Origin of the sequence: Pseudomonas sp. NFACC42-2, from assembly GCF_900116055.1 — a bacterium.
Lineage (GTDB): Bacteria > Pseudomonadota > Gammaproteobacteria > Pseudomonadales > Pseudomonadaceae > Aquipseudomonas > Aquipseudomonas marginalis.
Map to the genome: position 1 here is coordinate 1 of NZ_FOZO01000032.1, position 49,222 is coordinate 49,222.

Here is a 49,222-nt window from a genome sequence, read left to right on the forward strand (position 1 = left end):
ATGGCGTCCCCTAGGGGACTCGAACCCCTGTTACCGCCGTGAAAGGGCGGTGTCCTAGGCCACTAGACGAAGGGGACACACGTACAACATTCACTCCCTACCGCGTTTCGCTGTGTGCTTTACGCTGTAAGTGGCGCGCATTCTATGGATGGATTGAAAGGTCGTCAACCCCCAAGGATAAATTTATTTAAATCAATGACTTCGCCCGTGTTTACCGGCCCGCGCAGGGCATTCTGCCCGCCCAGGCCTTGACGCCTATATTCTGGCGTCCGACAAGGCGCTATAGTTCGTTCCAGCAAGTGATGGCAATGTGCATCTACGCAGGGAGCGGCTACTTATATAGAAGAACTACCTGGGTAACTGGTCGATCAGTCCTATCCGCCGACAAGCCCAGTCACTACACTCCACTGTAAACCCTATCAAAGAGGTCACGCCGGTGACACCACTCATGATCACCCTGCTGGTAATAGCCGGGATCGTAATACTGATCGCCATTGGCTACATGAACCACGTGGTGGAAAACAACAAGCTGGAAAAGAAGCGCACCGAGATCGAGCTTAACGATCGCCTGCGCCGTTGCGGTGAGATCACCGAGACCTTCCCTGGCCAGCTGATGACCCCGGCGCTCAAGCTGTTATTGGCCCGCCTGGAGCTCAACGTCAATCAGCGCCTGTTGAACCTCAACAAGACCAGTGCACCGCTCAAGGCCCGTATCACCGAGCTGAACACGCTGGTGGCCCAGGGCGAGTCCATCCCGGTGAACAACCCGCCGGCGCCGATCCAGACCGAAGCCAAGGCCAAGGACGTGCGCTTTCTGCTGGAAGCCCTGCATGGCCAGGTCACCCGCGCCGCCCAGGACGGGTTCCTGCCGACCAACGAAGCCAAGCACTGGATCAAGGAAATCCGTCATATCCTGGTGCTGTTGCACATAGAGTTCTTCAACAACCTCGGCCAGCACGCCTTGCAGCAGGGCCAACCGGGCCAGGCGCGCCTGGCCTTCGAGCGTGGCGTGCAATACCTGCGCAAGCAGCCGGAGCCGGTGCTCTACAGTGCACAGCTGCAATTGCTGGAAGGTCAACTGGCCCGCGCCAACTCGACCGTGCTGGCTAACAGCAAACAGGCGGCGGAGGAAGTCAACGAATTGACCGAAGGCATGAAAGAAGTCGAGGCCGACGCCGAGTGGAAAAAGAAAGTCATCTACGACTGATCTGCCCACTCCCCTGGGGTGAGCGGGCTGCCCGCTCGCCCCAACATGCCATCAATTTGCATCTATCGCCCCGCCCCCGACTAGCGTAAAAAAGTGCCCCTCACTCCGTGAAGTCAGAGGCCCGCTATGCCTATCGCCGTCATTGATGGACAACCGCTGCATTACGTCGACCAGGGCACCGGCCCTGTCGTCCTGCTCGGCTCAAGCTACCTGTGGGACCGCGACATGTGGGCCCCGCAGATCGAAGCCCTGTCACAACAGTACCGGGTCATCGTGCCCGAACTGTGGGGCCACGGCGAATCGGGCCAACTCCCCGCCCCCACCCACACCCTCGACGACCTTGCGCGCCAGGTCCTGGCCCTGCTTGACCATTTGGAGATCCCACAGATCAACCTGGCAGGCCTGTCGGTGGGCGGCATGTGGGGTGCACGCCTGGCATTGCAGGCCCCCGAGCGGATCAACAGCCTGGTGCTGATGGACACCTACCTCGGTGCCGAGCCAGAGGCCACGCGCCAGTATTACTTCTCGTTGTTCAAGATGATTGAAGACGCCGGCGCCATTCCTGAGCCGTTGCTGGATGTGATCGCGCCGATCTTCTTTCGCCCCGACATCGACCGCGAATCGGCGCTCTACCAGGATTTTCGCAAGTCACTGCAGGACTTTCCCCGGGAACGCTTGCTGCACAGCATCGTACCCCTGGGTCGATTGATCTTCAGCCGCGAAGATGTGCTGGAACAACTACCGCGGCTGGACGCCGATACCACCTTGGTGATGTGTGGCGAACAGGACAAGCCTCGGCCACCCGCCGAATCCGAGGAAATGGCCGAACTGATTGGCTGCGCCCTGATCCTGATTCCAGACGCCGGGCATATCTCCAGCCGGGAGAACCCGGATTTCGTCAACGAAGCGCTGCTGACCTTCCTCGCCAACCACGCCTGATCGCCCCCCTTTGATCGCCGCCTCTGTGCGGCGCTCAAAGGCGGAAGTGCCCCACCATCCCCTTGAGCTCCGCTCCCAACTGCGCCAGCTGGACGCTCGACGCCGCGTTGCCCTGCATGCTCAACGCCGATTGATCGGCACTCGCACGAATACTGGTGACGCTACGGTTGATCTCTTCGGCCACCGAGCTCTGCTCCTCAGCCGCAGCGGCAATCTGCTGGTTCATCTGCTGGATCAACGACACCGCTACCGCAATGCTACTCAAGGCACTCTCGGTTTCCAGCGCATCGCTGACCGCCAGCTTGACGAGTTCGCCACTTTGCTGGATCTGCTGCACCGATGATTGCGCAGCGCCGCGCAAGGTACTGACCAGCCGCTCGATTTCTTCGGTCGACTGCTGGGTCCGCTTGGCCAGTGCCCGGACTTCATCGGCCACCACCGCAAACCCCCGGCCCTGTTCGCCTGCGCGGGCGGCTTCGATGGCTGCGTTCAGGGCCAGCAGGTTGGTCTGTTCGGCGACGCTTTTGATCACGCTCAGCACGGTGCCGATATTCTGGATTTCGGCACTGAGGCTCTCGATGCTGGTGCTCGCGCGGGTACTGGACGTGGCCAGCAATTCGATACGCTGCAAACTCTGGCGCACCACCTGCTGGCCGCTGTCGACTTTTTCATCCGCCGTCTGCGCGGCTTGTGCAGCCTGCTCGGCGTTGCGCGCCACATCGTGCACGGTGGCGGTCATCTGGTTCATCGCCGTAGCGACCTGCTCGGTTTCTTCTTTCTGGCTGCTGACCTCGACGTTGGTCTGTTCGGTCACGCTGGACAGCGACTGCGCCGAGCTGGCCAATTGTTCAATACCGGCCTGCAGGCCGCTGACCATCTGGCTGAGGCCGCCGCCCATCTGTTGCATCGCCTGCATCAACTGGCCGATTTCATCACGACGGCTGACCTCCATGCGCCCGCTCAGATCCCCGGCGGCAATCTGTCGGGCTACCGCGATCACACTGCGCAGCGGCGCGACTATCAAGCGGGTAATCACCCAGGCCGCAATCAACCCCACCAGCAAGGCCAGGGCCGACGAACCAATGATCAACATCGCGCTTTTCTTCAGTTGCGCCTGCATCGACAGGTCTTCAGCGTCATAGGCCTGGTTGACCCGGCTGACGACCTGGTCAGCTCGATCATGCAGTTGTTTGTAGACGACTTTTTCCTGGGCCAGCAGGCCGGTGTATTCCCCCAGCTTTTCGCTGAAGGCGGCGATATGCCCGGAAACTTCGTTGAGCACCGTCTGATAACCAGGATCCTTGACCGACGTTTTCAGTTGCTCGACCTGGGCCAGGGCCTGGTCGGCCTGCTCGATCTTACCTTGCTCGGCGTCATCAGCATCCGCCTTGCGGCTCTGGTCCAGGCGCACATGGGCTTCGTTCATGGCCTGCAACATCAAGCGGGAAACCTGACTGATCTGGCCTGCCTGCTCGATAAACTCGGCGCCCTCCTTACCTTGGCTTTCCTTGAGGCCATAGGCGCCGTCGTCCGCCAGCCCGGCCTGCAATACATCCAGGTTATTCGCCACGCTGGACACCGACCAACTGGCCATTTCCAGCGCCAGGTCCTTGGCCTGCGTCAGCTCGACAAACTCATCGAACGCCTTCCGGTAGGCTGCCAGAGCCTGCTCGACCTCGGCCATCACCGGCACATTCGCCGCAGACTGGGCCTTGAGGCCGTCCGCCTGGGCCGCCAGGGCATCGAGACTTTCATGCAAGGCGTCGACGGCCTTGGGGTCGGCGTGCAGCGCGTAGTCCTGCTCGATCAGACGCACCTTGAGCAAGCCGCTGTTAAGCGACGACATGGCCTTGAGGCCTTCAAAACGCTGGCCAACGGTTTGCAGGGACCACACGCCGATAGCCGCGACCAACGCCGTCAGCAGCAGCACCAGGGTGAAGCCCAAGCCCAGTTTTTTCGCCATACCCAGGTTGGCGAAACGTCGTTGCACGCCTGAAATCATTGCACTTGAATCCTCTTGCAATGGCGGACGCCATCAAGTCCGATGGACAAGCAACGAGATTCGCAACCAAAAGGCACTGAGCACAAGGCACTGGCGCCACAATAATGGCAAAAAGCTACACGCTCGTCGTTTTCAGAATGGTCGAGGTCGATCTGGCGGGCCCCATCGCACGAAACAACGCCAAGGCACGTTGATCAGTAGCATAGGCGACATTGAGGCGTAGCCACTCACTGTGACTACCGCTTGGACTGAACAACGCCCCGGGCGACAGCAACACCCCCAACTGCCGGGCGCACGCCTGCAACCGCGAAGGCTGCGCCGCCCCCGGACGTGCCCACAGGAACATACCGCCGGTGGGTACGGCGAACACCTCCCACTCTTCGTCCTCCAGCACTTGCAGGGTCACGGTCATTTCACTGCTCAACCGCTTGCGCAGGCGCTGCACCCATTTGCGATAGGTACCATTGGCCAGCAACGTGGCGACTACCGCTTCAGCAAACCGGGAGGTGCCGAAACCGGTCAAAGTCTTGAGGCTGGCCAATTGCGTGATGATTGCGCTGCTGGCGCAGAGGTAGCCCACCCGCAAGGCGCTGCTCAGGGTCTTGGAAAAACTCGCGACGTAGATCACCCGATCATCATGGGGCAATGCCGAAAGCCGCGTGCAACTGGCCTGCTGCAGGTCGCCGTAGACATCTTCCTCGATGATCAGGAAGTTCTTGCGGTGTGCCAGTTCCAGCAAGCGCTCGGCCACCACCCGGCACAGGCTGGTGCCCGTGGGATTGTGATAGAGGCTGTGAATGAACAGGCACTTGGGATGATGGTGCTGCAGCAGCGCTTCAAGTGCCGGGAGGTCGGGGCCGCCTCGGGTACGCGGTACTTCCAGCAGTTTCACACCCTGGAACGCCAGCTGCCGGTAGAGATTGGCATACCCGGGGGTTTCGACCACCACGCTGTCGCCGGCCTTGAGCAGCGTCCGTATCAGCAGGTCCTGGGCATGGCTGGCACCTGCGGTGGTCAGGATGCGCTCCAGGCTGGTGGCGATGTGAATCTGGGTCAGGCGCTTGAGCAGTTGCTCGCGCAGCGCGGGCAACCCCAGGGGAGTGCTGTAGTTGAACAGGCCGGCCGTGTCGGTGCGGGTGACTTCACGAATCGCGTAACTGATGTCATCGCTTTCGCGCCAGGCATCGGGCAACCAGCCACAGCCCAGCTTCAACTCGCCCAACGGATTGTCGGCAAAGGCGCCCCACTCGCGCTCCGCCCCCTCATACCAGTTGCCTTCGTGGCAGGCAGCCGGCTGGGCCACCACAAATCCCGAGCCCTGCCGGGGCGCCAGTACCCCTTGAGCGACCATCCGTTCGAATGCTTCGATCACACTGGATTGGCTGAGCAGGTTGTCCAGGGCCAACTGGCGGACGGACGGCAAGCGTGTTCCGGGGCTCACGCCGTCCTTGCGAATCCATTGCACCACTGCACTGACGATTTGCTGCACTACCGGTACAAGGGCCTGTCGATCGATCCCTAAATCCATGAGCCACTCACTTCAACTGTCTGTTATCAACCCGCAGAGTTAAGCACAGAAGCAGCAGGTTTCCGGCCGCATAAATTTATTAAAGTATTGATTTTATTGACTTATTTACCTACTGACACATATTCGATCACAGCGTTTTGCCAGCTTTGGAAAAGCCCCACGCGCCCCCAGACGTTTTCGAACAAGGGGCCGGCGCCAGGTCCTAGATAGCCGTCGCGCCACCGTCCACGGCCAAGGCGTGACCGGTGGTGAACGCCGCTCCGTCGCTGCACAGGTACAGCACTGCGCTGGCAATCTCCTCCACCTTGCCGATACGCCCGACCGGGTGCATAGCGGCGGCGAATTCGGCCTTGCGCGGGTCGGCTTCATAGGCGCGCCGGAACATATCGGTATCGATCACCGCCGGGCAGACGGCATTGACGCGGATTTTCTTCTTCGCATACTCGATCGCCGCCGATTTGGTCAGGCCGATCACCGCATGTTTGGAGGCTGCATAGATACTCATCTTCGGCGCCGCGCCCAACCCCGCCACCGACGCGGTGTTGACGATGGCCCCGCCGCCCTGGGCCAGCAGCAGCGGCAACTGGTACTTCATGCACAACCACACACCCTTGACGTTGACGCCCATGATCGCGTCGAACTCATCCAGACTGCCGTCCGCCAGCTTACCCTTCTCGATCTCGATGCCGGCGTTATTGAAGGCGTAGTCCAGGCGACCATAGGCGCCGATGGCCTGTGCCATCAACTGCTGCACCTCCGCCTCCTGGGTGACGTTGCAGCGCACGAACAGCGCCTCGCCTCCGGCCTGGTGGATCAACGCGACCGTGCCCTCGCCGCCGGCTACGTCGAGATCGGCGACCACGACCTTCAAACCTTCGGCGGCGAACGCCAGCGCAGTGGCGCGACCAATACCGGCGGCTGCGCCGGTCACCAGGGCGACCTGGCCGGAAAACGTCATGCTCATGGAGGATGTCCTATTGGGATTGATGACAGTGGCACGAGTCTAGCCAACGCCGAGACGCACGCGTCAGCACTATCAGAAGGCCGGTTAGTGCCGTATGAGTCATGGTGATAAGGCAACCCGGCTCACTATCAATGGCACCTATCGATGAGCATTCGCACCCTCGGCTGACCTTGCCCGCGGGCCATTCAAGGTCTATCAATCATGCTTCACTTCTAAAGAGTCCTTGCCATGACCGCCCAGACCAACCGCCAATTCCTGCTCGCCAAACGCCCGGTCGGCGCGGCCACGCGGGAAACCTTCACTTACCAGGTCGTGCCGGTGGACACGCCCGGGGACGGGCAGGTGCTGGTGCGCAACGAATACCTGTCCCTCGACCCGGCCATGCGTGGCTGGATGAATGAAGGCAAGTCCTACATTCCGCCCGTAGGCCTCGGCGAGGTCATGCGCGCGCTGGGTGTGGGCAAGGTGATTGCCTCGAACAACCCGAAATTCGCCGTCGGGGACTACGTGAATGGCGCCCTGGGCGTGCAGGATTACTTCCTGGGCGAGCCGCGCGGCTTCTACAAGGTCGACCCCAAGCTGGCGCCCCTGCCCCGCTACCTGTCTGCGCTGGGCATGACCGGCATGACCGCCTACTTCGCGCTGCTGGACACCGGCGCGCCCAAGGCCGGTGAAACCGTGGTGATCTCCGGCGCGGCCGGTGCCGTGGGCAGCATTGCCGGGCAGATCGCCAAGCTCAAAGGCTGCCGCGTGGTCGGCATTGCCGGCGGTGCCGACAAGTGCAAGTTCCTGGTGGATGAACTGGGCTTCGACGCCGCCATCGACTACAAGAACGAAGACGTGCCCGCCGCCCTCAAGCGCGAGTGCCCCAAAGGCGTGGATGTGTATTTCGATAACGTCGGCGGCGACATTCTTGATGCGGTGCTCAGCCGGCTGGCGTTGAAAGCCCGCGTGGTGATTTGCGGGGCCATCAGCCAGTACAACAACAAGGAAGTGGTGAAAGGCCCGGCCAACTACCTGTCACTGCTGGTCAATCGCGCACGGATGGAAGGCTTTGTAGTGATGGATCACGCGGCGAACTTTGCCGCCGCCGGGCAGGAAATGGCCGGTTGGATGGCCCAAGGCAAGCTCAAGAGCAAGGAGGATATTGTCGAGGGGCTGGAGACGTTCCCGGAGACGCTGATGAAGCTGTTCAACGGCGAGAACTTTGGCAAATTGGTGCTCAAGGTCAGTTGATACACACGCTCTGCGCGTTCCCACGCTCTGTGAACGTGGGAACGCGCATCGATCAGGCGATCTCGGCGACTACCGCCGCCAACGCCTTGGCCGGATCCGCCGCCTGGCTGATCGGACGGCCGATCACCAGGTAGTCGGAACCCGCGTCCAGTGCCTGGCGCGGGGTCAGGATACGGCGCTGGTCATCCTGGGCACTGCCCGCAGGGCGAATCCCCGGGGTCACCAATTGCAACGACGGATGGGCGGTCTTCAAGGCCTGGGCTTCCAGCGCCGAGCACACCAGGCCATCAAGGCCGGCTTTCTGCGCCAGGGCCGCCAGGCGCAGTACCTGCTCCTGAGGCTCGATGTCCAGGCCGATGCCAGCCAGGTCCTCGCGCTCCATGCTGGTCAGCACGGTCACCCCGATCAGCAACGGCTTGGGGCCGCTGCGCTGTTCCAGCACTTCACGGCAGGCGGTCATCATGCGCAGGCCGCCGGAGCAGTGTACGTTGACCATCCATACGCCCATCTCGGCCGCAGCCTTGACCGCCATGGCGGTGGTGTTGGGGATGTCGTGGAATTTCAGGTCGAGGAACACCTCGAAGCCTTTGTCACGCAGGGTGCCGACGATTTCCGCGGCGCAGCTGGTGAACAGTTCCTTGCCGACCTTGACCCGGCAAAGCCTGGGGTCCAACTGGTCAGCCAGCTTCAGTGCGGCGTCACGGGTGGGGTAATCCAGGGCGACGATGATAGGAGTCTGGCAGACGGACATTGGAATGGGCTCTCAGGCAAGTCGAAATCGGCGCGGATTGTAGCGCAAGCAGCGCCGTTGCGGGATCCGATGATCGGTAAATACTGACCAACCGCCATCAGCCGGGCATTCCAGATGTTTATTTCAAAGCTGATACATTCATGACATGCCCACAATACGCCCTGCCGCTAGCCTCGCCCGCACGACCCACCGACCAGCACTACCAGCCATGGGGCTGGGCGCCTATGCTGAGCGCAACAACCAGGCAGATGATCGCACTATGCATACCCCTTCCGTCCCTGTGAATGACGAGCAAAAAGGCGCAGTGGTTGCCGATGACAAGCGCTGGAACACCCGAGCGCTGATCGTCGACGACGATGTGCCGATCCGCGAATTGCTGATCGACTACCTGGCACGCTTCAATATCCTCGCCACCGGCGTGACCGACGGTGCCGCGATGCGCCTGGCCATGCAGGCCGAAACCTATGATGTGGTGGTACTCGACCTGATGCTGCCGGGGGAAGACGGCCTGACCCTGTGCCGCTGGCTGCGCGCCGAATCGGACATCCCGATCCTGATGCTCACGGCCCGCTGCGAGCCCACCGACCGCATCATCGGCCTGGAACTGGGGGCCGACGACTACATGTCCAAGCCCTTCGAACCCCGTGAACTGGTAGCGCGGATCCAGACCATCCTGCGCCGCGTACGCGATGACCGCACCGAACAGCGCGCGAATATCCGCTTCGACAACTGGCGCCTCAACAGCGTGTTGCGTCAATTGGTGGCCGACGATGGCCTGGTGGTGCCGCTGTCCAACGCGGAATTCCGCCTGTTGTGGGTGTTTATCGAACGCCCGCGCCGGGTGCTGAGCCGGGAGCAACTGCTCGATGCCGCCCGCGGCCGCTCCATTGAAGCCTTTGATCGCAGTATCGACTTGCTGGTGTCACGCCTGCGGCAAAAACTCGGGGATGACCCCAAGGCACCGCAGTTGATCAAGACCGTGCGCGGCGAAGGCTACCTGTTCGACGCCCGGGATATTGGCTGATGCGCGCGCCCTTCAACACGCTGTTCGGTCGGCTGTTCGGCGTGTTGCTGGTGGCGATTGTGCTGGCCCATGGGCTGGCGTTCTTCTGGTTTCACCACTACGGCCAACCGCCGCCGCCCCCTCCTGAGCGATTTATCGAGCAGCCGGACGGGACCCTGGCGCCGATGCGCGACAAGCACCCACGCCCCTGGTTTGGCGGCCCGGTGGTGCCCCTGACCTTTCAATTCGTCTCGTTGATTATCGCGGCCTGGTACGGTGCCAAACTGCTGAGCCGGCCAATACAGCGCCTGAGTGAAGCGGCGGAACGCTTGAGTCTGGACCTCGACAGCCCCCCCCTCGATGAATCCGGCCCGAGGGAAGCACGGCAGGCCGCCTCGACCTTCAACCTGATGCAAAGGCGCATTCGCGAGCAGGTCAGCCAACGCGCGCGCATGCTCGGCGCCGTCTCCCATGACCTGCGCACCCCGCTGTCACGCCTCAAGCTGCGCCTGGAGCAGATAGAGGACACCCGGCTGCAGGGCCAGATGCGCCAGGACCTGAACGACATGATCGACATGCTTGACGCCACCCTGAGCTACCTGCACGAACAGCGCACCAGTGAAACCCGGCATTGGCTGGATGTGCAGGCGCTGGTGGAGTCCATGAGTGAAAACGCCCAGGACCAAGGCTCCGATGTGCAATGTGCGGGCAGCTGCCTGCCCTTGCAGGTGCAACCGATGGCCCTGCGCTCATGCCTCAACAACCTGATCGACAACGCCTTGCGTTATGCCGGCACCGCCCGCGTGGAGCTGGAGGACAGCCGCGAAGCGCTGGTCATCCGTGTGATCGACCACGGGCCGGGGATCGCGGTCGATAAGCGTGAGGCAGTGTTCGAGCCGTTCTATCGGCTGGAAGGCTCGCGTAACCGCAATTCCGGCGGCGTTGGCCTGGGCATGACCATCTCTAAGGACGCGGCGGAACGCCTGGGCGGCCGCCTGAGCCTGGAAGAGACCCCAGGCGGCGGCTTGACCGCCGTGATGTGGTTGCCCAGGGCTTAAAGGGGCTTGTCTTCACGCCGAACCTGGGCCTGGGTTGCACTCCAATCCATCAGCAGGCTGTAGGCCACGGCCAGCAGGGTCGGGCCGATAAACAGGCCGATAAAGCCAAAGGCAATCAAGCCGCCGAAGACCCCGAGCAACACGATCACCAGCGGCAGGTTGCCGCCACGGCTGATCAGGTACGGCTTGAGCACGTTGTCCACGCCACTGATGATGAACGTCCCCCACACGCCAAGGAACACCGCATAGGTGTAGTCGCCTTTCCACGCCAGCCAGGCCGTGGCCGGGATCCATACCAGCGGCGGGCCCATCGGGATCAGGCTGAGCAGGAACGTCACGATCCCCAGCACCAACGCACCCGGCACGCCGGCGATCAGGAAGCCGATCAGTGCCAGCAGGGCCTGGGCGGCGGCAGTGCCGATCACACCGTTGACCACCCGCTGCACCGTACCGGCCACCAGTTCGATGTAGTAGCCGGCACGATCACCGATCAGTCGTTCCAGCAAACGATGCACGAACATCGCCAGACGCGGCCCGTCACGATAAAAAAAGAACACGAACACCAGGCTCAGGGTCAGTTCAAGGATGCCGCCGCCGATCTGCGCACTGCGCGCCAACAGCCAATTGCCCACCTGCCCCAGGTACGGCTTGAGGCTGACCATCAGCGCCGCGCCTTGCTCGTCGATACTGTTCCACATGCCGACCAGGCGCTCTCCAACAAAGGGAATCGCCCCCAACCAGGTTGGCGCCTCGGGCAGCCCATCGACCTGAATATCCTTGATCAACGCCACGGCATCGCGCACATGGTCCGCGAGATTGAACCCCAGCCACACCAGTGGCACCGCCACCAGCAACATCCAGCCCAAGGTCAGGATGCCGGCGGCCAGGGATTCACGGCCACCCAGCCAACGGGTCAGCAGCACCATCAGCGGCCAACTGGCAAACGCCAGCACCGCGCCCCAGAACAGCGCCGACCAGAACGGCGCCATCACCCAGAAGCTGGCACCAAACAGCACCAGCAGCAGGATTTGCACCAGCAGGCGATCGTTATTGAGCATGGGGTATCTCTAGAAAAGGCTGTAGGAAGAGAGCTTAGGCGAACGGCACGGGTCCGTTCGCCCTGTTACGGTCAGCGTATCAGATGCAGGTGCAAGCCTTTGGTTTCAGTGCTGCCGGTTTCCAGGCGCGCGGCGCGCACGCCCTTGTCGACCAAGGCCTGGCGCCAGGCTTCCGCTTTCGGGCCGGCCAGACTGACGCGCAAGGTCGTATCGAGGTTCAAACCCCGGGAAATCAGGGTCAGCCAGGTGTCGTCGGGGTCGTCGCCAAGCGCGGGGAAATCCAGCTCACCGGTGCTTTTCAGCTCGCGCAACAAGGTGGCCGAGGTGGGCAGCAGGTCGCCCAGCGGAGCGCCAGCGTCCAACTGCTCCACATGCAGATAGGCACGACGGTTGCCTCGGGTGATGCCGTAGATAGCCACCAGGGAGTTTTCCTGCGGGGCGGCCAGGCGCAGCAGCAGGTATTCCTGCTGGCCGTCGGCTCCTACCAGCTTGGCATTACCGAACACTTCGTTGGCCCACAGGCTGCTTTCACCGCAATCGCGGGCCTGGCACCAGAACAACAACTGCGCGCCGTTGGCCTGCAACGCTTCGCGCGTCGACGTGAACGCAGCACTGGAGGTGTGTTCGGCAGGCAGCTCATAGGTAATCGCTGTGGCTTGCCCACGGGCGGTGGCCTGGCCCTCGTAACGCAACTGGCCACTGATCTTGCGGATCGCCCCCATGGGGTAGATGCGCTCCTTTTCTTCAGCGGGGCGGTAATCGACGATCTGTGCGTCGACCTGACGGGCCACGGCAGGCAGGTCCTGGCTTCCCGGCACATCGGCGGCGAACACCAAGGGGCTGAAACAGCACAGTCCGAGGGCACGTATACATCCTTTACGCAGGCTCATCGGATCGGTGAGCCCTGGCCATCGGAGGTCGCAGCAGTGTTGAGTTGGTTCATGGTTGACTCCCTTTCAATCCGCCCAGCCTCGGCAGTTGACCGCCCCAAGTCAAGGCGCGGAGAAGAACCGATTGAAACAGTCTGCAACAAGGACCGCACCTGGCTCATCATTCAGGTGTAAATGATGGCCACCCGGCAACGTGGTCACCGTAAAGGGTAGCTGGGAAAGCAATTCGGGATGTTTCGCCAACATGCCATCGGCGGCGACCACCAACTGCGTAGGGCAACCCACGCGGCGCACGAAAGCCATCGCCTGCTCATCGGTCAGGCGCATCGGCGAAGCCAGGGTCAGGCGACTGTCCGAGCGCCAGGTATAACCGCCCGGCACCGGCATCAAACCGCGCTGGGCCAGCAGTTCTGCGGCTTCACGGCTCACGGCGACCAGACCTTTCATACGCGCCTCAACCGCCCGGTCGAGGGTGGTGTAGACCGGCTTGCGCTTATCCTGCAGGTTCAATTGCGCCTGCAAGGCCATGCCCAGGCGCTCGGCCGCGTTCTCACCGCTGGCCGTGGGCGGGATCACGCCGTCAATCAAACCCAGGTGTGTCACCCGTTCCGGCAAGGCACCGGCCAGCACCAGGGACACGATGGCGCCGAGGGAGTGGCCGAGTAATGCAAAACGTTTCCAGCCCAGTTGCTCGGCGACGTGCAGCACGTCGTGGACGTAATCCCACAAGGCATAACCGGCACCTGTAGGACGATGCGCCGAATGCCCATGGCCGGCCATGTCCAGCGCCACGATACGCAAACCCGCAAGCTTCGGCGCCAGGCGTGCAAAGCTGTTGGCATTGTCCAGCCAGCCATGCAGGGCGATCACCGGCAAACCGTCCTCGGGGCCAAACAGATGGGCCGCCAACTCAATGTGCGGCAGGCTCAGGCGAACCTCTTCGACGGGTGTGCTCATGCGCAGCTGCGCTCCCGGGCTTCCCAGCGCGCGAACAGGGTCTTGATCAGGGTCGCGGTGTCCTGGGGGCGTTCGAGGGGAAACATATGGCCGCCGGGCATGGTGAGCATTTCGCCCATGGGCAGACGGTCGACACCGCTGGCGTGGTGACGCATCACCACGCGGCTCTGGCGACCGCGCACCACCGCCAGCGGCACTTTCAATTGGCGCACCTGGCCGGGACTGGTGTGGGGCACGCCCCGGTAGATGCTGATTTCGGTGGCCGGGTCGAAACGCAGGCGCAGGCGATCACCCGCCTGGTACAGGCCGTGTTGCAGGTAGGCGTCGAAGCATTCCGGGTCGAAGCCTCGGAACAGGGTCTTGCCGGCGAAGTAGCTGCGCGCGGCGTCCAGGTCGCTGAATTCTTCACGACGGCCCAGGGTGCGGCCGGCCGGCGTGAGTCGGTCGATAAAACCGAAACGCTTGGCGGCGCGGATCACCCAGCGGTCGGCGCGGGTCAATACGGGCGAGTCGAGCATCACCACCCCGCGATACAGCTGCGGGCAGCGCAGGGCCGCGTGCAAATGCAGCACGCCACCCAGGGAGTGGCCCACGCCCCAGACGGGCTCCGGCTGTTGCTCCAGATGATGGATCAACTCGTCCACCAGGTTCTGCCAGTTATCGTCCACTGGAAACCTGGGGTCGTGACCGTGCTGCGGCAAGTGAGCCACCGCATATTCCGGGGCCAGGGCGGCAAACAGCTTGCCGTAGGTGGCCGAGGGGAAGCCATTGGCGTGGGCAAAAAACACGTGCTGCGACATAGCGGATCCATCTGCAAAAACCGAGATTGATTGTCACCAGGCCCAAGCCCCACAGCAATGACTGTAACTGCCAGGAATGATGACACTCACGCCACACCTATCGCGCCGGAGGGGTTTCGCCCAAAGGCACCACGGCCATGGTCAGCCGTGAGACACAGTTGCACTTGCCGTCATCGGTGGTCAGGCGGATGTCCCAGACCTGGGTGGTGCGGCCGATATGGATCGCCTTGGCCACCGCCGTCACCCGCCCGCTGCGCACACCGCGCAGGTGGTTGGCGTTGACCTCCAGGCCCACGCAATAGAACTTGCTCGGGTCGATGCACAAATAAGCCGCCACGGAGCCGACACTCTCGGCCAGAACCACCGACGCACCGCCATGCAGCAGACCGTAGGGCTGGTGAGTGCGGTGGTCGACCACCATGCTGGCGGTGAGGGATTCGTCGTCGAAGCTTTCAAAACGGATATCCAGCAGTTCACCGATGGTGTTTTTCTGGCCGGCATTGAGTTGTTCGATATTCGGTTGGGTGCGCCACAAGCTCATGGAATTGTCCTTATTGGTTTTATTACGACCCTAATCCTGCCACACAACTGCCTCGCTGCGCTCGCTCCAACGAAAGCGACGGACATAAGATTCGCTCCTTTGTGGCCCGACGATGGCCTACGGATTCTTCACGCTGACCAGGCTCATCAACCCCGCCAGCGGGAAGTCGCCCTCCAGTTCCGCCAGGCTGGCGGTGGACATCGGCTGCGGCTGGCGCTGATGGCCATGCTGCAGAAAACTGATCAAGCTGCCGACCAGGGGTTGATGGCTGACCAGCAGCACATTGTCATCGCTGTCGAGCTTGCTCAGGACCTCCAGCGGATTGCCCTCCGGCGTGAGCCAAGGCACCGTGCGGATATCCGGCGCAAAACCCAACGCGTCCCGCACCAGCTGTGCAGTCTGCTGCGCCCGCACGTACGGGCTGGCAATGATTGCGCTGAGCGGCTGGCCGATCAGGTGCGCCGCACTGCGCAACACCTCGGCGCAGCCATGTTCGGTGAGGTTGCGCTCGGCGTCCGTGCGGGCATGCCCCTCGGCCTCACCGTGACGCAAGACCCACACCTTCATAGCTTCGGCTCCTCTTCCCGCACCGGGTGCGGCGCCGGGGGCACGCTGTGGGCGGCTTCGCCCTCGGGAGCGCGCGGGGTTGGCCAGTCGGCGAACGGCCAAGGCTTCTGCTCGGTGTGGAAGCTGCCAAAGCGGCCGATCTGGGCAAGAAACTGGCTGAGGCTGTCGCCGAAGTTCATCAGGCCCAGGTTCGGCGCGCTGTAGACCAGGCGGTAGATCAACTGCACCACCACCAATGCGCCGAGCAGGAACTGCGCCACCTGCCACACCAGGGCAAACACCAGCATCCACAGGATGCGCAGGACAATGGACTCGTACTTGGGAGCAGCTTTTGGATCGTTCATGGCGCGTTCCTCAGTTGAAACCACTGGTGGAAATAAAGTCGACGTCGGTTTTGGGCTCGGCCCGCATCAGCAACTCGATGACCTGGTTCAAGGTGCGCCCTTCAAACAGGATCGCGTGCAGCCCGGCGACCAGCGGCATGTACACGCCGACTTCCTGGGCCTTGGCCTTGAGCACCTTGAGGGTGTTGACCCCTTCGGCCACTTCGCCCAGGCGCGTCACGGCGTCTTCCAGGCTCAGGCCCTGGCCCAGGGCGAAACCCACCTGGTAGTTGCGGCTTTTCGGCGACGAGCAGGTGACGATCAAGTCGCCCACGCCGGCCAGGCCCAGGAAAGTCATGGGGTTGGCGCCCTGGTTTACCGCGAAGCGGGTCATTTCCGCCAGGGCGCGGGTAATCAGCATGCTCTTGGTGTTTTCACCCATACCCAGCGCCACCGCCATGCCGGCGATGATCGCGTAGACGTTTTTCAGCGCCCCGCCCAGTTCCACGCCAAAGCGGTCGCCACTGGCGTATACGCGGAAGGTCCGGCCATGTAGCACCGCCTGGACGCGCTCGCATAGCTCCTCGTCCTCGCTGGCGATCACCGTGGCGGTCAGCGCGTGCTCGGCGACTTCCCGCGCCAGGTTCGGCCCGGACAGCACGCCAATGCGCGCCTGGGGGGCGATCTCGGCGAGGATTTCGCTCATCAGCTTGAAGGTCTGCGCCTCGATGCCCTTGGTCAGGCTGACCAGCAGCTTGCCCGCCAGGCGCTCGGCATGGGGCGCCAGCACCGCGCGCAAGGCGCTGGAAGGCAGCGCAACAAAGCACAGGTCGCAGTCCGCCAGGGTGGCCAACAGGTCGGTGACCGGCTCGACCGCCGGATGAATCTTGATGCCTTTAAGATAACGAGGATTTTCACGGTGTACGCGAATGGCCTCGGCCTGCTCGGGATCGCGCATCCACTGGCGCACTGCATGACCGTTCTCGGCCAGCAGGTTAGCCACGGCGGTACCAAAACTTCCGCCTCCCAGGACCGCAATAGGGCGCTGTTCAGTCATATGCAATCCGTTAATCCATACCAGTGGCGATGGCGGCATTATACGGGGCGACCCGCTTGCGGCCAGCCCCCGTATCAAATCGTGCACTTGTCGGAAAATGCCATGTCCGTGTGACGGAATTGCAAGGGCGACGACTGGCAAATAGCCTCACCTCAGTTAACATGGGCGGCTATCCGTCACTATCAAGGCCATGTCGTGTATTTGGGCCCTCCTTCCCGTTCATCCCTACTGCTTATGCTGTTGTGCAGTGCACCTGCGCTGGCTGACGACCTGTTCCTCGACAGCCAGCCGCTGCCGCAGGTATTGACCGCTACGCGTCTCAAGCAATCGGCCGCCGCCGTGCCGGGCAGCATGACCGTGATCGACAGCGAGTTGATCAAAGCCAGCGGCGCAAGGGACATCAGCGAGCTGCTGCGCCTGGTGCCGGGGATGATGGTCGGCTACACCACCGGCAACCAGGCGGCGGTGAACTACCACGGCACCAGTGCCAGCGACGCGCGACGCATGCAGGTGTTGATCGACGGGCGTTCTGTGTACCGTGCTGGCCTGGCCACAGTGGACTGGAGCGACATTCCGGTGGCGATGGAAGACATCGAGCGCATCGAGGTCTTCCGCGGCCCCAATACCGTCAGCTACGGGGCGAATGCCTTGATGGCGGTGGTCAATATCCTCACGCGCTCACCGGCCAACAGCCATGGCTCACGGGTGAAGGTGATTCGCGGTGAGCGCGGTATCAATGACTTTTATGCCAGCCAGGGCGTGGGCTGGGAAACCGGCGATCTGCGCCTGTCGCTGTCCGGGCAACAGGACGATGGCTTTGACAGCGATGCCGTTGGCGCCGACCGCCGGGACGGCCGTCGCCTCAACCGCTTCAGCCTGGCGGTGAGCCAGACCTTGAACGCGCAACAGAGTATCGACTGGCAACTGAATGCCAAGGAAGGCACCAACCAGCGCCCTTACACCTACACCCCCGTATTCGCCGGGATTACCGAGGGCGGCGACAATTCCGATGTCACGGCCAAGGACTACGCCGGTTCCCTGCGCTGGAACTTTGATTTCAACCCCGAGCACAGCCTGTATATCCAAGGCTCGGCCCAGCAGTGGGACCGCCGGCAAATCTGGAAGGCCTGTGACGCCAAGGTCTCGTTCAGCCCCGAGCTGACCCAGTTGTGGCAGCTCAACCCCAACTATGCCGAACGGCTGGCCCGGCATATGGACACCTACAGCCAGGGCACCGCGCCACCGGGCAGCGCCGCCGAACAAGCCTTGGCCAACCAGGTACTGGACCAGTGGCGCAACGGCGCCAACCAGAGCGTATGCGGTGACATCGACCAGAGCACCCGCGAAAGCCGCTACGACGTGGAAATCCAGGATACCCTCAGCCTGTCCGACAGCCTGCGCCTGGTCAGCGGCATGAACTACCGCTACGACCGCGCCGACTCCGATACCTACTTCAACGGCACCCTGGACGACACCACCTGGCGGCTGTTCGGTCAGTTGGAATGGCGCGCCAGTGAGCATTGGCTGCTGCAAGGCGGCGCCATGTTCGAGGACACGCACCTGAGCGGCCCTTCGCTGACGCCCAGGGTGGCGGTCAACTATTTGATCAACCCGCGCCACGGCTTGCGCGCGGTGTACTCGGAAGCCATCCGTTCGCCGGACATGTTCGAGAACAATGTCAACTGGAGCTACCGCGTCACCAACCTCAGCTCACCGACCTATGGGCAGAGTTCCGGGCAGTACTTCGTGAAGACTCGGGGCCCGGGCAACCTCGACAAAGAACTGATGCGCTCGCGGGAACTGGGCTACAACGGTTTCTTTGCCGACATCGGGCTGAACATGGACGTGAAGGTGTTCTACGACGAAATCACCGACATGATCAGCTCGCCGCTGCGCAATAACCAGTACATTGCCAGCAACGCCAACAGCTCACGCTTCACCGGCGCCGAGTCCCAGTTCGACTGGCGGGTGAGCAACGCCGACCGCCTGCGGCTGACTTACGCGTATGTCGACGCCACCACCAGCAATCCACTGGACAAAGCACAGACCGCGCGTAACAGTGGCTCGGCCGGCTGGTTGCGCGAATGGGGCCAAGGTTGGTCCAGCGCGCTGTTCTACTATGGCGACGACGCACTCAACCAATATCGTTTCGAACGGGTCGACCTGCGGGTGGCCAAGCGCATTGCCCTGGGCAAAGCCAACGTGGAGCTGGCCGGCATGTTGCAACAACGCCTCGATAACCAGCCCACCACCTGGGCCGACAACACTTACGACCATCGTCACGTACTCTACTTCAGCGCGGAGTTAGAGTTCTGACATGGGCGACTCGTCACGGATGACCTTCTTCTTTATCTATAGGCTGCGGCGACTTGCCGGGCTGCTGGCCGGCCTGTTGCTGTGCGCACCGGCATGGAGCGCCGAGATCCTGCTCACCGCCGCCGAAGACGGCGCCGGGGTGCAGGCCTTTACCCAGGCGCTGGCCCGGCAACGCCCCGAAGACCGCGTCACCTTCACGTCCCTTGAGGCCTTGCCGGCACCCAGCCAGCTGCCCGCCGGCACGCGCCTGATCCTGCTCGACCTGCCCGGCCTCGACTGGCGCCTGCGGGATACCCAAGGGCCGCCGACGCTGGTACTGCGCATCAGTCGGCTCCAAGCCCATCAGCGCCCGGAGGCCTCACGGCACGCGCGGATCAGCCTGTTGTGGAGCGACCCGCCGCTGGAGCGGCAACTGCGCCTGATTACCAGCGTCCTGCCCCAGGCACGGCGTATCGGCGTGCTCTACGGCACCGACAGTGAATTCCTGCTGCCCGAATTGCGCCAGCATGCGGCGGCCCTGGAGCTGGAGATCGTGCCGCAGCGTTGGGACAACACTAACGACAGTCGCCCGCTGCAAACCCTGTTCAGGAACAGCGACGTGCTGCTCGGCCTCGATGACCCGCAGCTGTACAACCCGAAGACCGCGAAAAACCTGCTGCTGAGCAGCTACGCCCAGCAATTGCCGCTGTTCGGGCCCAATGCAGGGTTTGTGCGCGCCGGCAGCCTCGCCAGCACCTACAGCGACCAGGACGATTGGCTGGCGGTACTCGATCGTTTGCTCGACCAGCCGCCGGCCGCTTGGCCACGCGCGCAGTACCCCGAACGCTTCAAAGTCGTGGGCAACGCGCAGGTCGCACGCTCACTGGGCATCGAACAGGTGGACGAAGCCAGCGTCGCCGCCCGAATGGCCGAAGGAGAAAAACGCCCATGACCTTGCGTCGTCGTTGGGACATCAATACCCGCACCCAGCTCATCACCCTGGGCCCGGCGCTGTTGCTGACGTTGCTGTTGATCAGCTTCTTCACCTTCGTGCGTATCCAGGACCTGCGCCAGGAACTGGACCACACCGGCCAATTGATCGCCAACCAACTGGCACCGGCCACCGAGTATGGGGTGATCTCGGGCAACAACGATGTGCTCGACAGCCTGCTGCGCGCCACGCTGGCCACGCCCCATGTGCGTTTCCTGGAGATCCAGGACAGCAGCGAAAATATCCTCGTGTACGTCGAGCAACCCGCGGAGAAACATGACCGCGCGCTGTCGGTAAAAGTGTTCCAGGCGCCGATCCGCCTGCAGCATATCCAGCTGGGCAATGACTTTTTCCAGGACAACCTCAACGAACCCAAGGCCCCCCGCGCGGACTACCTGGGCCGGGTGATCGTCGGCATGTCCAATGACGCCTTCAGCCAGCGTCAGCAGGAGATCCTGTTCAAGGCCGGTATCCTCGCGCTGTTCGCCCTGCTGTTTACGTTCCTGCTCGCCCGGCGCCTGGCGGCGAGCCTGTCGCAACCGATCAGCGCCATGGGCCATGCGGTCAAGGCCATCCAGCAGGGCGACTACAAGACGCCGCTGCCGATTGTGGATGATTCGGAGCTGGGCGACCTGTCGCGGCATATCAACAACCTCGCCGAAGGCCTCAACCAGGCCAGCCGCGAACAACAGCAGGCCATGGCCCAGTTGATCCAGACCCGCGAAGAGGCGGAACGGGCCAACAACGCCAAGTCAGACTTCCTGGCCATGATGAGCCACGAACTGCGCACGCCGATGAACGGCGTACTGGGCATGCTGCAACTGCTGGAAACCACCGAAATGACCGAGGAACAGACCGAATACGCGGCGCTGGCCTCCGAATCCACCGAGCATTTGCTCAAGGTGATCAACGACATTCTCGACTTCTCGCGCATCGAACGCGCGGCCCTGGAGCTGGAACATATCCCCTTCAACCTGGCCGACCTGATCAACAGTTGCGCCCAGGCCTTCCAGCACAGCGCCCAGCAGCGCGGGCTGGCGCTCAAGCTGCCGATCCCGCCCGGCATGGACGCACTGCGGGTACAGGGCGATCCGACGCGGATCCGCCAGATCCTGGTTAACCTGATCGGCAATGCCTTGAAGTTCACCGAACACGGCACCGTCAGCGTGGAGCCCCACTGGCAGGTGCTCGACCATGAGTTGGTGTGGTTCACCTGCACCGTGCGTGACAGCGGCATCGGGATTTCCGCCGAGCGCCTGGAATTGATGTTCGATGCGTTCCAGCAGGCCGACAGTTCCATTTCAAGACGTTACGGCGGTACCGGTCTCGGGCTGCCCATCGCCCGTACCCTGGCCGAACGCATGGGTGGCACGCTGCGCGCGCAGAGCGAAGAAGGCCGTGGCTCGGTGTTTACCCTGGAGATCCCGCTGGCCATCGACCCACACAGCCAGCCGTCGATCGCCCTGGATGCCGAGGGCAAGCACAGCACCGGCGAGGGTCGCCATGTGTTGCTGGTGGAGGACAATCCGGTCAACCGCACCGTGGTCGAAGCCATGCTGCGCAGCCTGGGCTTTGAAGTCAGCCTGGCCACCGATGGCGCCGAGGCTATCCGCAGTGCCGAGAGCCTGATCTTCACCGCGATCCTGATGGATTGTCGCCTGCCCCTGATCGACGGCTACGAAGCCACCCGGCAGATTCGCCAACTGCCCGGCTGCGCCGACCTGCCGATCATCGCCCTGACGGCAAACGCCTTGCAGGGCGACCGGGAAGCCTGCCTTGCGGCCGGAATGAACGATTACCTGGCCAAGCCGTTCAAACGCACGGATCTGCAGCAAATCCTGCAGCGCTGGGTGCAATAGCGGCGCGCCACTAGCCAACTCCGACTGGCGTGAAAGACGAAAGTGCGGCAGTCTTAGGCACCCGAACGGGCCCCTGAACAGGCTCGGTTTAAAATTTCAGTGAACAAGTGTACATTCAGTACCTTGCCGCTGTGACTTTCACTACAACGCAATAGTCTATGTGTAGGCTGCCGACATGAGGCATGAACGCTTCATTCGGTTCGGGAAGATTTGCCCTACCCTGCCGCATGGGATTATTGAGGAGCTCGCATGACCAAACAAAACGCCTTTACTCGGGAAGACCTGCTGCGCTGCAGTCGCGGTGAGCTGTTCGGCCCAGGTAACGCGCAACTGCCCGCCCCGAACATGCTGATGGTGGATCGCATCACCCATATCAGCGAAGAGGGTGGCAAGTACGGCAAAGGTGAATTGGTCGCCGAGCTGGATATCACCCCGGACCTGTGGTTCTTCGCCTGTCACTTCGAAGGTGACCCTGTCATGCCCGGCTGCCTGGGCCTCGACGCCATGTGGCAACTGGTCGGCTTCTACCTGGGCTGGCAAGGCCTGCCAGGCCGTGGCCGCGCCCTGGGTTCGGGCGAAGTGAAGTTCTTTGGCCAGGTCCTGCCGACCGCCAAGAAAGTCACCTACAACATTCAAATCAAGCGCGTCCTCAAGGGCAAGCTGAACCTGGCCATCGCCGACGGTTCGGTGACTGTCGACGGTCGCGAGATCTATACTGCCGAAGGCCTTCGGGTCGGCGTATTTACTTCCACTGACAACTTTTAAGGGTTATCCGCATGCGCCGCGTCGTTATCACTGGTCTGGGCATTGTTTCTTGCCTGGGCAATGACAAAGAGACCGTCACCGCTAACCTGCGTGCAAGTCGCCCTGGCATCCGCTTCAACCCGGAATATGCCGAAATGGGTCTGCGTAGCCAGGTTTCCGGCTCCATCGACCTGCCCCTCGAAGAACTGATCGATCGCAAGATCTATCGCTTCGTGGGCCACGCTGCCGCCTACGCCTACCTGGCCATGAAAGACGCAATCGCCGACTCCGGCCTGAGCGAAGACCAGGTATCGAACGTACGCACCGGCCTGATCGCCGGCTCCGGCGGCGCATCGACCCTCAACCAGATGGAAGCGCTGGACATCCTGCGCGAAAAAGGCGTGAAGCGCGTTGGCCCGTACCGTGTCACGCGGACCATGGGCAGCACCGTTTCGGCCTGCCTGGCCACGCCATTCCAGATCAAGGGCGTGAACTACTCGATCTCCTCCGCATGCGCCACCAGTGCACACTGCATCGGCACCGCCGTCGAGCAGATCCAACTGGGCAAGCAGGACATCGTCTTCGCCGGCGGCGGTGAAGAAGAACATTGGAGCCAGTCGTTCCTGTTCGACGCCATGGGGGCCCTGTCCACCCAGTACAACGAAACCCCGGAAAAGGCCTCCCGCGCCTACGACGCCAAGCGTGACGGTTTCGTCATCGCCGGCGGTGGCGGCATGGTGGTGGTCGAGGAGCTGGAGCACGCCCTGGCCCGTGGCGCCAAGATCTACGCGGAAATCGTCGGCTACGGCGCCACTTCCGATGGCTACGACATGGTTGCGCCAAGCGGTGAAGGCGCCATCCGCTGCATGCAGATGGCCATGTCCACCGTGGACACCCCGATCGACTACCTGAACACCCACGGCACCTCGACTCCGGTCGGCGACGCCAAGGAAATGGAAGGTGTACGCGCGGTATTCGGCGACAAGGCTCCGAAAATCAGCTCTACCAAGAGCCTCTCCGGCCACTCCCTGGGCGCCGCCGGCGTTCACGAAGCGATCTACTGCCTGCTGATGATGGAAGGCAACTTCATGGCCGGTTCGGCCAACATCGACGAGATCGACCCAGTCGTTGCCGATATGCCGATCCTGACCAAGACGGTTGAAAACGTCAAAGTCGACACCGTGATGAGCAACAGCTTCGGCTTCGGTGGCACTAACGCCACCCTGGTGCTGAAACGCTGGCAGGGTAAGTAAGCCCCGCAGATTGATCACATGAAAAAGCCCCGACTGGATCGGGGCTTTTTTATGGGCGACTGGATTTGAGACCGCATTTGCGTGAGACGAAAACGCAATATCAACGCGCACCCTCATCGCCGCGAGGTTTAGGCAGGATGGCCAGGAAGTTGTCCCTCGCCACTTTTTGGGCAACGCCTTCCGGCAATGCATCAAGGAAGACATCAAAGCGGTGCATTTCCTTACCCAGCTTGTTGAAACGCCCGACGACATCCGAACCCAGCATAAAGCGCTCCGGGAAGCGCTCCACCAGCGTTACCCACTCCGGCCGAGGCTTGCCCCCATCATCCAGCAAGTAAGGCGTGAGCATGCTCCAGGACAGGTCGATATACAGGTTGGGGTAGGCCTCGAGCATACGGTTCAAGGTGGGCAGCAAAAAGTCCATTTGCACCTGATGGCGGTGGATTTCCTTGCTGGTGCCGGCGTGAGCCCAGATAAAGCGGGTGTGCGGGTGGTTGCGTAGCGGCTCTTCGATTTCGGCCAAATACAGCGGATTGCGCTCGCGTTTGGAGGTGATGTTGGAGTGCAACATCACCGGCAAATCGTTTTCCGCCGCCAAGTGATAGATGCGCGTCATGGCTTCGTTATTGGCACGCGGGGTGTCGCCCGCCGTAAGGGCAGTGAGGTCGTCGTGACGGGTGAAGACTTCACCGATGCCCTGCCAGAGCCCCGGGTTGAGGTCGAGCATGCGCTGGATATGGGCATCCGAGTTCTTGTCGTTGGGGTTGAAGCCGGATAGAAACGGATGAAAGTGCTGGCGCTGTTCAGGTGTCAGTTTATTTACCGCTGCGGCAACAATCACGTCAGTGGCGCTGTACCAATAGGCATCCGCGTCATCACCGGCGTAGTAACGCGGACGCTTGGGTTCGTCTTCGTGCCATTTCTTGGCCACTGGGACACCGGAAATCATTACGTGGTCGATGCGATTTTCTGCCATCGCCTTGAGCAATTTGTCCATCCCCGCCGTTTCCTGGAAAAAATCCACGTAATGCAGGTGCGCATCGCTGTAGGCATACTCGCGAGCCTGTGCGGCAAGGCTGCCGGTCGTGAGCAATAGGGCAAGACTCAGGCGGATCCAGGGCACGATAAAACCTCGATAGGGGCTGATAGGGGTAGACCGTGCGCCACACATCGGGGTTCAGCAGGAAAAAACGCGGAACACCCAAGTGCCAGCATGCTCTATAACTGCATGACCTTCATCCTGCCACCTTGTGAGGTTCGCCATGCCTGTTACCGTCAATACGCTGAACGCTGATAACTTCCGCCACAGCGTCAACATCAATAACCACGAGCTGTTTACTGACCTGCCCAAAAGCCTGGGCGGCGACGATTCAGCGCCCTCCCCCCACGATTATTTCGATGCCGCACTGGCTTCGTGCAAGGCGTTGACGGTCAAGCTCTATGCGCAGAAAAAAGACATCCCCCTGACCGGCGTGACCGTGGAAGTCACCCACGACGCCACCGAAGAGCAAAAGGGCAAATACAAGCTCAACGTCAAGCTGACGCTCAAGGGTGTACTCACCGACGAGCAGCGCGACGAGTTGCACCGTGTGGCCGATCGCTGCCCGGTACACAAACTGATGACCACCGCCGAGGTCACCATCGAAACCCGCCTCTCGGAGGGCGCGTTCAGCCAATAGCGGCAACCTCCCGTCGAGCGGGTTATGCTCAAGACTATCCAACCCGCTCAGACTGGGACGCACCATGACCACCCTCACCGTGATCCGCCCTCGCCCCGAAGATGTCGAAGGCCAGCCGATCCTGCGCCCGCTGCCCTCGCGGGAATGTCGCAGCGTCGGGCCCTTAGTATTTTTCGACCATATGCTGCCGACCCGCTATGCACCGGGCAGCGGCATGAACATCCGCCAGCACCCGCATATCGGCCTGTCCACCCTCACCTATCTGTTCGAAGGCGCACTGCAGCACAAGGACAGCCTGGGGTCGGATCAAGTGGTAGAGGCCGGCGATGTCAGCTGGATGACCGCAGGCGGTGCAATCGCCCATGTCGAGCGCACACCCGAGGCACTCAAGGCCCGTGGTTTCAGCATGCATGGCCTGCAAGTGTGGCTGGCATCGCCCAAGGACCACGAAGAGGGGCCTGGACACTACAGCCATCACCCTGCGGCGAGCCTGCCGGTGAGTGACAACCTGGGCGTGCGGATTCGGCTGATCGCCGGCAGTGGCTTCTGCCTCAAGTCACCGGTGCCGGTGCTGTCGCCTACGTTGTATGCAGATGTACACATGCAAACGGCCACGACCCTGCTGATTCCTGACGAGCACGAGGAACGCGCGGTGTATGTGCTGGAGGGTGAAGCCCAGCTGGAGGGTGAGCGGCTTGAGGTGCACAGCCTGGTGGTATTGCCGGCCGGGCAGGCAATGACCCTGTTCGCCGAAAGCGATTGCCACTTGGTGGTGTTTGGCGGAGCACCGCTGGATGGGCCACGGCGGATCAATTGGAATTTTGTCGCGAGCGATCCGTTGAAGATCGAGCAGGCCAGGCAGCGCTGGGCCGCTGGGGACTGGCCGACGGTGCCGGGTGAAACCGAAAGAATTGAGTTGCCGGTGAGATAGCTATCGGGGGCAAGCCCCCGATGACACCGGAACAGGCGCTGAAGATTCAGCCCTTGAACACTTCATCCAGCAAGTTATGCATCGACCGGAACGCCCGTGCAGCGGTCTTGGCGTCATACATCATCTTGCCCGGCACATTGGCATCCGGGTCAGTGAAGGAATGCACCGCACCGCCGTAGCTCAGCAATTGCCAGTCCACGCCGGCCGCGTTCATTTCATCTTCGAACGCCGGCAGTTGCTCTTTCGGCACCAACGGGTCGGAAGCACCGTGCAGCACCAGCACTGAACCCTTGATGTTTTTCGCATCTGCCGGGTTCGGCGTGTCGAGAGTGCCGTGGAACGATACGGCAGCCTTCAATGGCGCACCGGTACGTGCCAGCTCCAGGGAGCAGCAACCGCCGAAGCAGAAACCAAAGGTGGCCAGCTTAGAGGTGTCCACTGCCGCTTCGGTCTGGCCCTGCAGCTGCTCAAGGGCAGCCTGCATGCGTTTGTTCAGCAACGGGCGATCATTCTTCAACGGCATCATTGCGGCACCGGCTTCATCGCCATTCGACGGGCGCACGGTTTGCCCGTAGAGGTCGGCGATCAGCACCACGTAGCCCTTGGCGGCAACGCTCTTGGCGATCTCCTCGGCACCCGCACTAACCCCCATCCAGTTCGGCGCCATCAGCAGGCCGGGCAGCGGGTTCTTTTGGCTGGCATCGAACGCCAGGCGGCTTTCATAAGACTGGCCATCAATCTGATAGACCACGGAACGCACGGTGACTTGGCTCATCATTTTCTCCAGTTAGGGTGCACTAGAACGAAAAAACCCGCCGAAGCGGGTTTTTCTACAACGGTATCAAACCGACAGTTCAACCAACAGCTTGTTCAGTCGGCGCACGTAGGCGGCCGGGTCCTTGAGGCTGTCGCCAGCGGCCAGGGCCGCCTGGTCGAAGAGGATGTGGGACAGGTCGCCAAAGCGCTCTTCGCTCTGCTCGCCGTCGAGTTTCTCGATCAACGGGTGAGCCGGGTTGAATTCGAAGATCGGTTTGGAGTCCGGGACCTTCTGGCCGCTGGCTTCGAGAATCTGGCGCATCTGCATGCCCAGGTCCTGCTCGCCGATGGCCAGGATCGCCGGGGAATCGGTCAGACGATGGGAAACCCGCACTTCGCTGACGGCATCGCCCAGGGACGCCTTGATCCGCTCAACCAGGCCTTCTTTGGCCTTGGCGACTTCCTCGGCTTCTTTCTTCTCTTCCTCGGAGTCCAGGTTACCCAGGTCCAGGTCGCCACGGGCCACGTCGACAAAGGATTTGCCGTCGAACTCATTGAGGTAGCTCATCAGCCACTCATCGATACGGTCGGTCAGCAGCAGCACTTCGATGCCTTTCTTGCGGAAGACTTCCAGGTGCGGGCTGTTCTTGACCTGTGCGTAGGTTTCGCCGGTCAGGTAGTAAATCTTGTCCTGGCCTTCCTTGGCACGTGCCAGGTACTCGGCCAGGGACACCACCTGCTCGCCCTCTTCACCCTGGGTGGAAGCAAAGCGCAGCAGACCGGCGATTTTTTCCTTGTTGGCAAAATCTTCCGCCGGGCCTTCTTTCATGACCTGGCCGAAGTTTTTCCAGAAACCCTTGTATTGCTCTGGCTCGTTCTTCGCCAGTTTTTCCAGCATGTCGAGCACGCGCTTGGTCAGCGCCGACTTCATGGAATCGATGATCGGGTCTTTTTGCAGGATTTCCCGCGACACGTTCAGCGACAGGTCATTGGAGTCGACCACGCCCTTGATAAAGCGCAGGTACAGCGGCAGGAACGACTCTGCCTGGTCCATCACGAACACGCGCTGCACGTACAGCTTCAAGCCTTTCGGCGCTTCACGCTGGTACAGGTCGAACGGCGCACGGGCCGGCACGTAGAGCAGCGAGCTGTATTCCAGCTTGCCTTCGACCTTGTTATGGCTCCAGCTCAGCGGGTTTTCGTAGTCGTGGCCGATGTGCTTGTAGAACTCCTGGTATTCCTCGTCCTTGATCTCGGTACGCGGACGGGTCCACAGGGCACTGGCGCGGTTGACGGTTTCCCATTCCTGGGCAGGCTTCTCTTCACCTTCGGCAGCCGCTTGTTCTTTCGGCAGCTCGATCGGCAAGGCGATATGGTCGGAGTACTTCTTGATGATATTGCGCAGGCGCCAGCCGTCGGCAAACTCGTCTTCACCGGATTTAAGGTGCAGGACGATGCGGGTACCACGGTCAGCCTTGTCGATGGTGGCGATTTCAAATTCGCCCTCGCCCTTGGAAGCCCAGTGCACGCCTTCGCTGGCGTCAAGGCCGGCACGACGGCTGAACACTTCAACCTTGTCGGCCACGATGAAGGCCGAGTAGAAGCCCACACCGAACTGGCCGATCAGGTGCGAATCTTTCTTCTGGTCGCCGGACAGGTTTTTCATGAAGTCGGCGGTACCGGATTTGGCGATGGTCCCCAGGTGGGTGATCGCATCTTCACGGCTCATGCCGATACCGTTGTCTTCGAGGGTGACGGTATTGGCGTCTTTGTCGAAGCTCACACGGATTTTCAGTTCCGCGCCGCCTTCCAGCAGTTCAGGCTTGGACAGGGCTTCGAAACGTAATTTGTCGACAGCGTCAGAGGCGTTCGAGATCAATTCGCGAAGGAAGATTTCCTTGTTGGAATACAGCGAATGGATCATGAGGTGCAGCAGTTGCTTCACCTCGGTCTGGAAGCCCAGGGTTTCCTTTTGAGTTTCCACACTCATGGTCATCAAACTCCAATTGGATGGCAGTGGCCGCGCCCTGAAGGGTTGGCGGCGGGTTGTCATCAAAGTTGGGGGCTAAGAGCAGGATTTCAAGGGCGGACCACGTCCTCGATCTTGAAATGCGCACGGGCGGTGGCGATGGGCTCGGCGGCGGTGGTTTGCCAGGCGGTGATCGCCACATTCGCCACCCGTCGGCCCTGGCGCCACACCTGGCATTTGGCGTAAGTGTCGCGGAACTGGCCGGCGCGCAGGTAATCGAGGGAGAAATCGATGATTTTCGGAAGGCCCGGCGCTCCGGTAAACACCAGCAGGTGCAACGCCGCTGCCAGCTCCATGAAGCCGGCAATCACCCCGCCGTGAAGCGCCGGCAATATGGGGTTACCAATATTGTCCTTGTGGGCCGGCAGGCGAAACAGCAATTCATCCCCCAGCCGGGTGCATTCGATCCCGATCAGTTTGGCGTAGGGGATCAGGTCCAGCAGCGCCTCGTAGCTGCCGCGCTGATGAGCCTGTTCCAGGAGGGTCTTGAATCGATGGGTCATGCCTGCTCTCCCTTGATCGCGCGCCCCAACCCTTGGGTGCCCTTGAGACGCTTGCCCATGCGCATGAAGGTGCCCACCACATGGGCGATGGGTTGTTGCGGGTCGTCCTGGTAGGCAAAACCACGGGTGAAGATCACGTCGGTGGTCACCCGGTAGCACTGGGCGAAACCATATACCGGCTTATGCGGCTCGGCGGGATGCATATAGTCGACACGCAGGTCCAGGGTCGGGCAGACCTCGAACTCCGGCAGGACACACAGGGTGGCCATGCCGCAGGCGGTATCCATCAAGGATGTCAACGCGCCACCGTGGATCACGCCGGTCTGGGGATCACCCACCAACTGCGGGGCGTAAGGCATGGCCAACGTGATGCCCTCCTCGCTGGCATGATGAACGCTGATACCCAGCACCTGACAATGGCGCAAGGCCGAGACAAAGCGCGTCGCGCGCTCTAACAAGGGATTTTTGGTCATTCTTTGCAGACTCTTATTAGTGTTGATGGGCGAAATAGACGGTGCGGGCGAAAGTTCCTTTGAGGTCGTTGTTTATATATCTGCGGAATAAAAGGAACTAATGCTGAACGGCCATGCTCGAAAGGCCAGTAGATATCTTCACTAAGGAGAAACACCCCATGCGTAAGACTTTAGCTATTTCCATGATGTTGGCCGCTGCCCTCGGTCTCGCTGCTTGCGACAAGAAATCCGAAGACAAAGCCCAAGATGCCGCAGCGCATTCTGAGCAAGCTCAAAAAGACATGGCGAAAGCTCAGGATAAAGTGAACGACGCTGCGAAAGAAAACGCCGATGCTGCCAAAGCTCAGGCTGAATCGAACGACGCCGCCGCAAAAGAAGCAGCACCAGCTACTCCTGCCACCGGTTCCTGATACCGCGGCATGAAATAGCTTCGCTGCAAAAAGAAAGCCCGCTTATATAGCGGGCTTTACTTTGCCTGTTGTTTTTAACTCAGCGCGTCACGCATTAAATCTCCTCTTTGGCGGACTCAGGCATCGGTGTATCCGTCTGCGTATACACCATCACTTGCAGTACGTCGGAATGAAACTCCCGGCGATACAACACAAACACCACCCCGGCACTCATCAACATGAAAAGCCAGGGGCTGACGAACCATGCCAGCATGGTCATGCCGAAGTAATAAGAACGCAGGCCAAAGTTGAACTGGTTGGCGGCCATGGAAATCACTCGCGCCGCACGCAGGGCAAACGCCTTGCGCTCCTGCTCCGACACATGCCGCTCACCGATCATCGGTGCCGACCCGACCAGCACCGCGGCAAAGTTGTACTGGCGCATGCACCAACTGAAGGTGAAGAAGGCATAGACGAAGACCAGCGCCAGGCAGAGCAGCTTGATCTCCGACATGCCCTGGGAGGCCTGCTGCACCATGGGTATGTCCGCCAGCAATGACACCGCCCGCTCCGAAGCCCCCAGCACCGTGAGAATGCCGGCGAGGATGATCAAGGTGCTGGAGGCGAAGAATGAGGCATTACGCTCCAGGTTGCCGATCACGCTGGCGTCGGCAATCCGGTTGTCGCGCAGCAGCATGCGGCGCATCCAGTCCTCGCGGTACAAATGCAGCACGCTGGCCAGGCACGCGGTGTCTCGGGCTTTCCAGGTGGCATAACGGGTGTAGCCGCCCCAGCACAGGATGAACCAGAGGGCGGCAAGCAGGTGGATCTGATTGGCTTCGACGAACGACATGCGGGTCCTTGCAGAAAGGAGATTGAAAAACTTTTTGCGTCTGTTCGACGTTAGCGCAAAGAAAAAGACACCGCCCGCCGCTCAAAAAAAATGCCCCGTATCGATTGATACGAGGCATTTCCGTACTGCATGAAACCCGTTTGTTATGCGATGGCTTCGCTGCGCTTACCCAGCATGCGATCAATGACGACCGCCACAACCAGCGTCATCACCGACGGCACCAGCCACGCCAGGCCTTGCTCGCTCAGCGGCAGGTTCGCCAGTTGCGAAGGCATCCAGCCTGCCAGGCCTGCGCCCTTGAGCGCGTCGATACAACCAAAGATGAACGACACCAGCATCACCGGCCCGACGATTCGGCCCTGCTCCTGCCAGAAGCCTTTGCAGAAGCTCAAGGCCACCAGCACGATGCACGGCGGGTAGATCGCGGTGAGTACCGGGATCGAGAACGCAATCAGCTTGGTCAGGCCCAGGTTCGACACGAACAGCGAAAACAGCGCCAGGATCACTACCAGGGTCTTATAGGACAGCGGCAGGATTTTGCTGAAGTACTCGGCACACGCGCAGGTCAGGCCGACGGCAGTGACCAGGCATGCCAGGGAGATCAATACAGCCAGGAACCCACTGCCCAGGGAACCGAAGGTGTGCTGAACATAAGCGTGCAGCACTGCGGCGCCATTGGCAGCGCCGGCAGCGACTTCATGGCTGCCCGACCCGAGGCGGAACAGGCTGACATACACCAGCGCCAGACCGACGCCGGCAATCAACCCGGCAATGATCGCGTAGCGGGTGATCAGCTTGGGCGATTCGACACCACGGGAACGGATCGCGTTGACGATCACAATGCCAAACACCAGCGCACCCAGGGTATCCATGGTCAGGTAACCATTGATAAAGCCCTGGGAGAACGGTGCGGCGACGTATTCCGGGGTGGCGACACCCACCTCACCTGCCGGCAGGGCAAACGCGGCAATGCCGAGGATGGCCAGGGCGATGATCTTCAGCGGCGCCAGGAAGCGACCCACGGTGTCCAGCAGTCGGCCTGGGTACAGGGAGACAAAGAACACCACCAGGAAATACACCGAGCTGTAGAGGAACAGCGCCAGCGGGCTTTCGCCGGTCAGCGGCGCCAGGCCCACTTCAAACGAAACGGTCGCGGTACGCGGGGTGGCGAACAGCGGCCCTACCGCCAGATACGCCGCCGCCGCGAGCAGGCCACCGGCGATCTTGCCGATCGGGCTGCTCAGCGCGTCCATGCCGCCACCGACCTTGGCCAGGGCGATCACGGTGACCACCGGCAGGCCAACGGCGGTGATCAGGAAGCCCAGCGCCGCCATCCAGACATGAGGCCCGGACTGCAAACCAACGATAGGCGGGAAGATGATGTTGCCGGCGCCCACGAACAGGGCGAAGGTCATGAAGCCCAACGCCAGGATGTCCTGGCTTTTCAACACTTTCATTTGAGGAAATACCACACTACTGAATCGGAATTTAGAGAGGGATTCCCTATGGATGAGGGAAATGCTGCCGGCCCTTATGGGCACCGACCGTCTAGCGCGCAGCTTCCTTTTGGGAGGCGGACGCATAAAGAGGCGGTTAGGGTACAGAATTAGGCTGACAAACGCACTGTTGCGGGGCGGACTGTCCGATAAGCGACATCTTGATGTCGCGTTTTCATACTTATTTTGGCTATACAAACAAAATTGTGGGAGGGGGCTTGCCCCCGATGGCAGTGGTTCAGTCACACCCTCATTGGCTGACACACCGCTATCGGGGGCAAGCCCCGTCCCACATTGGATCGAATACATCCAGAACGCACAAAGGCCACCCGAAGGTGGCCTTTGCTGGTAAAGCGTCAGCTAAGCGCGAGGCTTACTTGACAGCCCAACCGGTCAGCTCGGCCAAGGCCTTGCCGATGTCTGCCAGCGAACGCACGGTTTTAACGCCTGCGTCTTGCAGTGCAGCGAATTTCTCGTCTGCAGTGCCTTTGCCGCCAGAGATGATTGCGCCAGCATGGCCCATGCGCTTGCCCGCAGGGGCAGTCACACCAGCGATGTAGGAAACAACCGGCTTGGTCACATGTGCCTTGATGTAGGCAGCCGCTTCTTCTTCAGCCGAACCGCCGATCTCACCGATCATCACGATCGCTTCGGTCTTAGGGTCTTCCTGGAACAGCTTCAGGATATCGATGAAGTTGGAGCCCGGGATCGGGTCACCGCCGATGCCGACGCAAGTCGACTGACCGAAACCGGCGTCAGTAGTTTGCTTCACAGCTTCGTACGTCAGGGTGCCGGAACGGGAAACGATACCGACTTTACCTGGCAAGTGAATGTGACCTGGCATGATGCCGATCTTGCATTCGCCTGGAGTGATCACGCCTGGGCAGTTAGGGCCGATCAGGACTACGCCCAGCTCGTCGCACTTAACTTTAGCGTCCAGCATGTCCAGGGTAGGAATGCCTTCGGTGATGCACACAATCAGCTTGATGCCGCCGAATGCCGCTTCCAGGATCGAGTCCTTGCAGAAAGGAGCTGGAACGTAGATCACGCTGGCGGTGGCGCCAGTGGCAGCTACAGCATCTTTCACGGTATTGAACACTGGTAGGCCCAGGTGCTCGGTGCCGCCTTTGCCCGGAGTTACGCCGCCAACCATCTTGGTGCCGTATTCGATGGCTTGCTGGGTGTGGAAACTACCTTGCGAACCGGTAATACCCTGGCAGATAACTTTGGTGTCTTTATTGATCAGGACGCTCATTATTTGCCCTCCGCAGCTTTGACAACTTGTTGAGCAGCGTCGGTCAGGCTGGTAGCCGCGATGATGTTCAAACCGCTTTCTGCCAGTACTTTAGCGCCCAGTTCAGCGTTGTTGCCTTCAAGGCGAACAACAACCGGGATTTTAACGCCGACTTCTTTCACTGCACCGATGATGCCTTCGGCAATCATGTCGCAACGAACGATGCCGCCGAAGATGTTGACCAGTACTGCAGCGACGTTGGAGTCGGACAGGATGATCTTGAAGGCTTCTGTTACGCGTTCCTTGGTAGCACCACCGCCCACGTCGAGGAAGTTGGCTGGTTTGCCGCCATGCAGGTTGACGATGTCCATGGTACCCATGGCCAGGCCGGCACCGTTGACCATGCAACCGATGTTACCTTCCAGGGCTACGTAGTTCAGTTCGAACTTGGCAGCGTGCGCTTCGCGCGGATCGTCCTGGGACGGATCGTGGAAAGTCTTCAGCTTAGGCTGACGGTACATGGCGTTGGCGTCGATGTTGATCTTGGCGTCGAGGCAGTGCAGATCGCCGTCAGCCTTGATCACCAGCGGGTTCACTTCCAGCAGGGCCAGATCGTGATCCTGGAACAGTTTGGCCAGACCTACGAAGATCTTGGCGAACTGGGCAACTTGCTTGCCTTCCAGGCCCAGCTGGAAAGCCAGCTCGCGACCCTGGAATGGCTGGGCGCCAACCAGTGGGTCGATAGTGGCTTTCAGAATTTTTTCTGGGGTTTCGTGAGCGATCTTCTCGATGTCCACGCCACCTTCGGTGGAAGCCATGAACACGATGCGACGGCTCGAACGGTCAACGACAGCGCCCAGGTACAGCTCTTTAGCGATATCAGTGCACGATTCAACCAGGATCTTGGTGACTGGCTGGCCATTGGCATCAGTCTGGTAAGTCACCAGACGCTTGCCCAGCCACTGCTGTGCGAAGGCCTTGGCGTCTTCTTTGCTGCGAACCAGCTTAACGCCGCCCGCTTTACCGCGACCACCAGCGTGGACCTGGGCTTTGACAACCCACTCGGTGCCGCCGATTTTGTCGCAAGCTTCTGCTGCTGCTTCCGGGGTGTCTACTGCGTAGCCCTTGGAAACTGGCAGGCCGTATTCAGCGAACAGCTGCTTACCCTGATACTCGTGAAGATTCATGCTTTTTACCGTCTTCGTTAGGTACTGCGCATTCGGCGCTGCGCTCATTATGAGTGCCGCGCCACCTGTGACTGCTGCTTGCGCAACTTGCGGGGCTCAAGGCCCGTAAAGCTGCGCAAGACTGCGTCCAGCGGATATTCCGCGGTGAGTCTTGCGCGCAAGGCTCACGACGGGCAACTCCGCCGTGGTTTCTTATTATCTCGCTTAGCGCTTCTTCTTGTTGGCGATGTGGATGGCATGGCCATTCACTGCCAACGCGGCTTCGTGCAGCGCTTCGGACAGGGTCGGATGGGAGAAGACCATCATGCCGATGTCCTCGGCACTGGTGCCGAATTCCATACCGATCGCGCCCTGCTGAACCAGTTCTGCTGCGCCTGGGCCAATCACGTGGACGCCCAATACGCGGTCAGTCTTGGCATCAGCGATGACTTTGACAAAACCACCGGTGTCGTTGGCTGCCATGGCACGGCCAGAAGCGGCGAACGGGAAGGTGCCGACGTTAACTTCAACGCCTTCAGCTTTCAACTGCTGTTCGTTCTTGCCGACCCATGCAATTTCCGGGTGGGTGTAGATAACCGATGGGATCAGGTCGTAGTTCATCTGGGTCTTGTGACCCTTGATGCGCTCGACCACCATGATGCCTTCTTCGGAAGCCTTGTGCGCGAGCATCATGCCGCGAACCACGTCACCGATGGCGTAGACGCCAGGAACGGTGGTAGCGCAGTGATCGTCAACGTGGATGAAGCCACGCTCGTCGATGTTCACGCCGCTGTCGGAAGCCAGCAGGTCGGTGGTCACCGGACGGCGACCAACGGCTACGATCAGCTTGTCGAACGTGATGGTCTGTTCGCCATCCTTGTCGGTGTAGGTCACGACGACTTCTTCGCCGTTGACCTTAGAGCCGGTCACGCGAGCGCCCAGCTTGATGTCCAGACCTTGTTTGGTCAGGGTTTTCAGCGCTTCCTTGGACACTGCGGTGTCGGCAGCCAGCAGGAACGTGTCCAGGGCTTCCAGCACGGTCACTTCGGAACCGAGGCGGGACCAGACCGAACCCAGTTCCAGGCCGATCACGCCAGCGCCGATCACGCCCAGGCGCTTAGGCACGGCCTGGAATTCCAGGGCGCCGGTCGAATCAACGATCACGTTCTGGTCAACCGGAGCCGGTGGAATGTCGATTGGACGCGAACCTGGGGCCAGGATCACGTTCTCGGCTTCGATGATTTCTACCGAACCGTCCGGCTTGGTGATTTCAACTTTCTTGCCGGCCAGCAGTTTGCCGTGGCCTTGCAGGGAAGTCACGCCGTTGGCCTTGAACAAGGTCGCAACGCCGGAAGTCAGGCCTTTAACGATGTTGGCTTTACGGCCGACCATTGCTGGCACGTCCATGGTCACGCCGGCATGGTTGATGCCGTGGATCGCGAAGCCGTCCTGGGCTTCGTGGAATTTCCAGGAGCTGTCCAGCAGCGCCTTGGAAGGAATGCAACCGACGTTCAGGCAAGTACCGCCCAGTGCCAGTTTGCCTTCCTTGTCGGTGTATTTTTCGATGCAAGCAGTCGAGAGGCCCAGTTGTGCGGCCTTGATGGCGGCAACGTAGCCGCCAGGACCCGCACCAATCACTACAACGTCAAATTTCTGCGACATGAAAATAGTTCCTCTATTTAGCAGCAAGCTTTCAAGCCGCAAGCCCCAAGCCCAACTGCCTTATCCGGCAATCTGTCACTTGAAGCCTGCAGCTGCTTCTATCAGATATCCAGCAGCAGACGAGCCGGGTCTTCCAGCAGGTTCTTGATGGTCACCAGGAAAGTCACGGCTTCTTTACCATCGATCAGGCGGTGATCGTAAGACAGCGCCAGGTACATCATTGGGCGGATCACGACTTGGCCGTTGATGGCCATCGGACGCTGGATGATGTTGTGCATGCCCAGGATCGCGGCTTGTGGCGGGTTGACGATCGGCGTCGACATCATCGAACCGAAGGTACCACCGTTGGTGATGGTGAAGGTACCACCGGTCATCTCGTCGATGGTCAGCTTGCCGTCACGGGCTTTCTTGCCGAAGCCGGCGATGCCGCCTTCGATTTCGGCCAGGCTCATCAGCTCGGCGTTACGCAGGACCGGAACCACCAGGCCACGGTCGCTGGACACGGCAACGCCGACGTCTGCATAACCGTGGTAAACGATGTCGCCGCCGTCGATCGAAGCGTTGACTGCCGGGAAGCGTTTCAGCGCTTCGGTGGCCGCTTTCACGAAGAACGACATGAAGCCCAGGCGCACGCCGTTGTGGGACTTCTCGAACAGATCCTTGTACTTCGAACGCAGGGCCATGACTTCGGTCATGTCGACTTCGTTGAAAGTGGTCAGCATCGCCATGTTCGACTGTGCTTCAACCAGGCGCTTGGCCACGGTGGCACGCACGCGGGTCATCGGTACACGCTTCTCGGTGCGGTCGCCGGCAGCGAACACAGGCGCAGCGGCAGCCGGGGCAGCAGCCTTGGCAGGCGCGGCAGCCGGAGCGTTTTTCTTGGCTTCAACAGCAGCGACCACGTCTTCCTTGGTCACACGGCCGTCTTTGCCGGTGCCTTTGATGGACGCCAGGTTGATGCCGTTTTCTTCAGCCAACTGGCGAGCAGCCGGTGCAGCGATTGGATCTTCTGCGCCAGCAGCCGGAGCGGCGGCAGGCGCCGAAGCGGCGGCCGGTGCAGCAGCGGCAGCAGGAGCAGCGGCAGCGCTGCCCTCTTCGATCGAGCCCAGTACCTGGTTCGACAGAACGGTAGCGCCCTCTTCGGCAACGATTGCGCCCAGCACGCCGTCAGCTTCGGCCAACACTTCCAGCACGACTTTGTCGGTCTCGATGTCGACGATCAGGTCGTCACGCTTGACGGCCTCACCTGGTTTCTTGTGCCAGGTGGCAACGGTGCCATCGGCAACCGATTCCGGGAATGACGGGGCTTTGATTTCGATAGCCATTATCTGTGGGTCCTTAAAATTCGGTTTCAGTCAGCGCGAAGGCGTTAAACAGTGAAAGCATCTTGCAGCAGTTTTTCCTGCTGCTCGGCGTGCATCGACGCATAACCACACGCAGGTGCAGCGGAAGCATCACGGCCGGCGTACTCCAGGCCCAGGGCCTTGTTGTGGTTACCGATGCTGCGACGCAGGTGATGCTGGCTGCTGTACCACGCGCCCTGGTTCATCGGCTCTTCCTGACACCACACCACGTTAGTGAGGTTGGTGTAAGGCGCGATGGCCTCCATCAGGTCGTCCTCCGGGAACGGATAAAGCTGCTCGATACGCACGATGGCGATGTCTTCGCGGCCTTCGGCACGGCGTTTTTCCAGCAGGTCGTAGTAGACCTTGCCGCTGCACAGCACCAGGCGAGTCACCTTGGCCGGGTCCAGCGTGTCGATTTCTGGAATAACGGTCTGGAACGAGCCATCCGCCAGATCTTCCAGGGTCGAGATGGCCAGTTTGTGACGCAGCAGCGACTTCGGCGTCAGCACTACCAGCGGCTTGCGCAACGGGCGGATTACCTGGCGACGCAGCAAGTGGTAGATCTGTGCCGGGGTGGTCGGCACGCACACCTGGATGTTGTGCTCGGCGCACAGCTGCAGGTAACGCTCCAGACGAGCCGAGGAGTGCTCAGGGCCCTGACCTTCATAGCCATGTGGCAGCAGCATGGTCAGACCGCACAGGCGACCCCACTTGTGCTCGCCGCTGGTGATGAACTGGTCGATAACCACTTGGGCGCCGTTGGCGAAGTCGCCGAACTGAGCTTCCCAGATCACCAGCGCATTCGGCGTGGTGGTCGAGTAACCGTATTCGAACGCCAGTACGGCTTCTTCGGACAGGAACGAATCGTACAGGTCGAAACGTGGCTGGCCTTCGTAGAGGTGCTTCAGCGGAACGTAGGTGCTTGCGTCTTTCTGGTTGTGCAGAACCGCGTGACGGTGCGAGAACGTACCACGGCCGATGTCCTGGCCGGTCATGCGGATCGGGTGACCTTCGAACGCCAGGGTCGCGTACGCCATGGTTTCGGCATAACCCCAGTTGATCGGCAGGCCGCCGGCTTGCATCTTCTGACGGTCTTCGTAGATCTTCGCAACCTGGCGCTGCACCACGAAGCCTTCCGGAATTTCCAGCAGCTTGGCGGACAGTTCCTGCAGGGTCTTCAGATCGAACGAGGTGTCGTGACGCGCCGTCCAGGTGTGACCCAGGTACGGACGCCAGTCAACGAACAGCTCTTTGTTCGGCTCCTTGACCAGGCTTTTTACGACATGCAGACCATTGTCCAGCGCGTTGCGGTATTCATCGATCTTCGCCTGAACACGTTCATCGTCAACGATACCGGCCTTGGTCAGGCTTTCGGCATACAGCTCACGGGTGGTGCGCTGCTTGGTGATCTGCTGGTACATCAACGGCTGGGTGCCGCTTGGTTCGTCGGCTTCGTTGTGACCGCGACGGCGGTAGCAAACCAGGTCGATCACCACGTCACGCTTGAACTGCATGCGGTAGTCGACAGCCAGTTGGGTCACGAACAGCACGGCTTCCGGATCATCGCCATTCACATGGAGGATCGGCGCCTGGATCATCTTGGCAACGTCGGTGGCGTACTCGGTGGAACGCGCGTCCAACGGGTTGCTGATGGTGAAGCCAACCTGGTTGTTGATGACGATGTGAACGGTACCGCCGGTCTTGAAGCCGCGGGTCTGCGACATCTGGAAGGTTTCCAGGACCACGCCTTGACCGGCGAATGCCGCGTCACCGTGGATGGAAATCGGCAGGACCTTTTCACCAGTGGTGTCGTTACGACGATCCTGGCGAGCACGGACCGAACCCTCGACCACTGGAGAAACGATTTCCAGGTGGGATGGGTTGAAGGCCATGGCCAGGTGAACTTCACCGCCGGTGGTCATCACGTTGGACGAGAAGCCCTGGTGGTATTTAACGTCACCGGAACCCAGCTCGACCTTCTTCTTGCCTTCGAACTCGTCGAACAGCTCACGCGGGTTCTTGCCGAAGGTGTTGACCAACACGTTCAAGCGACCACGGTGGGCCATGCCGATCACGATTTCCTTGGTGCCGTAGGAACCGGAACGCTGGATCAGCTCGTCGAGCATCGGAATCAGGCTTTCGCCGCCTTCCAGGCCGAAACGCTTGGTGCCCGGGTATTTGGTACCCAGGTATTTTTCCAGGCCTTCGGCTGCGGTCACGCGCTCAAGCAGGTGGCTGCGCACGTCGGCGGACAATACCGGACGGCCACGCACGCCTTCCAGGCGATGCTGGAACCAGTGGCGTTGCTCGGAATCGGTGATGTGCGTGAACTCAGCGCCGATGGTGCGGCAATATGTCTGCTGCAACGCTTCGTGAATTTCGCGTAGGCTCGCTTCCTCTTTGCCGATGAACAGGTCGCCGGCACGGAAGGTCGTATCAAGATCGGCATTGGTCAAGCCGTAATGATTGATCGACAGGTCAGCAGGTGCAGGACGCTGCCAGAGCCCCAGCGGGTCAAGCTGGGCCGCCTGGTGGCCACGCATCCGGTAGGCCTGGATCAGTCGCAGTACTTCAACTTGCTTCTTCTCGTGCTCACTGCTCACGCTGCCGGCGGAAACCGGCTGGGCGCGGCGCTGGTTCTTTGCCAGCAGCACGAACTGATCGCGAATTGTTGCGTGCGATACATCGGTGGCAGCGTTGCCGTCTGAAGACAACGTCTGAAATTTGGTGCGCCATTCTTCTGGCACAGCGTTAGGGTCGTGCAGGTAGAGCTCATAAAGCTCTTCCACATAGGCAGCGTTACCACCTGAAAGATAGCCGCTGTTCCACATGCGCTGCATCACGCTTTCTTGCATGCTTGGTCACCCTCGATTTGGGGACACCACCGGCGAAAACACCGAGTTTGCTTGCAAAAGGCCAAGTGCAGCGACCAAAACAAGCCACTTAGGATCACGCTGATAGTTCGGGTACCAACCCGAATGCCCCTGCTTGTCTCATTTCTTCAAAATAAGAGCCGCGGCTTTGTAAGTCGCTGCTCAAGTTAAAACTACGGCGCCGGTTGAAGCCTGCGCCGTAGCATTTACGGGCACAACGGTCCTGCTTTGTTACAACGTCAGTTACACACCGCTTTGCAGCAGCATGTTACGGATGTGACCAATGGCCTTAGTCGGGTTCAGGCCTTTGGGACATACGTTGACGCAGTTCATGATCCCGCGGCAGCGGAATACGCTGAACGGGTCATCCAGCGAAGCCAGGCGCTCGGAAGTCTTGGTGTCACGGCTGTCTGCCAGGAAGCGGTACGCTTGCAGCAGGGCAGCTGGACCCAGGAACTTGTCCGGGTTCCACCAGAAGGACGGGCACGATGTCGAGCAGCAGGCGCACAGGATGCACTCGTACAGGCCATCGAGCTTTTCACGCTCTTCAGGGGACTGCAGACGCTCGATGGCCGGAGCCGGCGTGTCGTTCTGCAGGAACGGCTTAACTTTCTCGTATTGCTTGTAGAAGATGCTCATATCGACGACCAGGTCACGGATAACCGGCAAACCTGGCAGAGGACGAACGATCAGCTTGTTGCCTTTGACAACGGCGGACAGCGGCGTGATGCACGCCAGGCCGTTTTTGCCGTTGATGTTCATGCCGTCGGAACCGCAAACACCTTCACGGCAAGAGCGACGATAGGAGAACCCCTCGTCCTGCTCTTTGATCAGTGCCAATACATCCAGCACCATCAGGTCTTTACCACCGGTATCGACCTGGAACTCCTGCATGAACGGCGCAGCGTCCTGATCAGGGTTGTAGCGATAAACACTGACTTTCAACATGGCAGCCACCCTTAGTAAGTCCGAATCTTCGGTTCAAACGTCGGAACCGTCTTCGGCGAGAAGTTCACGGCACGCTTGGTTACGCGCTTGTCACCCGGGAAGTACAGGGTGTGGCACAACCAGTTTTCGTCATCGCGATCTTCAAAGTCTTCACGAGCGTGGGCACCACGGGATTCTTTACGAACCTCGGCGGCGATCGCAGTCGCTTCAGCCACTTCCAGCAGGTTTTGCAGTTCAAGGGCTTCGATACGAGCGGTGTTGAACGCCTGGCTCTTATCGTTGATCTTGACGTTGGCGATGCGCTTACGCAGATCGGCCAGCTGGGCAATACCCTTCTGCATGTATTCGCCGGTACGGAATACACCGAAGTAGTTCTGCATGCAGTTTTGCAGCTCGCGACGCAGGGTTGCCACGTCTTCGCCATCAGTGCGCTCGTTCAGAGCGTTCAGGCGCGCCAGGGCGGCCTCGATGTTGGCGTCGGTGGCGTCATCGTATTCGATGCCGTCGGTCAGGGCTTTTTCCAGGTGCAGGCCAGCCGCGCGGCCGAATACCACCAGGTCGAGCAGCGAGTTGCCGCCCAGACGGTTGGCACCGTGTACCGATACGCACGCCACTTCGCCCACTGCGAACAGACCGTGGATGATCTCGTCCACGCCGTCGGCGTTCTGGGTGATCGCCTGGCCATGAATGTTGGTCGGCACGCCGCCCATCATGTAGTGGCAGGTTGGAACAACCGGAACCGGAGCAACCACCGGATCAACGTGGGCAAAGGTCTTGGACAGCTCACAGATACCCGGCAGGCGGCTGTGCAGCACTTCTTCACCCAGGTGATCGAGCTTCAGCAGTACGTGGTCGCCATTCGGGCCACAGCCGTTACCGGCGATGATTTCCTTGACCATCGAACGGGCAACGACGTCACGACCCGCCAGGTCTTTCGCGTTCGGAGCATAACGCTCCATGAAACGCTCGCCGTGCTTGTTGATCAGGTAACCACCTTCACCACGGCAACCTTCGGTGACCAGTACACCGGCGCCGGCGATGCCGGTCGGGTGGAACTGCCACATTTCGATGTCCTGCACCGGCACGCCGGCACGCAGTGCCATGCCGACGCCGTCACCGGTGTTGATCAGGGCATTGGTGGTGGAAGCGTAGATACGACCTGCACCGCCGGTCGCCAGAACGGTAGCCTTGGCGCGGATGTAGGTGGTCTCACCGGTTTCGATGCAGATGGCGATCACGCCAACGAATGCACCGTCGGCGTTCTTCACCAGATCCACTGCGTAGTATTCGTTCAGGAACGTGGTGCCGGCTTTCAGGTTACCCTGATAAAGGGTGTGCAGCAGCGCGTGACCGGTACGGTCGGACGCGGCGCAGGTACGGGCAGCCTGGCCACCTTTACCGTAGTCCTTCGACTGGCCGCCGAATGGACGCTGGTAGATGCGACCTTGTTCGGTACGGGAGAACGGCAGGCCCATGTGGTCCAGCTCGAACACCGCGGCCGGGCCTTCCTGACACATGTATTCGATAGCGTCCTGGTCACCGATGTAGTCGGAACCCTTGACGGTATCGTACATGTGCCAGCGCCAGTCATCGTTCGGGTCGGCGGACGCGATGGCGCAGGTGATGCCACCCTGGGCCGACACGGTGTGGGAGCGCGTCGGGAATACCTTGGTGATCACCGCAGTCTTGTGACCGCCCTGGGCCAGCTGCAACGCTGCGCGCATGCCGGCACCGCCGCCACCAATAATGATGGCGTCGAAGGAAATAGTTGGAATGTTAGCCATGAATCAGATACCCCAAAGAATCTGCACACCCCAGACGAAGTAAGCGAACATCGCGACGCCGCATACTGCCTGGAAGAGGAAACGGACTGCGGTCGCGGACTTGCCCAGCGCCATCGGCGTCAGGTAGTCGGTCGCGATGGTCCACATGCCGACCCAGGCGTGAGCGCCCAGGGCTACAAGGGCCAGCAGGCTGAAGATTCGCATCGCATTGTGGGAAAACAGCCCGTGCCATTGCTCGTAGCCAATGCCCGGGTTTGCGACGAGGTATCCGATCAGGAAAATGAAATAAGCCGCGAGAACGACCGCAGACACACGCTGCGCCATCCAGTCATAGAGGCCCGAACGCGATAGGTTCGTAACGCTGGTTACCATATCCAAACTCCTGCCAGAACGATCAGCACCACGGAAATGGCGATGATGATTTTCGAGCCCAGGCGGCCGCCTTCCAGCGTCTCACCGATGCCCATGTCCATGATCAAGTGGCGCACACCGGCTACCAGGTGATACAGCAGAGCGGACAGGAGGCCCCATGCTACGAACTTGGCCAGCGGGCTGGTCAAGCATGCCTTCACCTCGGCGTATCCTTCCTCGGAACCCAGGGATTTGCTCAATGCATAAAGCATGATGCCCAAGCCCAGGAACAGGATGATGCCGGAAACACGGTGCAGGAACGACGTAACGCCGGTGATGGGGAGTTTGATGGTCCTTAGGTCTAGGTTTACAGGTCGTTGGCTATTCACGGCTTTTTTTCACACTGAAGAGCCCCTAACAATCAGGGCAAAGTTGTTGGGGAGTGCGACTGGTCAGGTAAGCACCACCCAGGGAGTGCGACCCCCAATGAAAGCAAGCCCAAAAGCCCTTGGCGGTCGGTGGCCGAGTATAGACAGTTAGGTTACTAATGACAACGCGCGCACCTCACCCTAATAGCGGATTGCGCTGGCGGGATAAAAGGCGTAAATGGCAGGCAATTTCGAGGAAAAAGTCCGGTTAAAGCCTTCTGGGGCAAGACTTTAGGCAAATTGACATCTGAATTTATCTCACTATAGTGGTGCGGGCCCTGCGTGGGGGGTCTGTCTGATGATTTGAAGCATAAATAGGAGGCCACATGGCTGACAAAAAAGCGCAGTTGATCATCGAGGGCGCAGCCCCCGTCGAGCTGCCCATTTTAACCGGCACCGTTGGTCCCGATGTTATCGACGTACGGGGCCTGACGGCCACGGGCCGTTTCACTTTCGACCCAGGCTTCATGTCGACCGCCTCTTGCGAGTCGAAGATCACCTATATCGACGGCGACAATGGCATCCTGCTGCACCGGGGCTACCCGATCGAGCAACTGGCGGAAAAATCGGACTATCTGGAAACCTGCTACCTGCTGCTAAATGGCGAATTGCCAACAGCCGAGCAAAAAGCCCAGTTTGTCAGCACGGTGAAGAACCACACCATGGTTCACGAGCAGTTGAAGACCTTCTTCAACGGCTTCCGTCGCGACGCCCACCCGATGGCCGTCATGTGCGGCGTGGTCGGCGCCCTGTCGGCCTTCTATCATGACTCCCTCGACATCAATAACCCCCAGCATCGCGAAATTTCCGCGATCCGCCTGGTTGCCAAGATGCCGACCCTGGCCGCAATGGTTTACAAGTACTCCATGGGCCAACCCATGATGTACCCGCGCAACGACCTGACGTACGCGGAAAACTTCCTGCACATGATGTTCAACACCCCGTGCGAGATCAAACCGATCAGCCCGGTGCTGGCCAAGGCAATGGACCGGATCTTCATCCTCCACGCCGACCACGAGCAAAACGCCTCGACGTCCACCGTGCGCCTGGCAGGCTCTTCGGGTGCCAACCCGTTCGCCTGTATCGCCGCCGGCATCGCCGCGCTGTGGGGCCCTGCCCACGGCGGTGCGAACGAAGCCGTATTGACCATGCTCGATGAAATCGGCGATGTGTCCAACATCGACAAGTTCATCGCCAAGGCCAAGGACAAGAACGATCCGTTCAAGTTGATGGGCTTCGGTCACCGGGTCTACAAGAACCGCGACCCACGCGCCACCGTCATGAAGCAGACCTGCGACGAAGTGCTGAAGGAACTGGGCATCAACAACGATCCGCAACTCGAACTGGCCATGCGCCTGGAAGAGATCGCCCTGACCGACCCGTACTTCATCGAACGCTCGCTGTACCCGAACGTCGACTTCTACTCGGGGATCATCCTCAAGGCGATCGGCATTCCAACCAGCATGTTCACCGTGATCTTCGCCCTGGCACGGACCGTGGGCTGGATCTCCCATTGGAAAGAAATGCTCTCCAGCCCGTACAAGATTGGCCGCCCGCGCCAGCTGTACACCGGCTACGAGTCGCGTGACATTACCAAGCTGGAAGATCGCAAGTAAGCACCTTTCAGCAGCACCGAAAACGGTCTCCCTCAGTGGAGGCCGTTTTTATTTGTGGCGCCTGATCTACCGCCATCGGGGGCAAGCCCCCTCCCACATTGAACTGCGTTCCAAATGATGTACTCGGTTAACTGTGGGAGGGGGCTCGCCCCCGATGGCATTGGCACAAGCACCTTCATAACCCCCAGACAAAAAAATACCCCGGCCTTTCGACCGGGGCATTTCTTTATCCAGCTCCAACCTTAGTGATTAACCGCCCCACTCGCCCCCAGGCCAGTCTGCGAACGCACAAACTGCGGGAAGTACAGCGCGCGCTCTTTCTCTGCCGCCGCCGACTTGTCGGTGATGGAGAAGAACCAGATACCGATGAACGCAATGATCATCGAGAACAGCGCCGGGTATTCGTACGGGAAGATCGCCTTCTCATGATGCAGGATCGAGACCCAGATGGTCGGACCCAGGATCATCAGGCCAACGGCACTGATCAGGCCCAGCCAGCCGCCAATCATCGCGCCACGGGTGGTGAGGTTTTTCCAGTACATGGAAAGCAGCAACACCGGGAAGTTACAGCTGGCGGCAATCGAGAACGCCAGGCCGACCATGAACGCGATGTTCTGGCTTTCGAACAGGATGCCCAGGCCAATCGCCAGCACTGCCAGGGCGATGGTGGTGATCTTCGATACGCGAATCTCATCCTTTTCGTTGGCCTTGCCTTTCTTGATCACGCTGGCGTACAGGTCATGGGACACCGCCGAAGCACCGGCCAGGGTCAAACCGGCAACCACGGCCAGGATGGTGGCGAAGGCCACAGCCGAGATAAAGCCCAGGAAGATACTGCCACCCACCGCGTTGGCCAGGTGCACCGCCGCCATGTTGTTACCGCCCAGCAAGGCGCCTGCTGCATCCTTGAACGCCGGGTTGGTGCTGACCAGCAGGATCGCGCCGAAGCCGATGATAAAGGTCAGGATATAGAAGTAGCCGATGAAGCCCGTGGCATACAGCACGCTCTTACGCGCTTCCTTGGCGTCGCTTACGGTGAAGAAGCGCATCAGGATGTGCGGCAGGCCGGCGGTACCGAACATCAGTGCCAGGCCCAGGGAGAACGCGGAGATCGGGTCTTTCACCAGGCCGCCGGGGCTCATGATCGCTTCACCTTTAGGGTGAACCTTGATCGCCTCGGAGAACAGCATGTTGAAATCGAAGTTGACGTGCTTCATCACCATCAGCGCCATGAACGAGGCACCGGACAGCAACAGCACCGCCTTGATGATCTGCACCCAAGTGGTCGCCAGCATGCCGCCGAACAGCACGTACAGGCACATCAGGATCCCGACCAGGATCACCGCCACGTGGTAGTCGAGGCCGAACAGCAGCTGGATCAGCTTGCCCGCCCCCACCATTTGCGCGATCAGGTAGAACGCCACCACGACCAGGGAACCACAGGCCGACAGGCTGCGGATCTGGGTTTGCCCGAGGCGATAGGACGCCACATCGGCAAAGGTGTACTTGCCCAGGTTACGCAGGCGCTCGGCGATCAGGAACAGAATGATCGGCCAGCCCACCAGGAAGCCGATCGAGTAGATCAGGCCGTCGTAGCCGGAGGTGAACACCAGTGCGGAAATACCCAGGAAGGATGCGGCCGACATGTAGTCGCCGGCAATCGCCAGGCCGTTCTGGAAACCGGTGATCTTGCCGCCGGCCGCATAGTAGTCGGCCGCCGACTTGTTGCGCTTGGACGCCCAGTAGGTAATGCACAACGTCGCGCCGACAAAGGCCACGAACATCAGGATCGCTGCGATATTCAGCGGTTGTTTGTGCACTTCACCGGTCAATGCATCCGCCGCCCAAACAGCGGGTGCAAAGACCGAAGCGCCGAATACAGCCAATAGACGACGGATCATTGCGCAGCCTCCTTGAGAATCGCATTGTTCAGGTCGTCGAATTCGCCGTTGGCGCGTCGCACATAGATGCCGGTGAGGACAAAGGCCGAGACAATCAGCCCGACCCCGATGGGGATGCCCCAGGTGATGGATGAGCCGGGGCTGAGTTTAGCCCCCAGTACTTGTGGCCCGTAGGCGATCAACAGGATGAATCCGGAGTACAGCCCTAGCATGATCGCCGAGAGAATCCAGGCGAACCTTTCCCTTTTTCTTACCAGCTCCTTGAAACGCGGGCTGTTTTGAATCGAGAGGTAAATGCTGTCGTTCATTGTTTTTATCCTCGCAGCACAGCTTTTTTATTATTGGTACGTATCCACTGTATGCGGCTACGGAACAGGTTCCAGACGACCTTAGTATTAGACGGAGTGTAGCGAGGGATTGAGAGGGCGCAGAAACATTTGCGGGTGACGAAAATAATGTGGGAGATTCTATGTTGCAGGACAACCCTGCAACGGCCGATTCGGTTGGTATTCGCTCTGGTTTTTCATCAGGGCGAACGCCACCCGTGCGAGTTTTCGGGCAAGAATTACCAAGGCCTGAGTCTTCTTGAATCCTCTGGCCAGGTACCCTTCATAAAATGGTTTCCAGGTCGCTGAACGACAGGCAGCCATGGCCGAGTTGTGGGCCAGACGCCGTATTTCCGGATCCCCTTTCTTGGTCAGACTGCGACTCCCCGTCTTTTTTCCCGAGTCATCGACCCTCAAGTCCATGCCCAAAAAAGCGATGAAGGCATTGCTATCCT

General features: G+C 60.5%; 45 protein-coding genes, 1 tRNA gene and 1 pseudogene. 14 read left to right on the forward strand and 33 right to left on the reverse strand.

Annotation, left to right across the window (positions count from 1 at the left end; translation table 11 throughout):
* Position 1: 1 nt before the first annotated feature.
* Positions 2-77, reverse strand: a tRNA-Glu gene (locus BM416_RS29455).
* 359 nt (positions 78-436) lie between these two features.
* Between BM416_RS29455 and BM416_RS29460 the strand changes: the two genes are divergently transcribed.
* Both BM416_RS29460 and BM416_RS29465 read left to right on the forward strand, forming a co-directional pair.
* Entirely contained in the window at positions 437-1,207 is a 771-nt protein-coding gene (locus BM416_RS29460) for a hypothetical protein (protein WP_065939907.1), read from the forward strand.
* Positions 1,208-1,333: 126 nt separating this feature from the next.
* Complete coding sequence (locus BM416_RS29465) at positions 1,334-2,146, forward strand: alpha/beta fold hydrolase (protein WP_092490322.1); 813 nt, start codon at positions 1,334-1,336, stop codon at positions 2,144-2,146.
* 34 nt (positions 2,147-2,180) lie between these two features.
* Here BM416_RS29465 and BM416_RS31305 read toward each other — a convergent pair whose 3' ends face one another.
* The 4 genes and pseudogenes from BM416_RS31305 to BM416_RS29480 form a co-directional block, all read right to left on the reverse strand.
* Positions 2,181-3,062, reverse strand: a complete 882-nt coding sequence (locus BM416_RS31305) for a methyl-accepting chemotaxis protein (protein ID WP_371856078.1) — start codon at positions 3,060-3,062, stop codon at positions 2,181-2,183.
* Positions 3,042-4,148 (reverse strand): annotated as a pseudogene (locus BM416_RS31310) (HAMP domain-containing protein); the annotation flags it as partial. The pseudogene BM416_RS31310 and the gene BM416_RS31305, both read right to left, overlap by 21 nt.
* Positions 4,149-4,263: 115 nt before the next feature.
* Positions 4,264-5,676, reverse strand: a complete 1,413-nt coding sequence (locus BM416_RS29475) for an aminotransferase-like domain-containing protein (RefSeq protein ID WP_092490324.1) — start codon at positions 5,674-5,676, stop codon at positions 4,264-4,266.
* Between the two features lie 202 nt (positions 5,677-5,878).
* The gene (locus BM416_RS29480; protein ID WP_092490325.1) at positions 5,879-6,640 is read right to left on the reverse strand and encodes an SDR family oxidoreductase; all 762 of its coding nucleotides are present in this window, start codon (positions 6,638-6,640) and stop codon (positions 5,879-5,881) included.
* 228 nt (positions 6,641-6,868) lie between these two features.
* On the opposite strand from BM416_RS29480, the gene BM416_RS29485 reads away from it, so the two are divergent.
* Positions 6,869-7,876: an NADP-dependent oxidoreductase gene (locus BM416_RS29485; protein WP_092490326.1), complete on the forward strand. Its 1,008-nt coding sequence runs from the start codon at positions 6,869-6,871 to the stop codon at positions 7,874-7,876.
* Between the two features lie 52 nt (positions 7,877-7,928).
* Here BM416_RS29485 and pyrF read toward each other — a convergent pair whose 3' ends face one another.
* A complete protein-coding gene (pyrF, locus tag BM416_RS29490) occupies positions 7,929-8,627 on the reverse strand; it encodes an orotidine-5'-phosphate decarboxylase (RefSeq protein ID WP_065924510.1) in 699 nt (232 codons plus the stop codon).
* 259 nt (positions 8,628-8,886) lie between these two features.
* Here pyrF and BM416_RS29495 point away from each other — a divergent pair, with 259 nt between their 5' ends.
* Together BM416_RS29495 and BM416_RS29500 are read left to right on the forward strand one after the other, a co-directional pair.
* Complete coding sequence (locus BM416_RS29495; RefSeq protein ID WP_065924552.1) at positions 8,887-9,651, forward strand: response regulator; 765 nt, start codon at positions 8,887-8,889, stop codon at positions 9,649-9,651.
* The gene (locus tag BM416_RS29500) at positions 9,651-10,688 is read left to right on the forward strand and encodes a sensor histidine kinase (protein ID WP_092490327.1); all 1,038 of its coding nucleotides are present in this window, start codon (positions 9,651-9,653) and stop codon (positions 10,686-10,688) included. The genes BM416_RS29495 and BM416_RS29500 overlap by 1 nt, the downstream gene beginning before the upstream one ends.
* Here the strand turns inward: BM416_RS29500 and BM416_RS29505 are convergent.
* The 8 genes from BM416_RS29505 to BM416_RS29540 all read right to left on the reverse strand — a co-directional run bounded on the left by BM416_RS29505 (position 10,685) and on the right by BM416_RS29540 (position 16,881).
* Positions 10,685-11,746, reverse strand: a complete 1,062-nt coding sequence (locus BM416_RS29505) for an AI-2E family transporter (protein ID WP_092490328.1) — start codon at positions 11,744-11,746, stop codon at positions 10,685-10,687. The genes BM416_RS29500 and BM416_RS29505 overlap by 4 nt on opposite strands.
* Positions 11,747-11,817: 71 nt before the next feature.
* Entirely contained in the window at positions 11,818-12,636 is an 819-nt protein-coding gene (locus BM416_RS29510) for a DUF4892 domain-containing protein (RefSeq protein WP_092490329.1), read from the reverse strand.
* Between the two features lie 102 nt (positions 12,637-12,738).
* Complete coding sequence (locus tag BM416_RS29515; RefSeq protein WP_065924506.1) at positions 12,739-13,593, reverse strand: alpha/beta hydrolase; 855 nt, start codon at positions 13,591-13,593, stop codon at positions 12,739-12,741.
* The gene (locus tag BM416_RS29520; protein WP_092490330.1) at positions 13,590-14,393 is read right to left on the reverse strand and encodes an alpha/beta fold hydrolase; all 804 of its coding nucleotides are present in this window, start codon (positions 14,391-14,393) and stop codon (positions 13,590-13,592) included. The genes BM416_RS29515 and BM416_RS29520 overlap by 4 nt, the downstream gene beginning before the upstream one ends.
* A 97-nt stretch (positions 14,394-14,490) precedes the next feature.
* Complete coding sequence (locus BM416_RS29525) at positions 14,491-14,934, reverse strand: hotdog fold thioesterase (protein WP_027607077.1); 444 nt, start codon at positions 14,932-14,934, stop codon at positions 14,491-14,493.
* A 117-nt stretch (positions 14,935-15,051) separates the two neighbouring features.
* Positions 15,052-15,501, reverse strand: a complete 450-nt coding sequence (sixA, locus tag BM416_RS29530) for a phosphohistidine phosphatase SixA (protein ID WP_092490331.1) — start codon at positions 15,499-15,501, stop codon at positions 15,052-15,054.
* Complete coding sequence (locus tag BM416_RS29535; protein WP_092490332.1) at positions 15,498-15,845, reverse strand: DUF4389 domain-containing protein; 348 nt, start codon at positions 15,843-15,845, stop codon at positions 15,498-15,500. The genes sixA and BM416_RS29535 overlap by 4 nt, the downstream gene beginning before the upstream one ends.
* Before the next feature lie 10 nt (positions 15,846-15,855).
* Positions 15,856-16,881, reverse strand: a complete 1,026-nt coding sequence (locus tag BM416_RS29540) for an NAD(P)H-dependent glycerol-3-phosphate dehydrogenase (protein ID WP_092490333.1) — start codon at positions 16,879-16,881, stop codon at positions 15,856-15,858.
* Between the two features lie 195 nt (positions 16,882-17,076).
* Here BM416_RS29540 and BM416_RS29545 point away from each other — a divergent pair, with 195 nt between their 5' ends.
* From BM416_RS29545 to fabB, 5 genes are all read left to right on the forward strand, one after another.
* Positions 17,077-19,197: a TonB-dependent receptor plug domain-containing protein gene (locus tag BM416_RS29545; RefSeq protein WP_371856077.1), complete on the forward strand. Its 2,121-nt coding sequence runs from the start codon at positions 17,077-17,079 to the stop codon at positions 19,195-19,197.
* A 1-nt stretch (position 19,198) separates the two neighbouring features.
* Complete coding sequence (locus BM416_RS29550; RefSeq protein WP_092490335.1) at positions 19,199-20,128, forward strand: ABC transporter substrate-binding protein; 930 nt, start codon at positions 19,199-19,201, stop codon at positions 20,126-20,128.
* The gene (locus tag BM416_RS29555) at positions 20,125-22,026 is read left to right on the forward strand and encodes an ATP-binding protein (RefSeq protein WP_092490336.1); all 1,902 of its coding nucleotides are present in this window, start codon (positions 20,125-20,127) and stop codon (positions 22,024-22,026) included. The genes BM416_RS29550 and BM416_RS29555 overlap by 4 nt, the downstream gene beginning before the upstream one ends.
* 249 nt (positions 22,027-22,275) lie before the next feature.
* A complete protein-coding gene (gene fabA, locus BM416_RS29560; RefSeq protein ID WP_003210552.1) occupies positions 22,276-22,791 on the forward strand; it encodes a 3-hydroxyacyl-[acyl-carrier-protein] dehydratase FabA in 516 nt (171 codons plus the stop codon).
* 11 nt (positions 22,792-22,802) lie between these two features.
* Positions 22,803-24,023 (forward strand): beta-ketoacyl-ACP synthase I, encoded by a 1,221-nt coding sequence (fabB, locus tag BM416_RS29565; protein ID WP_074844724.1) that lies wholly within the window; start codon positions 22,803-22,805, stop codon positions 24,021-24,023.
* Positions 24,024-24,123: 100 nt separating this feature from the next.
* Here the strand turns inward: fabB and BM416_RS29570 are convergent, their stop codons facing one another.
* Positions 24,124-25,146: an amidohydrolase family protein gene (locus BM416_RS29570; protein WP_092490337.1), complete on the reverse strand. Its 1,023-nt coding sequence runs from the start codon at positions 25,144-25,146 to the stop codon at positions 24,124-24,126.
* Between the two features lie 139 nt (positions 25,147-25,285).
* Between BM416_RS29570 and BM416_RS29575 the strand changes: the two genes are divergently transcribed.
* Together BM416_RS29575 and BM416_RS29580 are read left to right on the forward strand one after the other, a co-directional pair.
* Entirely contained in the window at positions 25,286-25,702 is a 417-nt protein-coding gene (locus BM416_RS29575; RefSeq protein ID WP_092490338.1) for an OsmC family protein, read from the forward strand.
* A 64-nt stretch (positions 25,703-25,766) separates the two neighbouring features.
* On the forward strand, positions 25,767-26,633 hold the full coding sequence (locus BM416_RS29580; RefSeq protein WP_092490339.1) for a pirin family protein: 867 nt from the start codon (positions 25,767-25,769) through the stop codon (positions 26,631-26,633).
* Between the two features lie 46 nt (positions 26,634-26,679).
* Here the strand turns inward: BM416_RS29580 and BM416_RS29585 are convergent, their stop codons facing one another.
* The 4 genes from BM416_RS29585 to BM416_RS29600 form a co-directional block, all read right to left on the reverse strand.
* Positions 26,680-27,408, reverse strand: a complete 729-nt coding sequence (locus BM416_RS29585; RefSeq protein WP_092490340.1) for a dienelactone hydrolase family protein — start codon at positions 27,406-27,408, stop codon at positions 26,680-26,682.
* Between the two features lie 66 nt (positions 27,409-27,474).
* Positions 27,475-29,379, reverse strand: coding sequence for a molecular chaperone HtpG (gene htpG, locus BM416_RS29590; protein ID WP_065947272.1), 1,905 nt, complete (start codon positions 29,377-29,379; stop codon positions 27,475-27,477).
* 89 nt (positions 29,380-29,468) lie between these two features.
* On the reverse strand, positions 29,469-29,921 hold the full coding sequence (locus BM416_RS29595) for a PaaI family thioesterase (protein WP_092490341.1): 453 nt from the start codon (positions 29,919-29,921) through the stop codon (positions 29,469-29,471).
* Positions 29,918-30,394, reverse strand: coding sequence for a PaaI family thioesterase (locus tag BM416_RS29600; RefSeq protein ID WP_092490342.1), 477 nt, complete (start codon positions 30,392-30,394; stop codon positions 29,918-29,920). Before BM416_RS29600 ends, BM416_RS29595 begins: the two co-directional genes overlap by 4 nt.
* Positions 30,395-30,552: 158 nt before the next feature.
* Here BM416_RS29600 and BM416_RS29605 point away from each other — a divergent pair, with 158 nt between their 5' ends.
* Complete coding sequence (locus BM416_RS29605; protein WP_090407089.1) at positions 30,553-30,804, forward strand: hypothetical protein; 252 nt, start codon at positions 30,553-30,555, stop codon at positions 30,802-30,804.
* Positions 30,805-30,898: 94 nt separating this feature from the next.
* On the opposite strand, the gene BM416_RS29610 is transcribed toward BM416_RS29605, so the two are convergent.
* The 11 genes from BM416_RS29610 to sdhC all read right to left on the reverse strand — a co-directional run bounded on the left by BM416_RS29610 (position 30,899) and on the right by sdhC (position 44,885).
* Positions 30,899-31,636 (reverse strand): DUF599 domain-containing protein, encoded by a 738-nt coding sequence (locus BM416_RS29610; RefSeq protein ID WP_092490343.1) that lies wholly within the window; start codon positions 31,634-31,636, stop codon positions 30,899-30,901.
* A 143-nt stretch (positions 31,637-31,779) separates the two neighbouring features.
* Positions 31,780-33,093 (reverse strand): branched-chain amino acid transport system II carrier protein, encoded by a 1,314-nt coding sequence (gene brnQ, locus BM416_RS29615; protein ID WP_092490344.1) that lies wholly within the window; start codon positions 33,091-33,093, stop codon positions 31,780-31,782.
* 412 nt (positions 33,094-33,505) lie between these two features.
* A complete protein-coding gene (sucD, locus tag BM416_RS29620) occupies positions 33,506-34,387 on the reverse strand; it encodes a succinate--CoA ligase subunit alpha (RefSeq protein ID WP_003172813.1) in 882 nt (293 codons plus the stop codon).
* Positions 34,387-35,553: an ADP-forming succinate--CoA ligase subunit beta gene (gene sucC / locus BM416_RS29625; RefSeq protein WP_003233235.1), complete on the reverse strand. Its 1,167-nt coding sequence runs from the start codon at positions 35,551-35,553 to the stop codon at positions 34,387-34,389. Before sucC ends, sucD begins: the two co-directional genes overlap by 1 nt.
* 204 nt (positions 35,554-35,757) lie before the next feature.
* Positions 35,758-37,194 (reverse strand): dihydrolipoyl dehydrogenase, encoded by a 1,437-nt coding sequence (gene lpdA / locus BM416_RS29630; protein ID WP_065924490.1) that lies wholly within the window; start codon positions 37,192-37,194, stop codon positions 35,758-35,760.
* A 101-nt stretch (positions 37,195-37,295) separates the two neighbouring features.
* Positions 37,296-38,519 (reverse strand): 2-oxoglutarate dehydrogenase complex dihydrolipoyllysine-residue succinyltransferase, encoded by a 1,224-nt coding sequence (gene odhB / locus BM416_RS29635; RefSeq protein WP_092490345.1) that lies wholly within the window; start codon positions 38,517-38,519, stop codon positions 37,296-37,298.
* Positions 38,520-38,563: 44 nt separating this feature from the next.
* Positions 38,564-41,395, reverse strand: coding sequence for a 2-oxoglutarate dehydrogenase E1 component (locus tag BM416_RS29640; protein ID WP_027607058.1), 2,832 nt, complete (start codon positions 41,393-41,395; stop codon positions 38,564-38,566).
* Positions 41,396-41,656: 261 nt separating this feature from the next.
* A complete protein-coding gene (locus BM416_RS29645; protein ID WP_003172807.1) occupies positions 41,657-42,361 on the reverse strand; it encodes a succinate dehydrogenase iron-sulfur subunit in 705 nt (234 codons plus the stop codon).
* A gap of 11 nt (positions 42,362-42,372) precedes the next feature.
* Positions 42,373-44,145, reverse strand: coding sequence for a succinate dehydrogenase flavoprotein subunit (gene sdhA, locus BM416_RS29650; protein WP_092490346.1), 1,773 nt, complete (start codon positions 44,143-44,145; stop codon positions 42,373-42,375).
* A 3-nt stretch (positions 44,146-44,148) separates the two neighbouring features.
* Positions 44,149-44,517: a succinate dehydrogenase, hydrophobic membrane anchor protein gene (gene sdhD / locus BM416_RS29655; RefSeq protein ID WP_003172805.1), complete on the reverse strand. Its 369-nt coding sequence runs from the start codon at positions 44,515-44,517 to the stop codon at positions 44,149-44,151.
* Positions 44,511-44,885, reverse strand: coding sequence for a succinate dehydrogenase, cytochrome b556 subunit (gene sdhC / locus BM416_RS29660; RefSeq protein ID WP_003172804.1), 375 nt, complete (start codon positions 44,883-44,885; stop codon positions 44,511-44,513). Before sdhC ends, sdhD begins: the two co-directional genes overlap by 7 nt.
* A 365-nt stretch (positions 44,886-45,250) precedes the next feature.
* Between sdhC and gltA the strand changes: the two genes are divergently transcribed.
* The gene (gene gltA, locus BM416_RS29665) at positions 45,251-46,540 is read left to right on the forward strand and encodes a citrate synthase (RefSeq protein ID WP_003222994.1); all 1,290 of its coding nucleotides are present in this window, start codon (positions 45,251-45,253) and stop codon (positions 46,538-46,540) included.
* 242 nt (positions 46,541-46,782) lie between these two features.
* Here gltA and BM416_RS29670 read toward each other — a convergent pair whose 3' ends face one another.
* From BM416_RS29670 to BM416_RS29680, 3 genes are all read right to left on the reverse strand, one after another.
* Positions 46,783-48,441 (reverse strand): cation acetate symporter, encoded by a 1,659-nt coding sequence (locus tag BM416_RS29670; protein WP_057014104.1) that lies wholly within the window; start codon positions 48,439-48,441, stop codon positions 46,783-46,785.
* Entirely contained in the window at positions 48,438-48,749 is a 312-nt protein-coding gene (locus tag BM416_RS29675; RefSeq protein ID WP_027607054.1) for a DUF485 domain-containing protein, read from the reverse strand. The genes BM416_RS29670 and BM416_RS29675 overlap by 4 nt, the downstream gene beginning before the upstream one ends.
* Before the next feature lie 159 nt (positions 48,750-48,908).
* A partial coding sequence (locus BM416_RS29680; RefSeq protein WP_139237791.1) for a transposase occupies positions 48,909-49,222 on the reverse strand: 314 nt, incomplete at its 5' end.

What these genes read in the sequence shown, in the direction of transcription:
- BM416_RS31305 (WP_371856078.1), bottom strand. Translation starts at nt 3,062, where the DNA reads ATGCAGGCGATGCAACAGATGGGCGGCGGCCTCAGCCAGATGGTCAGC.
- BM416_RS29475 (WP_092490324.1), bottom strand. Translation starts at nt 5,676, where the DNA reads ATGGATTTAGGGATCGATCGACAGGCCCTTGTACCGGTAGTGCAGCAA.
- sdhD (WP_003172805.1), bottom strand. Translation starts at nt 44,517, where the DNA reads ATGGTAACCAGCGTTACGAACCTATCGCGTTCGGGCCTCTATGACTGG.
- fabA (WP_003210552.1), top strand. Translation starts at nt 22,276, where the DNA reads ATGACCAAACAAAACGCCTTTACTCGGGAAGACCTGCTGCGCTGCAGT.
- BM416_RS29555 (WP_092490336.1), top strand. Translation starts at nt 20,125, where the DNA reads ATGACCTTGCGTCGTCGTTGGGACATCAATACCCGCACCCAGCTCATC.
- BM416_RS29600 (WP_092490342.1), bottom strand. Translation starts at nt 30,394, where the DNA reads ATGACCAAAAATCCCTTGTTAGAGCGCGCGACGCGCTTTGTCTCGGCC.
- sucD (WP_003172813.1), bottom strand. Translation starts at nt 34,387, where the DNA reads ATGAGCGTCCTGATCAATAAAGACACCAAAGTTATCTGCCAGGGTATT.
- BM416_RS29510 (WP_092490329.1), bottom strand. Translation starts at nt 12,636, where the DNA reads ATGAGCCTGCGTAAAGGATGTATACGTGCCCTCGGACTGTGCTGTTTC.
- BM416_RS29605 (WP_090407089.1), top strand. Translation starts at nt 30,553, where the DNA reads ATGCGTAAGACTTTAGCTATTTCCATGATGTTGGCCGCTGCCCTCGGT.
- BM416_RS29540 (WP_092490333.1), bottom strand. Translation starts at nt 16,881, where the DNA reads ATGACTGAACAGCGCCCTATTGCGGTCCTGGGAGGCGGAAGTTTTGGT.
- gltA (WP_003222994.1), top strand. Translation starts at nt 45,251, where the DNA reads ATGGCTGACAAAAAAGCGCAGTTGATCATCGAGGGCGCAGCCCCCGTC.
- BM416_RS29485 (WP_092490326.1), top strand. Translation starts at nt 6,869, where the DNA reads ATGACCGCCCAGACCAACCGCCAATTCCTGCTCGCCAAACGCCCGGTC.
- BM416_RS29580 (WP_092490339.1), top strand. Translation starts at nt 25,767, where the DNA reads ATGACCACCCTCACCGTGATCCGCCCTCGCCCCGAAGATGTCGAAGGC.
- brnQ (WP_092490344.1), bottom strand. Translation starts at nt 33,093, where the DNA reads ATGAAAGTGTTGAAAAGCCAGGACATCCTGGCGTTGGGCTTCATGACC.
- BM416_RS29480 (WP_092490325.1), bottom strand. Translation starts at nt 6,640, where the DNA reads ATGAGCATGACGTTTTCCGGCCAGGTCGCCCTGGTGACCGGCGCAGCC.
- BM416_RS29515 (WP_065924506.1), bottom strand. Translation starts at nt 13,593, where the DNA reads ATGAGCACACCCGTCGAAGAGGTTCGCCTGAGCCTGCCGCACATTGAG.
- sixA (WP_092490331.1), bottom strand. Translation starts at nt 15,501, where the DNA reads ATGAAGGTGTGGGTCTTGCGTCACGGTGAGGCCGAGGGGCATGCCCGC.
- sdhA (WP_092490346.1), bottom strand. Translation starts at nt 44,145, where the DNA reads ATGGCTAACATTCCAACTATTTCCTTCGACGCCATCATTATTGGTGGC.
- fabB (WP_074844724.1), top strand. Translation starts at nt 22,803, where the DNA reads ATGCGCCGCGTCGTTATCACTGGTCTGGGCATTGTTTCTTGCCTGGGC.
- sucC (WP_003233235.1), bottom strand. Translation starts at nt 35,553, where the DNA reads ATGAATCTTCACGAGTATCAGGGTAAGCAGCTGTTCGCTGAATACGGC.
- BM416_RS29520 (WP_092490330.1), bottom strand. Translation starts at nt 14,393, where the DNA reads ATGTCGCAGCACGTGTTTTTTGCCCACGCCAATGGCTTCCCCTCGGCC.
- BM416_RS29495 (WP_065924552.1), top strand. Translation starts at nt 8,887, where the DNA reads ATGCATACCCCTTCCGTCCCTGTGAATGACGAGCAAAAAGGCGCAGTG.
- BM416_RS29595 (WP_092490341.1), bottom strand. Translation starts at nt 29,921, where the DNA reads ATGACCCATCGATTCAAGACCCTCCTGGAACAGGCTCATCAGCGCGGC.
- lpdA (WP_065924490.1), bottom strand. Translation starts at nt 37,194, where the DNA reads ATGTCGCAGAAATTTGACGTTGTAGTGATTGGTGCGGGTCCTGGCGGC.
- BM416_RS29500 (WP_092490327.1), top strand. Translation starts at nt 9,651, where the DNA reads ATGCGCGCGCCCTTCAACACGCTGTTCGGTCGGCTGTTCGGCGTGTTG.
- BM416_RS29610 (WP_092490343.1), bottom strand. Translation starts at nt 31,636, where the DNA reads ATGTCGTTCGTCGAAGCCAATCAGATCCACCTGCTTGCCGCCCTCTGG.
- BM416_RS29525 (WP_027607077.1), bottom strand. Translation starts at nt 14,934, where the DNA reads ATGAGCTTGTGGCGCACCCAACCGAATATCGAACAACTCAATGCCGGC.
- BM416_RS29645 (WP_003172807.1), bottom strand. Translation starts at nt 42,361, where the DNA reads ATGTTGAAAGTCAGTGTTTATCGCTACAACCCTGATCAGGACGCTGCG.
- BM416_RS29670 (WP_057014104.1), bottom strand. Translation starts at nt 48,441, where the DNA reads ATGATCCGTCGTCTATTGGCTGTATTCGGCGCTTCGGTCTTTGCACCC.
- BM416_RS29550 (WP_092490335.1), top strand. Translation starts at nt 19,199, where the DNA reads ATGGGCGACTCGTCACGGATGACCTTCTTCTTTATCTATAGGCTGCGG.
- BM416_RS29640 (WP_027607058.1), bottom strand. Translation starts at nt 41,395, where the DNA reads ATGCAAGAAAGCGTGATGCAGCGCATGTGGAACAGCGGCTATCTTTCA.
- pyrF (WP_065924510.1), bottom strand. Translation starts at nt 8,627, where the DNA reads ATGTCCGTCTGCCAGACTCCTATCATCGTCGCCCTGGATTACCCCACC.
- BM416_RS29535 (WP_092490332.1), bottom strand. Translation starts at nt 15,845, where the DNA reads ATGAACGATCCAAAAGCTGCTCCCAAGTACGAGTCCATTGTCCTGCGC.
- htpG (WP_065947272.1), bottom strand. Translation starts at nt 29,379, where the DNA reads ATGAGTGTGGAAACTCAAAAGGAAACCCTGGGCTTCCAGACCGAGGTG.
- BM416_RS29505 (WP_092490328.1), bottom strand. Translation starts at nt 11,746, where the DNA reads ATGCTCAATAACGATCGCCTGCTGGTGCAAATCCTGCTGCTGGTGCTG.
- BM416_RS29675 (WP_027607054.1), bottom strand. Translation starts at nt 48,749, where the DNA reads ATGAACGACAGCATTTACCTCTCGATTCAAAACAGCCCGCGTTTCAAG.
- BM416_RS29575 (WP_092490338.1), top strand. Translation starts at nt 25,286, where the DNA reads ATGCCTGTTACCGTCAATACGCTGAACGCTGATAACTTCCGCCACAGC.
- BM416_RS29585 (WP_092490340.1), bottom strand. Translation starts at nt 27,408, where the DNA reads ATGAGCCAAGTCACCGTGCGTTCCGTGGTCTATCAGATTGATGGCCAG.
- BM416_RS29465 (WP_092490322.1), top strand. Translation starts at nt 1,334, where the DNA reads ATGCCTATCGCCGTCATTGATGGACAACCGCTGCATTACGTCGACCAG.
- odhB (WP_092490345.1), bottom strand. Translation starts at nt 38,519, where the DNA reads ATGGCTATCGAAATCAAAGCCCCGTCATTCCCGGAATCGGTTGCCGAT.